50 protein-coding genes (1 of these 50 running past the window's edge) are annotated in these 57671 nt (G+C 63.4%); 15 read left to right on the top strand and 35 right to left on the bottom strand.

The window, feature by feature from the left end; all coding sequences use genetic code 11:
* Positions 1-284: 284 nt before the first annotated feature.
* The 9 genes from rimO (at position 285) to JGZ97_RS16700 (ending at position 9676) form a co-directional block, all read left to right on the top strand.
* Positions 285-1613 (top strand): 30S ribosomal protein S12 methylthiotransferase RimO, encoded by a 1329-nt coding sequence (rimO, locus tag JGZ97_RS16660; RefSeq protein WP_207063830.1) that lies wholly within the window; start codon positions 285-287, stop codon positions 1611-1613.
* Between the two features lie 282 nt (positions 1614-1895).
* Positions 1896-2267 carry a hypothetical protein gene (locus tag JGZ97_RS16665; RefSeq protein ID WP_207063831.1) on the top strand — a complete coding sequence of 124 codons (372 nt, stop codon included), beginning with the start codon at positions 1896-1898 and terminating at the stop codon, positions 2265-2267.
* Between the two features lie 118 nt (positions 2268-2385).
* The gene (locus tag JGZ97_RS16670) at positions 2386-4203 is read left to right on the top strand and encodes a hypothetical protein (RefSeq protein ID WP_207063832.1); all 1818 of its coding nucleotides are present in this window, start codon (positions 2386-2388) and stop codon (positions 4201-4203) included.
* 202 nt (positions 4204-4405) lie between these two features.
* Entirely contained in the window at positions 4406-4906 is a 501-nt protein-coding gene (locus JGZ97_RS16675; RefSeq protein WP_207063833.1) for a GspH/FimT family pseudopilin, read from the top strand.
* A 2-nt stretch (positions 4907-4908) separates the two neighbouring features.
* Positions 4909-5412 carry a type IV pilus modification protein PilV gene (gene pilV / locus JGZ97_RS16680; protein ID WP_207063834.1) on the top strand — a complete coding sequence of 168 codons (504 nt, stop codon included), beginning with the start codon at positions 4909-4911 and terminating at the stop codon, positions 5410-5412.
* Positions 5409-6155, top strand: a complete 747-nt coding sequence (locus JGZ97_RS16685; RefSeq protein WP_207063835.1) for a PilW family protein — start codon at positions 5409-5411, stop codon at positions 6153-6155. The genes pilV and JGZ97_RS16685 overlap by 4 nt, the downstream gene beginning before the upstream one ends.
* 28 nt (positions 6156-6183) lie before the next feature.
* Positions 6184-6669 (top strand): PilX N-terminal domain-containing pilus assembly protein, encoded by a 486-nt coding sequence (locus JGZ97_RS16690; RefSeq protein ID WP_207063836.1) that lies wholly within the window; start codon positions 6184-6186, stop codon positions 6667-6669.
* Between the two features lie 11 nt (positions 6670-6680).
* The gene (locus JGZ97_RS16695) at positions 6681-9227 is read left to right on the top strand and encodes a pilus assembly protein (RefSeq protein WP_207063837.1); all 2547 of its coding nucleotides are present in this window, start codon (positions 6681-6683) and stop codon (positions 9225-9227) included.
* Entirely contained in the window at positions 9227-9676 is a 450-nt protein-coding gene (locus JGZ97_RS16700; RefSeq protein ID WP_207063838.1) for a type IV pilin protein, read from the top strand. Before JGZ97_RS16695 ends, JGZ97_RS16700 begins: the two co-directional genes overlap by 1 nt.
* On the opposite strand, the gene JGZ97_RS16705 is transcribed toward JGZ97_RS16700, so the two are convergent.
* From JGZ97_RS16705 to JGZ97_RS16755, 11 genes are all read right to left on the bottom strand, one after another.
* Positions 9673-12030, bottom strand: coding sequence for a DNA polymerase II (locus tag JGZ97_RS16705; protein ID WP_207063839.1), 2358 nt, complete (start codon positions 12028-12030; stop codon positions 9673-9675). The genes JGZ97_RS16700 and JGZ97_RS16705 overlap by 4 nt on opposite strands.
* 4 nt (positions 12031-12034) lie before the next feature.
* Entirely contained in the window at positions 12035-13030 is a 996-nt protein-coding gene (mvaD, locus tag JGZ97_RS16710; RefSeq protein WP_207063840.1) for a diphosphomevalonate decarboxylase, read from the bottom strand.
* A complete protein-coding gene (locus JGZ97_RS16715; protein WP_207063841.1) occupies positions 13023-13958 on the bottom strand; it encodes a mevalonate kinase in 936 nt (311 codons plus the stop codon). The genes mvaD and JGZ97_RS16715 overlap by 8 nt, the downstream gene beginning before the upstream one ends.
* Positions 13936-14940, bottom strand: a complete 1005-nt coding sequence (locus JGZ97_RS16720; protein ID WP_207063842.1) for a mevalonate kinase — start codon at positions 14938-14940, stop codon at positions 13936-13938. The genes JGZ97_RS16715 and JGZ97_RS16720 overlap by 23 nt, the downstream gene beginning before the upstream one ends.
* Complete coding sequence (locus JGZ97_RS16725; protein ID WP_207063843.1) at positions 14940-16106, bottom strand: hydroxymethylglutaryl-CoA synthase; 1167 nt, start codon at positions 16104-16106, stop codon at positions 14940-14942. The genes JGZ97_RS16720 and JGZ97_RS16725 overlap by 1 nt, the downstream gene beginning before the upstream one ends.
* Positions 16107-16121: 15 nt before the next feature.
* Entirely contained in the window at positions 16122-17156 is a 1035-nt protein-coding gene (fni, locus tag JGZ97_RS16730; protein WP_207063844.1) for a type 2 isopentenyl-diphosphate Delta-isomerase, read from the bottom strand.
* Positions 17156-18190, bottom strand: a complete 1035-nt coding sequence (locus tag JGZ97_RS16735; protein ID WP_207063845.1) for a hydroxymethylglutaryl-CoA reductase — start codon at positions 18188-18190, stop codon at positions 17156-17158. The genes fni and JGZ97_RS16735 overlap by 1 nt, the downstream gene beginning before the upstream one ends.
* Positions 18191-18321: 131 nt before the next feature.
* The gene (locus JGZ97_RS16740; protein ID WP_207063846.1) at positions 18322-19050 is read right to left on the bottom strand and encodes a response regulator transcription factor; all 729 of its coding nucleotides are present in this window, start codon (positions 19048-19050) and stop codon (positions 18322-18324) included.
* A 141-nt stretch (positions 19051-19191) separates the two neighbouring features.
* The gene (locus JGZ97_RS16745) at positions 19192-20772 is read right to left on the bottom strand and encodes a tetratricopeptide repeat protein (protein ID WP_207063847.1); all 1581 of its coding nucleotides are present in this window, start codon (positions 20770-20772) and stop codon (positions 19192-19194) included.
* A 97-nt stretch (positions 20773-20869) separates the two neighbouring features.
* A complete protein-coding gene (locus tag JGZ97_RS16750) occupies positions 20870-22096 on the bottom strand; it encodes an argininosuccinate synthase (RefSeq protein ID WP_207063848.1) in 1227 nt (408 codons plus the stop codon).
* 104 nt (positions 22097-22200) lie between these two features.
* A complete protein-coding gene (locus tag JGZ97_RS16755) occupies positions 22201-22989 on the bottom strand; it encodes an OmpA family protein (protein ID WP_242521854.1) in 789 nt (262 codons plus the stop codon).
* A 260-nt stretch (positions 22990-23249) separates the two neighbouring features.
* Here JGZ97_RS16755 and pyrC point away from each other — a divergent pair, with 260 nt between their 5' ends.
* Positions 23250-24287 (top strand): dihydroorotase, encoded by a 1038-nt coding sequence (pyrC, locus tag JGZ97_RS16760; RefSeq protein WP_207063850.1) that lies wholly within the window; start codon positions 23250-23252, stop codon positions 24285-24287.
* A 40-nt stretch (positions 24288-24327) separates the two neighbouring features.
* Positions 24328-24951 carry a ribonuclease T gene (gene rnt, locus JGZ97_RS16765; protein WP_207063890.1) on the top strand — a complete coding sequence of 208 codons (624 nt, stop codon included), beginning with the start codon at positions 24328-24330 and terminating at the stop codon, positions 24949-24951.
* A gap of 131 nt (positions 24952-25082) precedes the next feature.
* On the opposite strand, the gene JGZ97_RS16770 is transcribed toward rnt, so the two are convergent.
* The 16 genes from JGZ97_RS16770 to JGZ97_RS16845 form a co-directional block, all read right to left on the bottom strand.
* Positions 25083-26708 (bottom strand): methyl-accepting chemotaxis protein, encoded by a 1626-nt coding sequence (locus tag JGZ97_RS16770; RefSeq protein ID WP_207063851.1) that lies wholly within the window; start codon positions 26706-26708, stop codon positions 25083-25085.
* Positions 26709-27009: 301 nt separating this feature from the next.
* Positions 27010-28560: an arylsulfatase gene (locus JGZ97_RS16775; protein WP_207063852.1), complete on the bottom strand. Its 1551-nt coding sequence runs from the start codon at positions 28558-28560 to the stop codon at positions 27010-27012.
* 384 nt (positions 28561-28944) lie between these two features.
* Positions 28945-30903, bottom strand: a complete 1959-nt coding sequence (locus tag JGZ97_RS16780; RefSeq protein ID WP_207063853.1) for an LTA synthase family protein — start codon at positions 30901-30903, stop codon at positions 28945-28947.
* A gap of 233 nt (positions 30904-31136) precedes the next feature.
* Positions 31137-32114, bottom strand: coding sequence for a lipoyl synthase (gene lipA, locus JGZ97_RS16785; protein ID WP_207063854.1), 978 nt, complete (start codon positions 32112-32114; stop codon positions 31137-31139).
* Between the two features lies 1 nt (position 32115).
* On the bottom strand, positions 32116-32754 hold the full coding sequence (gene lipB, locus JGZ97_RS16790; protein WP_207063855.1) for a lipoyl(octanoyl) transferase LipB: 639 nt from the start codon (positions 32752-32754) through the stop codon (positions 32116-32118).
* Positions 32754-33026, bottom strand: a complete 273-nt coding sequence (locus tag JGZ97_RS16795) for a DUF493 family protein (protein WP_207063856.1) — start codon at positions 33024-33026, stop codon at positions 32754-32756. The genes lipB and JGZ97_RS16795 overlap by 1 nt, the downstream gene beginning before the upstream one ends.
* A 9-nt stretch (positions 33027-33035) precedes the next feature.
* Positions 33036-33902 carry a D-amino acid aminotransferase gene (locus JGZ97_RS16800; protein WP_207063857.1) on the bottom strand — a complete coding sequence of 289 codons (867 nt, stop codon included), beginning with the start codon at positions 33900-33902 and terminating at the stop codon, positions 33036-33038.
* 83 nt (positions 33903-33985) lie between these two features.
* Entirely contained in the window at positions 33986-35140 is a 1155-nt protein-coding gene (locus JGZ97_RS16805) for a D-alanyl-D-alanine carboxypeptidase family protein (protein WP_207063858.1), read from the bottom strand.
* 64 nt (positions 35141-35204) lie between these two features.
* Positions 35205-36086: a septal ring lytic transglycosylase RlpA family protein gene (locus JGZ97_RS16810; RefSeq protein WP_207063859.1), complete on the bottom strand. Its 882-nt coding sequence runs from the start codon at positions 36084-36086 to the stop codon at positions 35205-35207.
* Positions 36065-37081 (bottom strand): lytic murein transglycosylase B, encoded by a 1017-nt coding sequence (mltB, locus tag JGZ97_RS16815; RefSeq protein ID WP_370584090.1) that lies wholly within the window; start codon positions 37079-37081, stop codon positions 36065-36067. Before mltB ends, JGZ97_RS16810 begins: the two co-directional genes overlap by 22 nt.
* Positions 37082-37097: 16 nt before the next feature.
* A complete protein-coding gene (rodA, locus tag JGZ97_RS16820) occupies positions 37098-38243 on the bottom strand; it encodes a rod shape-determining protein RodA (RefSeq protein ID WP_207063861.1) in 1146 nt (381 codons plus the stop codon).
* Positions 38240-40126, bottom strand: a complete 1887-nt coding sequence (gene mrdA / locus JGZ97_RS16825) for a penicillin-binding protein 2 (RefSeq protein WP_207063862.1) — start codon at positions 40124-40126, stop codon at positions 38240-38242. The genes rodA and mrdA overlap by 4 nt, the downstream gene beginning before the upstream one ends.
* A 6-nt stretch (positions 40127-40132) precedes the next feature.
* A complete protein-coding gene (gene rlmH, locus JGZ97_RS16830) occupies positions 40133-40600 on the bottom strand; it encodes a 23S rRNA (pseudouridine(1915)-N(3))-methyltransferase RlmH (protein WP_207063863.1) in 468 nt (155 codons plus the stop codon).
* A gap of 6 nt (positions 40601-40606) precedes the next feature.
* Positions 40607-40957, bottom strand: a complete 351-nt coding sequence (gene rsfS, locus JGZ97_RS16835) for a ribosome silencing factor (RefSeq protein ID WP_207063864.1) — start codon at positions 40955-40957, stop codon at positions 40607-40609.
* A 7-nt stretch (positions 40958-40964) separates the two neighbouring features.
* Entirely contained in the window at positions 40965-41612 is a 648-nt protein-coding gene (nadD, locus tag JGZ97_RS16840; RefSeq protein WP_207063865.1) for a nicotinate-nucleotide adenylyltransferase, read from the bottom strand.
* A gap of 21 nt (positions 41613-41633) precedes the next feature.
* A complete protein-coding gene (locus JGZ97_RS16845) occupies positions 41634-42890 on the bottom strand; it encodes a glutamate-5-semialdehyde dehydrogenase (protein ID WP_207063866.1) in 1257 nt (418 codons plus the stop codon).
* 166 nt (positions 42891-43056) lie between these two features.
* Here JGZ97_RS16845 and JGZ97_RS16850 point away from each other — a divergent pair, with 166 nt between their 5' ends.
* Entirely contained in the window at positions 43057-44415 is a 1359-nt protein-coding gene (locus tag JGZ97_RS16850) for an AhpA/YtjB family protein (RefSeq protein WP_207063867.1), read from the top strand.
* A 199-nt stretch (positions 44416-44614) separates the two neighbouring features.
* On the opposite strand, the gene parC is transcribed toward JGZ97_RS16850, so the two are convergent.
* The 7 genes from parC to JGZ97_RS16885 form a co-directional block, all read right to left on the bottom strand.
* Complete coding sequence (gene parC / locus JGZ97_RS16855; protein ID WP_207063868.1) at positions 44615-46903, bottom strand: DNA topoisomerase IV subunit A; 2289 nt, start codon at positions 46901-46903, stop codon at positions 44615-44617.
* Between the two features lie 28 nt (positions 46904-46931).
* On the bottom strand, positions 46932-47630 hold the full coding sequence (locus tag JGZ97_RS18560) for a HAMP domain-containing sensor histidine kinase (protein WP_207063869.1): 699 nt from the start codon (positions 47628-47630) through the stop codon (positions 46932-46934).
* Entirely contained in the window at positions 47627-49198 is a 1572-nt protein-coding gene (locus JGZ97_RS16865) for a tetratricopeptide repeat protein (protein ID WP_207063870.1), read from the bottom strand. The genes JGZ97_RS18560 and JGZ97_RS16865 overlap by 4 nt, the downstream gene beginning before the upstream one ends.
* Before the next feature lie 39 nt (positions 49199-49237).
* The gene (parE, locus tag JGZ97_RS16870; RefSeq protein ID WP_207063871.1) at positions 49238-51136 is read right to left on the bottom strand and encodes a DNA topoisomerase IV subunit B; all 1899 of its coding nucleotides are present in this window, start codon (positions 51134-51136) and stop codon (positions 49238-49240) included.
* Positions 51137-51381: 245 nt separating this feature from the next.
* Positions 51382-52158 (bottom strand): metallophosphoesterase, encoded by a 777-nt coding sequence (locus JGZ97_RS16875; RefSeq protein WP_207063872.1) that lies wholly within the window; start codon positions 52156-52158, stop codon positions 51382-51384.
* Positions 52155-52595 carry a DUF1249 domain-containing protein gene (locus JGZ97_RS16880; RefSeq protein WP_207063873.1) on the bottom strand — a complete coding sequence of 147 codons (441 nt, stop codon included), beginning with the start codon at positions 52593-52595 and terminating at the stop codon, positions 52155-52157. Before JGZ97_RS16880 ends, JGZ97_RS16875 begins: the two co-directional genes overlap by 4 nt.
* A 3-nt stretch (positions 52596-52598) precedes the next feature.
* The gene (locus JGZ97_RS16885) at positions 52599-53231 is read right to left on the bottom strand and encodes an NUDIX domain-containing protein (RefSeq protein WP_207063874.1); all 633 of its coding nucleotides are present in this window, start codon (positions 53229-53231) and stop codon (positions 52599-52601) included.
* 149 nt (positions 53232-53380) lie between these two features.
* Here JGZ97_RS16885 and hemG point away from each other — a divergent pair, with 149 nt between their 5' ends.
* The gene (hemG, locus tag JGZ97_RS16890) at positions 53381-54715 is read left to right on the top strand and encodes a protoporphyrinogen oxidase (protein ID WP_207063875.1); all 1335 of its coding nucleotides are present in this window, start codon (positions 53381-53383) and stop codon (positions 54713-54715) included.
* On the opposite strand, the gene JGZ97_RS16895 is transcribed toward hemG, so the two are convergent.
* The gene (locus JGZ97_RS16895) at positions 54712-55482 is read right to left on the bottom strand and encodes a TIGR01458 family HAD-type hydrolase (RefSeq protein ID WP_370584091.1); all 771 of its coding nucleotides are present in this window, start codon (positions 55480-55482) and stop codon (positions 54712-54714) included. The two genes, hemG and JGZ97_RS16895, sit on opposite strands and share 4 nt — an antisense overlap.
* Before the next feature lie 144 nt (positions 55483-55626).
* Between JGZ97_RS16895 and JGZ97_RS16900 the strand changes: the two genes are divergently transcribed.
* Together JGZ97_RS16900 and JGZ97_RS16905 are read left to right on the top strand one after the other, a co-directional pair.
* Positions 55627-56700: a M48 family metallopeptidase gene (locus JGZ97_RS16900; protein ID WP_207063876.1), complete on the top strand. Its 1074-nt coding sequence runs from the start codon at positions 55627-55629 to the stop codon at positions 56698-56700.
* A 40-nt stretch (positions 56701-56740) separates the two neighbouring features.
* A protein-coding gene (locus tag JGZ97_RS16905) for a methyltransferase (RefSeq protein WP_207063877.1) crosses the window boundary here: on the top strand, positions 56741-57671 show its 5' portion. 269 nt of this gene lie beyond the right edge of the window; the window shows 931 of its 1200 coding nt (coding positions 1-931); its start codon is at positions 56741-56743; the stop codon falls past the right edge of the window.

A 57671-nucleotide genomic window follows, 5' to 3' on the forward strand; every position in this document is an offset into this window, starting at 1 on the left:
GGGGGCGCTGTGTCTGCAGGGCTGAAAATGGGCCAATATTGGCCCAGAAAGCCGCCAAATAGGGCCATCAAGCCCGAATCACCAAAATCCGACGCCCAGCCGAAGGTTCATGAAAAATGCGGGCTAGTCCGAACGGCGGGAGCAGCCTCGCCCCCGACGCTCTGGCCCGGACATAGCTCCCGCTCGCGGCCACCTCACCAGTTGTTCATTTTATAGTCACAAACACGTCGCCTCTCGTGTATAATTTGCGCCCTTCTGTTTCAGCTGCTGTCAGGTTTTTTGCTATGTCCGACAAACAAACGCCCCGTGTTGGTTTCGTGTCGCTGGGGTGCCCCAAGGCGCTGGTGGATTCCGAGCGAATCCTCACCCAGCTCAAGCTGGAAGGTTACGACCTCGTGCCCAGCTACGAAGATGCGGATGTGGTGGTCGTGAACACCTGCGGCTTTATCGACGAGGCCAAGCAGGAGTCCCTGGACGCCATCGGCGAGGCGATTCAGGAGAATGGTCGGGTTATCGTCACCGGCTGCATGGGCGCCGACGCCGACGCCATCCGCGAGGTGCACCCGCAGGTGCTCAGCGTCAGCGGCCCCGAACAGTACGAGCAGGTGGTCAACGCCGTGCACGAGTGGGCGCCCAACGAACAGGCCCACGACCCCTTCGTGGACCTGGTTCCGCCGCAGGGGGTCAAGCTGACGCCCCGCCACTACGCCTACTTGAAGATTTCCGAAGGCTGCAACCAGAGCTGCACCTTCTGCATCATCCCCTCCATGCGCGGCAAGCTGGTGAGCCGTCCGGCGGGATCGGTCATGAGCGAGGCCGAGGGGCTGGTGCGCGCCGGGGTCAAGGAGGTGCTGGTGGTCTCCCAGGACACCGGTGCCTACGGGGTGGACACCAAATACCGCACCGACTTCTGGGACGGCCGCCCGGTCAAGACCCGGGTGCGCGATCTCTGCGAAGCCCTCGGCACGCTGGGCGTCTGGGTGCGCCTGCACTACCTCTACCCCTACCCCCACATCGACGACCTGATTCCGCTGATGGCCGAGGGCAAGATCCTGCCCTACCTGGACATTCCCTTCCAGCACGCCAGCCCGCGGGTACTCAAGGCGATGAAACGCCCCGGCAACATCGACAACCTGCTGGAGCGGATTCTGAAGTGGCGCAAGATCTGCCCCGAGCTGACCATCCGCTCCACCTTTATCGTCGGCTTCCCCGGCGAGACCGAAGAGGACTTCCAGCAGCTACTGGACTTCCTCGAGGCGGCCCAGCTGGACCGGGTGGGCTGTTTCCAGTACTCGCCGGTGGAAGGCGCCGCTGCCAACGACCTCGCCGCGCCGGTGCCCGACGAGATCAAGCAGGAGCGCTGGGAGCGCCTGATGGCGCTGCAACAGGGCATCAGCGAGGCCCGCATGCGGGCCAAGATCGGCCGCGAGATTGAGGTACTGATCGACGATGTGGGCGATGACGGCGCCTGTGGCCGCAGCCATGCCGACGCCCCGGACATCGACGGCAACGTGTACCTGGAAGGCGCCACCGAGCTGGTACCGGGCGACCTGGTAAAGGCACGGGTGATCGACGCCGACGCCTACGATCTCTGGGCGGAGCTTAAGGGCTGAGACGCGCCCTCACCGTCTTCGCGGCGGTCCAGCCCAGTCCGTGAAACGGTACCGGGTCGCTGCGCCCTGTTCCGCCATTCCGATCTCAGTCAGGGATCGTCCCGCCAAACAAATGACCGGTTGCCCCCCGGCGACCGGTCACAAGTTCCCGGACACCCGTCCGTTTGCCCATCAGCGCCGTTTTTTGCCGACAACCAACGCCATTCTGAAGCTGGCAGGTTGCGTTCGATTGCGCCAAAATGAGAGCCTTGTGCTATCGGGTTTTGTCAAAGGATGTAATCTATGTTCATCAAAATTAAGAAAAACTGCGGGATCTACATGGAACACGCCGCCCTCGACAAGGGGATGGTGGTGCCGGTCACCAGTAACTTTCTGATCAACCTCGACCAGGTCGCGGAAATTTCCTTCTACACCCTCAAGGAAGACAAGGCGCGGGAAACCCTCGACCACGGCCCCTTCACGATTCCCAAGAGCACCCGGGTCATCCACCTGACCATGGACTACCGCTACTCCAGCCACCAGGAGGACCGCCCCGGACAGCTCAACCGCATGATCAACCAGCGCGCCTATTACAAGCTGTTCTTCCTGCCCGAGTGTCCCGGGGAGTACGAAAACCTGCGGGGCCACATCGAGAAACAGGTTTACAATATCTGACCCCGAAGGAGGGGCGAGCGGCTCCAACCCGTTCCCAACAGGGAGCCGCGCGGGGTCGCCACCGGCAGAGTCCGGTTGCGCCCCGCCAATGCTTCAGCGACCAAGGAGTGGCTACCTTATGCACAGCGCTATCATCCAAAGCGCGCCCCTGCGCCCCACCGCCAATCAACTCCTGCACCTGCAGGGCATCACCCCCGCCGACAACCCGTTCAACTTTTCCACCACCCTGCACTGGAAGAGTGATTTTTCATCCATCTGGCTGCGCAGCCTGCACCAGTGGGATCAACTGCTCGACAAGTGCCGGCAGATGCCCTGGGCCAAGGGGCCGGCCGAACACCTGCTCACCCTAGCCCGCGCTACCCTCAGCCAACCGACGCTGGAGGCGATCCGCCGCCATGCCGAAGTCGCGGCCGCCAACGGCGACAACCCCGACCTGTTCCGGGTCCAGAACGATCGAATCGAAGCCCGCTACGCGGACCGCCTCAAAGCTCTCTGCGGGCTCTGCCTGCACAACGGGAAGTTCGACGCCAAGCAGGTTGGAAACCTGTTTGAGACCCCCAGGGGCATTGGCGAGCTCTACCGCATCCTGCTGGAGCTGACCCTGCTGGAATACAGCTATCACAGCCAGGGGCTGACCCGCCTGAGCGCCCTGAAAGAGCTGTTGAAAACCCTGCTGATGGCGATCACCGAAACCCCCGTGGCCGGGCGCCACCCTTACCGCCGCTACGACGCCCAGGGCCAACCCGTTACCCCCTTCGCAGAGTACCTGGAACAGGCAAAGCAGCGGCTGGAGTGCCTCTTTGCTGCGGATGCATTCGATCTGCTGCGGGTGAGCGAGCGGAGCCCCGCCGCCGATATCGGCCTGTGTCAATACGAGGTGGTACCCGGCTCCGAGCTCCACGGCGCCAGCCTGCGCCGCTACCTGCCGCTGCCCGGCGTCACCCAGCAGGAGACCCTGGTCTACCTCAGCAGCCCCCTGATCAACCAGGCGGAGATCTTCGACCTGGCCGAAGGCAAATCCGTCATCCACGGCCTGCTGCAACGGGGTTACCAGGTGTACCTGGTGGTGTACGGCAACGCCGGCCCCGGGGAGAGCGAGCTGGGGCTCGATTTTTACGGCAAGGAGGTTCACGACCGCAACCTGGAGCTGATCCGTCGGGACCACCCCGAGACAACGCTGCACGTGATGGGCTACTGCATGGGCGGCACCCTGATCCTGCCCTACCTTGCCCGTCGCGCCGAGGAGCGCCGGGCCCTGGGGCTGGAGATGGACATCCGCAAGGTGGCGCTGATGGCCACCCCGGTGCGTTTTGACGACGACAAGAGCGGCCACGCCCCCATGCGCGACGTGATCCGCACCTGGTACGACGGCGAGCTGATGAAAGCGATGTTCGGCCGCAGCAACGTGCCGCCCCAGGTGATCGAAGTCGGCATGAACCTGATTCAGCCCGGCGTGCGTTACACCGTCACCCGCGGTTTCTTCGAGCGGGCCACCAGTCGCAAGGCGATCGAGGACGCCGCCCCCTTCCTCAACTGGCTGCTGCACGGCACCCGTTTTCCCGCCAAGGCGCACCGCCAGTGGATCGCGGATATCTTCATGGGCAACCGGATCTGGAAGGGGACCTACTGCCTGCCCTCGACGATCCCCGAGCTGGATGGCCAGCCGGTCGACATGGGCGCGCTCCGAAAGGCCGGCGTCTGCCTGATGGACTACCGGGGCGAGCGCGATCCGATCTCCCCCATGGGGTCGTGCGTAGCCAGCGAGACCTGGGGCTGTCACGAAGCCAACGAGGAGTTCACCACCCACGGCCTGAACCGGACCATCGAGAAGAATGTCGGCCACATCTTTGTGGTCAGCGAAAAGCACCTCGGCGATTACATGGAGCGCGTCACCGAGTTCTACCAGGATGGCACCCCGGCCCCCGCCGCCGGTTAAGCCCTTTTCAAGGTAACTCAACAGGAGTGGTCAGCCCGGCCATTCCTTCCCTTTCCCCCTCCCGCCTCGCTCTTAACAAAGTTACCGCTTAAAAAACAGGTCAATAGCATGACTCAGGTCAGTCCGTGCGGCCGCTCCGGCTGATATTCTTATCCTTAGCCCGTACCCTGTCCGGGCGGGCGATGCGAAAAGGGATATGAGCGTGTTAGCACAACGAGGTTTCAGTCTGGTGGAGCTGACCGTCACCGTCACCCTGGCGGCGCTGGTGCTCGCCATCGGTGTGCCCAGCTTTCAGAGCCTGAGCCACAAGAATCACGCCGAAGCTCACCTGGAAGAGCTGAATTCGGCCTTGCGCCTGGCCCGCCACGTGGCCATCGAGCACGGTCGCCCGACCCGCGTCTGTCCCCGCAAGGCCAACACCGCCGCCACGGCAAGCGCCCAGTGTGATACCAGCGCCAGCGGTGACTGGAACCGAGGCTGGGTGGTGGAGATGGTGAATGGCCCCACCACCCTGATGAGCCGGCAGCACACCCCCGACGACACCAACCTCAGCGCCTCAGGCAGCCTGAAGGAGATCAACTTCTCCCCCACCGGCACCCTGACAATCCCCAACGCCACCTTTACCATCACCATGGGGAACTGCACCAAGAAGACGTTGATCAACATTTCCGGCCACCTCAGTTTCGACCAGAGCGGGTGCTGACGATGATTAAACCCGTCAAAGGCTACACCCTGATCGAAATCCTGGTGGCGATCCTGGTCTTCGGGTTGGGCGTCATCGGCGTCGCGGCCCTGAGCGCCACCAGCCAGAAAGCCTCCAACTCCGCATACCAGGCCATGCTGGCCACCTGGAAAGCTCACGAGATGATGGAGATGATCCGCGCCAACGCCGATCAGGCCAGAAGCTCCAGCGACTACAACCACGCCCTGGGGGCGTCCCTGCCCACCGACCACGACTGCACCGCCGACGCCTCCAACGGCTACTCGCCCAGCAACTGCACCCCTTCGCAGATGGCCAAGGACGACCTGCGCCAGTGGCTGCAGTCGCTCAGCGCCACCCAGGGGCTGCTCGCCGGCTCGGGCGCCGTCTCCAGTGCCGCCAACAGCTATCGGATCACGGTCCTGTGGGACAGCGGCGCCCAGGGGCAGGCCTGTGCCGATTACCCGGCCGCCACCTTAAGCTGCCTGAAACTGGAGTTCGACTTATGACCGCCCCGCGCCGGCAAAAAGGGTTCTCCCTGGTGGAGCTGATGGTCGCCCTGGTGCTGGGGCTGATGGTCGGCGGGGCGGTGCTGCAGAGTTTTATCTACAACAACCGCAGCATCGTCATGCAGCGCGAAGCGGTGGCACTGCAGGAGCAGGGGCGCGCAGCCATGGAATTTATCACCCGTTTTGCCCGCATGGCAGGCTTCCAGGAGCACGATTTCCGCCGCGGCGCCCTGAGCCTCGGGGTCAGCGGGAGCAGCGACAGCATCAGCATCGAGTTCCAGGCGGGGGGCTCCGATGCCTCCATATCCCTGCGCAACTGCCTGGGCCAGGCCGTCAGCAGCCAGGGCTGGGTCAGCGTCAACCGCTTTCATGTCAACGGCTCAAACCAGCTGGTGTGCGACGCCAAGTTCCGCGAGTCAGTCGACGGCACCCTCAAGGAGCCCAGCAGCAGCACCTACCAGGCCGACGGGGTATTGATCGAGAACGTCACCGACATGCAGGTGCTCTACGGGGTGGACACCGACAACGACCAGGCGGCGAACCAGTACGTGCAGACCCCCTCCGGCTCAGACTGGGAGGACGTGGTGGCCCTCAAACTCTGCATCGTGCTGGCCTCAAGCAAAGATATCCTCAGCAGCGACACCGTGTTCAAAGACTGTGACCAGACCGATATGACCGCCACCCGCAAACTCACGCGCCAGGTCCGCGCCACCGTCGCCCTGCGCAACAGGGCGGGAGGCTGAGATGGTTAAAATCGCGAGAATGGTGGAGATGAGACGACAAAGGGGCGCTGCCCTCATTATCGCGCTGGTGTTCATGGTGATGCTGACCGTGGTCGCCCTCTCCAGCATGCACAGCTCCACTTTCGAGATAAAGATCGCCCGCAGCGTGAAGTCGCAGATGGACGTGATGAACGCCTCCGAAGACGCCCTCAAGCGCGGCGAGGAGGTGGTGGCAAACCTGGGCGACATCTCCAGTTTTCCCAGCGGCGACGGCTTTTACCAGGGCGCCTCCCTGGCCCAGTTGAGCGGTCTTGACGACCTGCTGAACAATTTCACCGCCTCCAGCGCCACCGTCTCCGTCGGCGAGGGCCAGTTCTACATCGAGTACCTGGGGCCGATCAGCCCCGGTGGCAACAGCGCCGCCTTTGGCAACCCGGGTTTTGGCACCCGGCACCTGTTTCGCATTACCGGGGTCGGCAAGCTCGACGGCGGCCAGAGCAAAGTGACCCAATCCTATTTCGCGACGTCCGAGTAAGGGAGCATTCTATGAAGCGCAAGGTAGCAGTAGCCTGGATTTCGGTTCTGGGGTCATCGCCTGCCTGGGCGGCGGACCTGAGCAACTTTCCGCCCACCGACAGCCCCTACGGCTGGATCGCGCCGGTGGCCGTCAGCCAGCAGGATATCAGCGACGGCAACGCCAAGCTCTACCGGGGCTGGTTCGACAACGTCACCCAGGCCGGCGACCTGGTCCGGCACAGCATCAGCACCTCCGGGGCGGTCAGCTCCACGCCGGACTGGAAGGCCGCGGCCCTGCTCGATGCCCGTACCTACAGCAACCGCATGGTCATCAAGGGCAGCGACACCAGCTACAACCTCTGCGCCAGCGGCGACGCGCTGGAGGCCTTTTTGTGCGGTGACAACAGCAACGAAGTCTCTACCGGCGGCAGCGGCGCCTACCGGGACAGAACCTCCGACCTGGGCACCCTGATCCACAGCAACCCCGTCCACGTGGCCGCCCCCCGCTTCGCCTACCCGTTCGACAACTACCTGGGGTTCCGCAAAACCTGGCTGAACCGCAGCGAACGCATCTATGTGGGCGCCAACGACGGCATGCTCCACGCCTTTGACGGCAGCGGCAACGAAATCTTCGGCTACCTGCCCGGCACCACCTACGCCAAAACCGCCTCCTGGGCGACGGACACCTCCGGCGCCCACCGCTACCTGCTCGACGGCCCCCTGGTAACCGGGGACGCCTACGCCGATTTCGACGGTAGCGGCAATGAGTGGGCGACGCTGCTGGTGGGCGGCCTCGGTGCCGGCGGAACGGGCTACTTTGCCCTGGATGTCACCACCCCGGTCGTCAGCGGCGCCAGCGTCTCCACGGTGGCCGACACCAAGCTGTGGGAGTGGGGGCCCGACGGCATCGGCATCGGCCACACCTACGGTGCGCCGCTGATCGCCCGCACCAACGCCGATGGCAAGTGGGCGCTGATCGCCGGCAATGGTTACGCCCAGGGGGGCGAACCCATTCTCTACGTGCGTGAAATCCAGGCGCCGCAAACGGTCATCCAGGATTTCAACAGCCTGGAGAGCCCGGCCGTGGCCCCTAGCGGCAACGGTCTGAGCGGCCCGGCCGCCATCGACGTGGACGGGGACTTCAAGGTTGATTACGCCTACGCGGGCGACCTGAACGGCAACCTGTGGCGCTTTGACCTCAGCAAAACAGCCCCCTCCGGCTGGAGCGCGACGAAAATTTTCACCGCCACCGACGGCACCGTTGCACAGCCGATCCTGGCCACGCCGGAGCTGGCCCTGCTGCCCGATAACAAGGTGATGGTCTACTTCGGCACCGGCGATCCCTGGAATATTTCCAGCACAACCCAGCACAGCCTCTACGCCCTCAAGGATAGCTTCGGCAGCGATACCTACAGCCGCGACGATCTGCAGGCGCGGTCCCTCGCCAGCACCACCAATGCCGACTACCTGACGATGGATGAAACCGCCAGCCCCAACGACCAGGCCGTTGACTGGAGCAGCCAGCACGGCTGGTACGTGGACCTGAGCACCGACCAGCACCTGCTGCAGACGCCGGTGCTGGACGACAGCCGCATCCAGTTTGTCGCCCACGACCTGAATGCGGGAAATAACTGGCTGATCCACCTGGAATACACCGACGGCCGCCTGCCGGAGAAGGTGATTTTCGACATCAACGGCGACGAAACGCTGACCCCAGCGGGGGATAACATCGACTACGTCGATGCCAGCGACGAAGGCGACCGGGTGGTCGGGCTGCGGGTGAAAGCAAACCTGGTCTCCGGCCAACGCCTGGCCCTGAACGACCAGGGCGCAGCGCTGAGTTACTTCAACACCTGGCATGCCGGTACCGCCGGCAGCGAGGGGAGCAAGGTCACCACCTACGGGCCCGCCAAGTGCAGCACCATGACCTTCAGCCGGCTGCGGGTATTGAACGATGATATCGACGTCACCTTCGACTACACAGCCCACACGCTGGGTGGCGACTTTACGGCCAGTATTACCGTGGACCCCGAGGAGAAGGACGATAACGCCCGCTCACCCGGCCTTGACAACTATCCGACCACCGCCGGCGCCGACAGCGGGATTCTAACCGGCACCGACACGGTACAGAAGTGGTTCGGCCTGGAGCTGGAAGTGCTGGCCGATACCGTCGGCTCGAACGATACGCAGCTTGTGGTCACCTACCACGGCCCTTACCGCAGCAACGGGTTCACCCTGGCGAGCAGCAGCAACATGTACCGTATCGATGATGAAGGCGGCTTTGCCATAAAAACCTGTGAGTACCCCGCAGGCGACTACGCCACCAAATCCTGTACCGGCAAGCCCACCTGTACACAGCAGAAATCCCGATTCGATTACGAGAACGCCAAGGCTTCGGTCACTTTTACCGGCCAAACCTGGTCGGACCTGAACGCCTCCCTCGAGTACGATCCAACCGATACCAAAGAGGTGGAGGCCATCCCCAGCACGCCGGCCAGCGGAAGCTCCAGCGGTCAGCTTCAGAACGGCGCCGATAACCAGACCGGGCGCCTGCGCTGGCGGGAGCTGCTGTTCTGATGGGGGGTAGTCTACTCAGAGCGAGCCGCGGCTTCGGGCTGCTGGAGCTGATGATCGCCCTGGCGATCATCGGCATCCTCGCCGCCGTGGCCCTGCCCGCCTACCAGGGCCACGTGCAGCGCAGCACCCGCAGCGAGGCCCTGGGCCTGATGCAGGCCATCGCCGGGGGGATGGAGAGCTACGCCCTCAATAACGGCAGCTACAGCGGCGCCGTGCTGAATGGCACCAGCGCCAGCGTCTACCGGCTGAACGCCGATACCCACCCGGCGGTGGCGGTCTATAACTTCACCCTCCCCGCCGCCAGCCTGACCACCGACAGCTACGTGATTCTCGCCACCCCCATCGCCGGCAAGCGCATGGCGGGCGATGGCAAGCTGATCCTTTACCACGACGGCCGTCGCGGCTGGGACAGTGACGACGACGGCGACTACGAGGCGGTGGAGTTCTAGAACAGCCCCAGCTGCGGCTCCACCAGCTCGCCAAAACTCAGGCCGATAAAGGGCAGGATGCCATCCGCTACCGGCGCCAGCTGTTTTTCCAGGTAGTGCTGATAATCGATGGGGGCGCTGCGGTACTGCGCGGGCTGCGGCCCAGCCGTGGTGATCAGGTAGCTCACCGCGCTGCCACGCCGATAAATAGGCGCCCTGCCCTCGTCGCGGGCGCTGGCATTGGCGAGGCGCGCGGCCTGCACCTGCGGCGGCTGGTTCTTCACGTACTCCTCCAACGGGCGGCGCAGACGCTTGCGATAGATCAGGGCGTCGTCCAGCTCTCCCGCGAGCAGGGCCGCCACCTGGTCACGAACAAAATCCTGTACCGGCTCACAGTTGAACACCCGCTCGAACAGTCCCTGCTGAAAACGCCGCGCCAGAGGCGTCCAGTCGCTGCGCACCGACTCCAGCCCCTTGAACACCAGCCGGGCCTCCCCGCCGGGTTCAGCCAACAGCCCCGCGTAGCGCTTCTTGCTGCCGGCGTCCGCGCCCCGCAGGCGCGGCATCAGAAAGCGCCGGTAGTGGCTCTCGTACTCCACCTCAAGGAAGCTCTCCAGGCCAAACTCCCGCGCCAGGCGGCGGCGCCACCAGCGGTTGATTGCCGCGGCCAGCCCCTGCCCCAGCCGGTCTGCCTGCCGGTCGCTGCAACCGGGCCGCTGCAACCACACAAACAGGGAGTCGGTGTCCCCGTAGATAACGGTATAACCCCGGGAGTGAAGATACTCCCGGCTCTCCTTCAGAATCTGGTGGCCGCGCAGGGTGATGGAGCCGGAGAGGCGGTGGTCGAAGAAGCGGCACACCGGCGAGCCCAGCACCCCGTAAAAGGCGTTCATGATAATCTTGATCGCCTGGGAAAGCGGCCCGTTGGCCTGCGCCTTGGCCCGCCCCCGGGCCTCCCCCAGCTCGGCCAGCAGCTGCGGCAGAATATGGCGCTGGCGGTGAAAACGAGCCCCGTTGAAGCCGTCCACCGCCTCCCTCTCCTCCGCCTCCCCATCTCCCGCATGGGCCGCTTCGGCGAGTCCCAGCGGGTCGATCAGAAAGGAGCGGATGATGCTGGGATAGAGGCTCTTGAAGTCCAGCACCAGCACGTGGTCGTAGAGCCCGGGGCGCGAATCCATGACATAGCCGCCGGGGCTCTGCAGGCCGCCGGGACCGGAAGCATAGCGCGGCGCCACGTAACCGGCCCGGTGCAGCCGGGGCAGGTATAAATGGTCAAAGGCGGCCGCGGAACCGCCCACCTTGCCCAGGGGCAGGCCGGTGAGGGAGGCCCGCTCGATCAGGTAATCCACCAGCCGCGCCTCGGCGAAAATGTCGCTCACCAGGCGGCAGTCCTCCAGGTTGTAGGCAGCCAGGGCCTGGGGGTCGTCTCGATAGAGGCGGCTGATCTCCTCGCCCCGCCCCCCGGCCTCCTCGATCAGCTTGCCACGGCCCAGCAGCTCCCGGGCGACGGCGTCCAGGGCATAGCTCTCAAACCGGTAGGTGGCGCTCTTGAGGCATTCGATACCGTCCACCGCCACCCGCCCGGGCAGGTCGACAAAGCTCAGGGTGCCGCTGCCGCGGCGCACCCGCAGCGGCGTGGCGTCCCGCCCCAGGCGCAACGACAGGCCGTGGCGTTCGGCGACCCGCTGCAGGTAACGCAGGTCGAAGTCGATCAGGTTCCAGCCGATCAGCAGGTCGGGGTCATAAGCGGCGATTTCCGTTTCCAGCGCCCGCAGCAGGGCCGGTTCGTCGGGCAGAAAGCGGAGCTGGTCCGTATCCTCGCCGTCACCCTTCATCAACACCCGCTCCAGCCCCTCCCCCTGCAAGGCGATACTGAACAGCTCCAGGTGGTCGATGGCGGTTTCGATATCAAGGGAGAGCAGGCGCAGGTGGGGCCGGTAGTCGCTGGGCCGGATGCGGGTGCCGGTCAGGGTGCCACCCTTCCCGGGAAAAGCGGCGTCGAGGGCCATGCCGGCGCGGATAAAGCGTTCCATCAGAAAGCGTTCGGCGGGGCGAATATCGTCCTCGTACAGCGCAATCCCCGCCTGCTGCAGCAGTTCCCGCGCCCGGTAGAGGCTGTCCAGACGGTCGAAGTAAAGCCCGCACACCGGAGTACCGTCGAGACTTTGCAGCCTCAGCGTTGCACTTCGCCACCCCTGAAGGGGCTGCAGCAGTGAGGCCGCCCGGGCGCTGTCGGCAGCGGCGACGAAAAATACCGCCTCCTGCTGTTCAACCCGGTAGCGAAATGGCCCCTGGTCACTGCTAAGCCAGTATTCGAGGATCAGCCCGCCCAGTCCCTGTCGGACCTGCTGGTCCAGCAGGAACCCTTCCACCATCGGATCAGGCGCTGCCGAAGGGGGTCACGACCTGCAGTTCCGGGAAGGCCTGGCATACGGCCGCCTGGCTGTCGGCTTCAAACAACAGCTTGATATTGGGTCCGGCGTCCATGGTGAAGTAGAGCGCCAGCCCCTCCTCGCGCAGCCGCCATATGCGGTGCATCGCCGCCACCGACTCCGGTTGCCAGTAAAGCAGGGGCGGCCAGGAGGCGATCATGGTGGCGTGCATGGAGAGTGCATTCTGCTCGGCGGTGCTGCCCAGGCGCTCGAAGTCGCGCTCGGCAATCGCCTGGTGCAACTGCTCCAGGTCGGTGGCCGCCTGCAACGGCCAGCTCTGGTAGAGGTGGGCGCTCTTCACGGTGCGCGCCATGCCGGCACGGGAGCCCACCGGCTTTTCCGCCTCGGTCACGGTCAGCAGCCCCACCCGCAGCTCCGGCCAGGTGGCCTCCAAGGGTACGCCGTGACTGTCCATGCCGTCTTCACGCACCCCCATGCGCCACTCGACGAAACCGTCATACAAGGAGCGGCTGGCGCTGCCGCTGCCCATGCGGGCAAAGGCCGACAGCACCTCTACCGGCAGGTTCAGGCGGTAGAGCTCGTTGATCGCCTTCATCAGAGCGGCAAAGCCGGAGGCGGACGAGGCCAGCCCAGCGGCGGTGGGGATATTGTTGTGGGTGTCGATCGCCAACCGCGGGCTGCCGGCGGGTCGGAACAGGTCCAGGAAGGCGATGAGCTTAAGGGCAAAAGCGGACGAGGGATCCACGGCCTCCCCGTTGAGGCTCACGCGATCCTGCGGGTCGTCAAAGGGGCTCAAGCGGGTCTCGGTGCCCAACTTGCCAAGGCCCACCGACAGGCTGGGGTTGATCGGCAGGTTCAGGTTCGCATCCCGTTTCCCCCAGTACTTGCACAGGGCGATGTTGCTGGGCGCGAAGGCCCGGGCGGTCTCCTGCGGCTCGATGTGCTGGGGCAGGTAGCCCTGGATGATCGCTCGCTTATCCATGCTCCACCTCCAGCCCCCTCGGGCAGACATTGACCGGAATCCCCTCGTAAGGCAGCGCCTCCCCAGCGCTCTCCCCCAGGGCCACCACGCAGTCGCCAAGACCCGAGCCGGAGATCTTGGCCCCGAGAACGCCCGGCTGCTGACGCAACCGGTAGACGATATCCGACAGAGCGGCGTCATTGACGCCCAGGGCGTCCATCAGCCCCTGGTAGACATTCATCAGGCGGCCCAGGCGCTCCCAGTCCCCCTCTTTGGCCGCCTGCACCGCCTGGCTCGCGGTCTTCCCCATCAGCCCATACAGCTCCGGGTAGAGTTCGGGCAGGGACAGGGACTCTGCGTTGACCCGCTGCAGCACTTCAGGGGTCGGCGTTTTATAACCGCAATAATAGAGGCCGACCCGGGGCAGCGTCTCAAGGGTTTCGATAGCCCGCGGGGACTGCCGGTAGACAACCATGCCGCCAAAGGCGGAAGCGGCGATATCCGCGCCCGAGCCCCGCCCCTGGACCTTGAGCACGGCGTCCAGCGCATCCTCGAACACCTCCCGGGGCCCGGCGGCCCCCTCGACCCAGAAGCGCAACGCGGCGGCAGTGGCCACGGTGACCGCCGCCGAAGAGCCGAGCCCCACCTGGTCGGAAAAGTCGGAGGTGATGTCGAGCGAAAACCCGGAAGGAAGCCTGTCCCGCATGGCACGAACCGCCTGCAGCACAAAGCGCAGCTTGGGATGATCGCCCAGCGAATCCAGGTTGGCCTCGTACTCGGCAATGCTGGAGTGAACACGCAGCATGGGCGCACCGTGGGGGGTCAGGCGCACCTGGATGCGCCGGTCCGCAGCGCAGGTCAGCGCCGGGTGGCCGTGCAGCACCGCGTGCTCCCCCATCAGCATGAACGTGGCGGGCGCTGAAGCCCTAATTTCGTACTCTTGCCCCATGGCAGTCGGTCTCCAACAGCATCACCGGGTGATTGTTTAGCTGAGTTTCGGGCATAGCGGGATGATAGATCAACAGGCCGCCGGCACTGGACCCCGTGACCGAGCCCGCACCGCTGATCTTGCCCGCCCCGCCACTGCGTTCGAGCCCGGCGATCCAGGCCTGAACGGGCTCGGGGACGACGCCGATCTCGCACAGCAGGCGGTGGTTGTGGCGCAGCGCGGTGACAATGGCTGCGGGGTCGGCACGGCGTATCGCCGCGTACAGGGTTTCAGTGACGTCGGCAAATTCGGACCAGATGGCGCTGTTGGCAAAATTTCGGCGCACCTGTTCAACGCAGACACCGGTGCTGGCCTGGGGGCGGCCGCTGTCGGCCAGGTACCAGGATTGATCCAGCTCCAGCGCCACAGGCTCAATTCGACCCTGCTGGTAGCGGATCGCCCCACCCCGGCAGCAGATTGCGGGGTCGATGCCGCTACTGCGTCCGTGCTGCAGCGACTCGGCCGACCGGGTATGGGCCAGCAGCGCACGCTCGTCCAGGGGCAGTTCAAGGGCGGCAGCGACCGCCCGCAGCAGGGCCGCCACGGTGGCGGCGGAGGAACCCATGCCGGCGCCGACGGGAATGTCTGAAGAGAGCGTAATCGAAAGGCCGTCCAGGTGAGTACCCGTATCGGCAGGCACCAAGTCGGCCAGGGCGTATAACAGCAGGTCTTCCTCGCGGGCGAGTACCCGGCTCACCGGCAAGGTGCCGGCCTCAAAGGCCCGGTGGCGTTCCCGGCAACCCGCCGCCAGCGCCGGCAGTTCGGTCGCTGACAGGGTCCGGTGCAGGTTGAGATCGGGCAGGTGCAGCGAGAGCGACGCTCCCCCGATCCGATCCAGCCGGCAACGGGCATGCCGGTTAATCGCCACCGCCAGCGCCGGAGCGCCGTAAACCACGGCGTGCTCGCCGCTGATAATCGCCTTGGCCGGGGCGACGGCGTCCATCAACGCTGGCAGTAGAGGCGCTTGTGCTGGTTCATGCCGCCGAGGCGGAAACGACCGGTGGTCTGCTCGGGGAATGTGTATTCACCGCCGTCCGTGGGGTGCTGGAAATTGTAGAGCTCCAGGTACTGGGCATAGCTGAGCTCGGTACGCTCGGCCAGCAGGTGCTGGTGACGCTCCCGATGCAGGTAACGCTGGTAACCCTCGACCACCCGGCCGGTGAAGAACTCTGCCACGCAGCCGGAGCCATAACTGAAAAACCCGATCTGCTTGCCGGCGAGATCGGTGCCCGCGTTCTCCAGCAGCGACACCAGCCCGACGTACATTGACGCGGTGTAGCTGTTGCCGATCAGGCGGTTGTAATGCAGCGAGGGTTCCACCTGGGCCTTCAGGGCCTCGGCATCCCGGTCACATTTATTGATCCGCGCCATCTGCGTCTGCGCTTTCTCCGCCATGCGGGTAAACGGCAGGTGATAGCAGAGGTAGTCAAGGGACTCGAATTCGGTGGACGTGATCTCCTGGTAGTGGAGCCAGGCCTGCTTCAGCGCCTTGAGGTAAATTTTGGTGGAGTACTTGCCGTCAACCAGCGCGGTGGAGCGGTAGTTAGGACGCCAGAAATCCATCACGTCCTCGGTGTAGTGACCGGAATGGGGCTGGATTTCAACCAGTCGCGGGTTGGCGCTGATGAGTATCGCGACTGCGCCACAGCCCTGGGTCGCCTCCCCGGAGGAGTTCAGGTCATAGCGGGCGATATCCGAGGCCAGCACCAGGACCTTTTTTTCCGGTTCCCGCGCCACCAGGGCGCAGGCCATCTGGATGGCGGCGGTGGCGCTGTAGCAGGCCTGCTTGAGTTCCACTACCCGGCAGCGACTGGGCAGCCCCAGCAAACCGTGCACAAAGACGCCGCCGGCCTTGGACTGGTCGATTCCGGTTTCGGTGGCGAACAGCAGCGTGCTGATAGTCTCCGGATCAACCCCTTCAAGCACGGGCAGAGCCGCGTTGGCGGCCATGGTCACCACGTCTTCGTCGGCGGCCACGATCCCCATCTTCTCCTGTCCGATGCCCTGGTAGAACTTCTCTTTATCGATGCGGTGAACGTCGGCGAGGCTCTTCAGATCAAGAAAATAGTTCGACGTGTAAAAACTGATATCATCAATACCGACAGACATACTCAGTAAAAATCCCTATTGCTCTTCGAGCAGCAGCGCATCATTCAGACGCAGCCCGCCAAGGTCGGGCACGCCGAGCAAAAACATTGCCGTACAAAATTCTTTCTTCAAATCTTCGATCACCGCGACCACCTTTTCCGGCGATTCCATGGCCGGTTTCAGGAAGGGTGCCGCCATGCCGCAGAGCGAGCCGCCAAGTATAACAGACTTGACCATGTCGATGCCCGTGCGCAGACCGCCACTGGCAATAATGGTAGCTTGATCCATGTACGGACGGGCCAAGCGCAGCGCCAGGGGGGTGGGAATGCCCCAGTCCTGAAACGCCAGCCCCAGGCTCCCGGGTCCGGCGTCGCGGTGCCGGTGATGTTCGATGCGACTCCAGGAGGTCCCGCCAGCGCCGGCAACATCGAAATAGCGAACGCCCTCGGCAAGCCCCAGGGCGATATCTTCCGGCGCGAGCCCCGCCCCCACCTCCTTAAGAATCACCGGAACCTCAAGGCGTGATGCGATACTGCCGATCTTTTTCGCGAGGCCGGAAAAATCCGTATCGCCCTCGGGCTGCACCGCCTCCTGCAGCGGATTTAGGTGCAAAAAGAGCCCATCCGCCTGCAGGCAAGCCACCGCCTCCCGGCACTCGGCCAAGCCGAACCCCCGGTTGAGCTGAACCGCTCCCAAGTTGCCCAGCAACAACGTATTGGGCGCCAGTTCACGCAATTCAAAGCTGGCTCGGGACTGGGGTGAGCTGAACATCACCCGCTGGGAACCCACTGCCAGTGCTACCCCGGTCGCTTCGGCGGCAATGGCGAGATTACGGTTGATGGTGCGCACCAGGGCGTGATCGCCCCCGGTCATGGAGGAGATCAGCAGGGGAAAACTGAGCCGCCGCCCCATAAGCTCCAGCGACGGATCCACCGCGGCCAGGTCGACCTGGGGCAGCGCCCGGTGGCGCAGGTGCAAACGATCAAAATGGTGCGCCTGGCGATCGGTTGCGGCATCCCGCTCGATCACCCGAATGTGCTCCACTTTTCGGCTATTGGTGGGGTCTGACATCAGCGCTCAAGCTTCAGGTGGGATTCCATCAATTCGCCGGGGTTGGTCTGGGCTGCCAGCAATGAGAGCTCACCGCAAAGCACCGTGGCCGCGCAGATGACCGCTAGCCGACGGGCATTTTCCCCGGGCTCGCGCTCTTCCCGGCACCCCAGGTTGGCGAGGTTCTCCTCGACAAAATCCAATCCCTTTCCGTTACCGACTGAGCCCATGATCAGGTTGGGCAGCGTGGCCGAAAAGTAGAGATCCCCGTCACGCACCTCGGCATGAACCACGCCTTGAGAGCCTTCTACAATGTTCGCGGCATCCTGGCCCGTGGCCAGGTAAAACGCCAACAGCATGTTGGCAAAATGGGCGTTGGCGCTGCGCACGCCGCCGGCCATCAGGGTGCCAATCAGGTTTTTCTTGATGTTCAGCTCGACCACTTTCTCCGGCGTGGTCTTAAGCCGGCGCAGGCAAAGCTCCCGCGGAATGGTCACCTCGGTGACCACGTATTTACCCCGCCCCAGAATGCCGTTAACCGCGGTGGCTTTCTTGTCCGAGCAGTAGTTGGCGGAAATAGAGACGTAGGAGAGACTTGGGTACTGTTCCAGAATCCAGGGAATCAGCTGGTCGGCGGCGTGGGTCACCATATTGTGACCGGAGGCGTCGCCGGTGGTGAACTCCAGGCGCAGGTAGATCATATTGGCTACCTGCTGCGAATGCATGTCGATCAGGCGGGCGAAACGGCTGGAGCGCCCGACCTGCTCGTTCATCTCCGGCAGACGGCTTTTCAGGCTATTGAGAGCGACCAACGCCTGGCCCGCATCCCTGGCCTCCAGCAGCACGGACCGGCTCATCCGGTCGTCCACCAGGGTGGCGCGGATTCCCCCCGCCAGCTTGGTCACCCGCGCGCCCCGCCCGACCGACGGCCAGAGCGGACTTTCGTAGGTGGCCAGCGGCACGACCAGCTCTTCATCAACCGTCTCGCCGGTGATTCGAACAGGGCCCACCAGGCGCATGGGAACGGGAGCGGAGGTGATCTTGTGTGCTTTCATTAAACTCGGGAGCTGATTACTGGGAGGCGGTTACCGGAATGGGCGACACGGCCAGCTAGTGGCTACCCCTCCGACAGGCTGCCGCGATTGTAGCTGCGGCCCGTAGCGAATGCAATTGGCGCCCCGGCGGGCTAATTCAGCCCGTTTTCCGGAACGGAAGCAGCGCCCACCCTTCCGCCGTGACGCAGACAGTAACCCTGCTGGTGAACAGTTTTGATTTCATACCCGGTGCCGGCCAGGGTCAGCGACTTGCGCAGGCGGCTGATATGCATATCCACAGTGCGCGTGTTCACCTGCTGGTTCACCCCCCAGACCTCCGAGAGCAGACGGTGACGCGACAGGAGCTCATCGGGGTGGGAGAAAAGATAGGCGGCGAGGCTGAAATCCTTGTCCGTCAACTCCAGCACCCGACCATCGCGCAGCAGGCGGCGCTGGCGATAGTTGAACTCAAAGGGGCCGAAACGCTTGATATCCGGATCATTCACCAGACCAGCCGCGTGACGATCGAGCAGCACCCGCACCCGTGAAAGCAGCTCATCGCGCCCGAAAGGACGCACCATGTAATCATCTGCCCCCAGCTCGAAGGCTCTCACCACCGCCGCTTCGGCGCCCCGCTGGGCGATATACAGCAGCGGCGCCCGCGAAGACTGGCTTGCGCGAACCCGCCCGAGCAGATCTTCACACAGCGAAGCCCCACCCCGGCAGTCAAACAAGAGCAGATCGCAGGCCTCCTGCTCCAGGCACGCAACCAGTTCTTCCGGGTCAGAACAACAGGTGTGCCGATAACCTGCCTCTTGAAGCCACGCCATCAGGGAAATGGCCAGACTCCGTTCCGGCTCCAGGATAGCGATATGCTGCAATCCATCCTCCTTCATTTGTCGTCGACTCAAAAAGCGACAACGAGCCAGTCCGCTGGCTCACTAATCGAGTTAAGGATAGTACAGGGAGGATTCGAGGCGGCCTTTTAGAGGCTCTCAATAAACAGAAGAGCCAGCAGGGTACTAGGAGGATTCCAGGGAGGCGAACTCAGCCCGACGACCGCTCAGCGCCCGGTAACGCTCCTGCTGCTTGGTATTCATGGCCCCAATGCTCATGCGCAGCAAGCGGTCGTTGCACACGGCAAGCACTTCCTGGGCACGCTCCGGCTCCTGCTGGATCAACGAATAGCCGGTCTGGACCAGGTTGAGCAGGACGCTGGGACTGTTGGGCACCGACTCCAGCGCCTGACAGAAGCAGTCAAAAGCCTCACCGAAACGGCCTTTACGGTAAAGCCCCATGCCCTGGAGGTTATAGCGTCCCCACTCCGTCTCGGTGAAGACACGCTTGTTGAAGTCGCTCTTGTATGCGTCCACCTCGGGCTGCAGAACCGTCCCCTCGACCCCTTCGATCAGGTTATCCAGCTCCTCGGCCTGCTTGCTGTCATCCAGCCGCTTGAAAACGGCAAACGCGTCCTTTACCGCAGCGTTGGCCCGCGCGATATCCCCGGAGCGCTTGTAGGTTTCAGAGGTCATCAGCCGCGATTTGAAGCGGATCAGGTCGTCATCCCGATACTCCGATACCACGTCTTCCAGAGTCCTCACCGCCTCACGCTCGGCCTCTGCCGAAGAGGCACCGCCGTGCTTGGCGATGCGGGTTTGCAGACATCGGGCGAGGCCGAAGTAGTTGGTCTGAGTCTGATGGCAGGAACGCTTGGCGAATTTGACCGCGCAACGGAACGCATCGATCGCCACCGCCCAGTTGCTGTTCTCACTGGCCACATCACCCAACCCAGCCTGCAGGGCCGGGGCAGTGGGCAACACCTGGACAGCTTTCTCCAGCAATTTCTGTGCGTCCTGATTGCGACCGATACCCCGGTAGACCTTTGAGAGCCAGTCGTAGGCCTCGATACTCTCGGGGCAGACCCTCAGAATCTCGTTGAAGTGAGCCGCCGCCTCGCCGTAACGCCCGGTGCGGTAAGCCACAATCCCCAGCCCCATGTGGGCCCAGAGCAGCTTGCGGTCGTTAAGCAAACGCTCGAACAGCTCCTGCGCCCGATCGTAGGCCTCGGTGACCACCAACAGGCGGCCCTGCAGACGCTGAAGGTAAAGTTTCAACGACGGGTACTTACGGGACATCACGTCAATGGCGTTTAGCGCCTTTTCGTAATCCCCCTGCTCGATAAGAGACTCAACCGGGTACACCGCCTGTTTGAGCTTCAGCAGTTTCTCCAGCCGCAGCTGCAGTTTTTCCAGGTCCAACGGGCGGGTGACAAAGGTATCGGCGCCATAGTCCAGGGAGTCGTTCGGCAGCGCCTTGGTATCCTCGGGGGTGATCAGGACAAAGGCGCCGGTCTCGGGCTTAAGCCCTTCGCGAATCGCCTCTTCCACCACCTGCAGACCACTCTTCTCGCCGGTGCCCAAAAAACTTTCAACCACGCACAGGTCAAACGGCTGCATCCGCAGCATGTTGAGCGCCATATTCGCCGACGAAGCAACGTGGATATCCCGCGAGCCGAGCTCGGCCATCAGCCGGCGCAGGGCGCTGAGATCTTCCAGTCGCTTAACGACGATCAGGACGGATTTGTCTTCCAGGTCGACGGCCATTCACTCCTGCCAGTGTGTATCGCTAACGGTATGACATTAGACAAAAAAACCCCGGGAGAGAACACCCCCGGGGCCTATTTATTGGCAAAACAGCCGACTAGTCATCCAGGAGGTTACGCCCCTTACCAGCAGCGATGCGCATGCGCAGCGCGTTGAGCTTGATAAAGCCCGCGGCGTCCTGCTGATCATAGGCGCCAGCGTCGTCCTCGAAGGTGGCGATGGACTCGTCAAAAAGGCTGTCAGGGGAGCTGCGGCCCACCACTTCCACGTTGCCCTTGTAGAGTTTCAGGCGCACCTTGCCGTTCACGTTGCGCTGGGAGTAGTCAATCATCTGCTGCAGCATCTTACGTTCTTCGGACCACCAGAAACCGTTGTAGATAACCTTGGCGTAACGGGGCATGAGCTCATCCTTAAGGTGCGCCGCTTCCCGGTCCAGGGTGATGGACTCGATGGCGCGGTGAGCACGCAGCATGATGGTGCCGCCCGGCGTCTCGTAACAGCCGCGGGACTTCATGCCCACGAAACGGTTTTCGACGATATCCAGTCGCCCGATGCCATTGGCGCCACCCACCTTGTTCAGGTATTCCAGCACCGTGGCCGGGGACATGGGCTTGTCGTCGATGGCGACGATGTCACCCTTTTGGTAAGTCAGCTCGATAAAGGTGGGAGTGTCCGGCGCGGCCTCAGGAGAGACACTCCAGCGCCACATATCATCCTCGGAGGCCGTCCAGGGGTCTTCCAGCACGCCACCCTCGTAAGAAATGTGCAGCAGGTTGGCATCCATGGAGTACGGGGACTTCTTGCCCTGCTTGGCAAAGTCCACGGCGATGCCGTGCTCCTCGCAGTAGGCCATCAGCTTGTCCCGGGAATTGAGATCCCACTCCCGCCAGGGCGCGATCACCTTGACCCCGGGCTTCAGCGCGTAGGCGCCCAGCTCAAAACGCACCTGGTCGTTACCCTTGCCGGTGGCGCCGTGGGAGATGGCATCCGCGCCGGTTTCGTTGGCGATTTCAATCAGACGCTTGGCGATCAACGGCCGGGCGATGGAGGTGCCCAGCAGGTACTCACCCTCGTACACGGTGTTGGCCCGAAACATGGGGAACACGAAATCACGGACAAACTCTTCGCGCAGGTCTTCGATGTAGATTTCCTTGACGCCCAGGGCCTCGGCCTTGGCGCGGGCCGGCTCCACTTCCTCACCCTGCCCGAGGTCGGCGGTAAAGGTGACCACTTCACAGTTGTAGGTCTCTTGTAGCCACTTGACGATTACAGAAGTATCCAGGCCTCCGGAGTAGGCCAGCACCACCTTTTTGATTTCAGACATGCGCAAAAGCTCCAAAACAAACCCGGTCGCAACCGGGTCTGGAAAAACACGAAAGAACAATCACGGAATTATACAAGGAATGTGCGCCAGTAACAGGGGGCTGACTAGTCCCTTTCGAGGCGCACGGTCACCCGCCGGTTGCGAGCCCGGTCATCCTGGGTGGTATTGGACGCCACCGGGTAACGCTCACCGTGGTAACGGGTGGTGATCATCTCCTCGTCGACCCCGATGTCCGCCAGGTAGCGGGTCACGGCTTCGGCGCGCTGACGGGACAGGTCCCGGTTGGCCAGCCGCCGCCCCTGATTGTCGGAATGACCGTCGACAAAGATCGAGGTGATGGTGGGGTCGGTATTGACGTAAAGCGCGACCAGATCAAGGCGTCGCTTGGCCGCATCGGAGAGTCGCCACTGACTGGAAGGAAACAGCAACGCCGAGCGGGCGATCTGCCGGTAATTGACCGGCAGCAGATCAGCCACACACCCCCGGTAGCCGTCATAGGCCATCTGAAAGTTGGCCGCCGAAATCGCCACCTTCACCGGCTCCTGGCCACCAAACCAGGCCGCATTGGTAAAGGCGGGCTGGTTGCCTGAATACAAGGCGACCAGCACATCCCGGGCCAGGCGCTCATCAAGCCGCAGGACTCCGCCACTGTCGCCGTTATCAAGGGTCGCGAGCTGGCGCGGAGATGCGCCCGGGCGCCAAGGCGGCGCCTCCTCCACCAGCAGGGTCTTGTCTCCCAGCAGAGAAGCCTGTGACGAGTTAAGAAGAAAACTCAGACTTTCTCCCGCCTGGTGGGTAAAGGTGGCGGTTCCAAAATTAGGGATCGGTTGACTCAGGCGGCACTCGAACTTGGAGGTCTCCAGCTGCCAGTCAGTCCGGTCAACAGGCGCCATAAAGGTAATAGCCGCCGACACCGCTGGCCAAGACAACGCCAGAAGGGCAAATAGTGAGTGCAGCACACTGCTGCCGACTGACCGGGAAACAAACATGAACATGCTCTGAAATAATCAGGTGCCTGAAAGGTTAAATCGCCCGCGCGGCATAAAACTTTAGGTCGGCCCTTCTCATCGTGGTCACGACTGATAGAATTTAAGGCCTGCAAACCCGCTCTTCGACTGTATCGAAGCATACTGCAACCGCCCTAAGGATCACAATGCAACGGCTCGAAATTACCCGCCCAGATGACTGGCATGTTCACCTTCGCGATGGCGAAGTGCTCCCCCACACCGTCGCCGACATGGCGCGCTGCTTCGGGAGGGCCATCATCATGCCGAATCTGGTGCCGCCGGTGACCATGACCGAAGACGCCCTGGCCTACCGGCGGCGTATTCTTGAGGTCATGCCCGACGAGCACCCCTTTGAGCCCCTGATGACCCTCTACCTGACCGATAATACCTCGGCCGAAACTATCCACAGCGCGCGCGCGAGCGGTCACATTTACGCCGCAAAACTGTACCCGGCCGGTGCCACCACCAACTCCGACTCCGGGGTCACGTCCCTCGAGACCATTGCGCCGGCGCTGGAAGCGCTGCAGGCAACCGGCATGCCGCTGCTGGTCCACGGTGAGGTCACCGACAGCGACATCGACATCTTCGATCGCGAGCGGATTTTCATTGAACGCCATCTGGTGCCGATTCTTGAACGCTACCCGGATCTGCGGGTGGTCATGGAGCATATCACCACCGCCGACGCCGCGGATTTTGTGTGCCAGAGCGGGCCTAATCTGGCCGCCACCATCACCCCGCAACACCTGCTCTACAACCGCAATCACATGCTGGTAGGAGGCATCAAACCGCACCTCTACTGCCTGCCGATCCTCAAGCGCAGTCGCCATCAACAGGCCCTGCTGGAGGCGGCCACCAGCGGCAGCGCGAAGTTCTTCCTCGGCACCGACTCGGCGCCCCACGCCCAGGGGGCAAAGGAGAGCGCCTGCGGCTGCGCCGGCTGCTACAGCGCCGTGGCTGCCATTGAACTTTACGCCGAGGCTTTTGAAGCCCTGGGCGCGCTGGAGCGCCTGGAAGGCTTTGCCAGCCACCACGGGCCGGATTTTTATGGCCTGCCCCGCAACAGTGATCGCATCGTTCTGGAAAAGCGGGACTGGACGCTGCCGGACGCCCTCCCCTTCGGCAGTCAGCAGATCACCCCCCTGAGGGCCGGTGAAACCCTCCACTGGAAACTGGTCCAGGCCTGAGATAGGAGCCCCCTTGAGCTACCCCGATTACGAGCCTTTGATGGCGAACCGCTTTCGCGGCTACCTGCCCGTGGTCATCGACGTTGAGACCGCCGGTTTCAACGCCAATACCGATGCCCTGCTGGAAGTGGCGGCCGTTATTCTCGACATGGACGAAGAAGGCATGCTGATCCCCCAGGAGGCGATCGCCTGCAATGTCGCCCCCTTTGAAGGGGCCAACCTGGAAAAGTCGGCCCTGGAATTCACCGGTATCGATCCCTTCAGCCCCCTGCGCGCCGCCCAGCCGGAAAAGGAAGCCCTGGAGACCCTCTTCAAGCCAATCCGCAAGGCCGTCAAAGCCAACGGCTGCAAACGGGCCATCCTGGTGGGCCACAACGCCTCCTTTGACCTGGGGTTCATCAATGCGGCCGTGGAGCGCGCCGGCATCAAGCGCAACCCCTTCCACCCCTTCTCCAGCTTCGACACCGCCACCCTGGCGGGTCTCGCCTTCGGCCAGACGGTACTGGCCCGGGCCTGCGAAGTGGCGGGAATCGAGTTCGACACCCGCGCGGCCCACTCCGCCGCTTACGACACGGAGAAGACCGCCGAGCTTTTCTCGCTGATCGTTAATCGCTGGCAGGAACTGGGTGGCTGGGACATGGTCCTGCGCAGCCAGGAGGATTAAGCCGCGGGCAGGGGCAGCCAAGAGACGCCCGGGACGGCCCGCGTAGGGCCGGATAAAGAAACCGCCCCTCCGCCCGTAAACGAAAAAGCCGCGCAACGCGCGGCTTTTTTTGTGCCCGCTGCAGGGGCGGTTCAGACCTTGAAACGCTCCAGCAGGCTGCTGATACGCTGCCCTGTCTCCCTCAATTGCTGGCTGACCTCGGTTACCTGGCCACTCCCTTCTGAGGTTTCCGCCAGGGCTTCGTGTATGTTGGACACATTGACACTGATCGAAGCCATCGCCTGACGCTGCTCGCCGGTGACGCTCGCGATTTCCAGGTTGATTGCCGCCGCACTCTGCACCTTGGTCGCGATTTGCTCCAGCGCGGCGCCCACCTGTTCGGACTGGGTCACGCTGTCCGCCGCGAGCGTGCGACCGCCGGCGATGGTCTGGACCGCGCCGCCGGCGCCGCTCTGCAACTGGTCGATCAACTGCTGAATTTCCGTTGTGGCGCCCTGGGTGCGCTGGGCGAGCGAGCGAACTTCGTCGGCGACCACCGCGAACCCGCGTCCCTGCTCGCCGGCACGCGCGGCTTCGATCGCGGCATTGAGCGCGAGCAGGTTGGTCTGCTCGGCAATCTCGGAAATCACCTCCAGGATCCGGCCGATATTCTGGCTCTCTTCCTCCAGGGTATTGATTCTCTGTACCGCCTCTTCCACCGCCGCCGCCAGCTGCTGAATCGACGCAATGCTGGCGCCCACCTGGGAGACGCCCTGTTGGGCCTGGACCAACGCCTGTTGCACCTGGTCAGCGGCGGATTCGGCGCTGCCGGCGACGCTGTCGATGGTGCTGCTCATCTCTTCCACGGCGGTCACGATCAGGTCGCTCTCCTGGCGATGGGTGGCCAGTGCGGTGCGGGACTGCTCCGACACCACCGCCATGGTTTCGGCCGCCTGCGCCAGTTCGCCGCTGGCCCCGGTCACCTCACTCACCACCCCGCGCACGCTGTCGGCAAAGCTGTTGAAGCTCTCTCCCAGGCGGGCCAGCTCACAGGCACCCTGGGTGCTCATCCGCACCCTGAGGTCGCCATTGCCGTGAGCGATTTCCTCCATCGCTTCGGCCGTTTTCGCCAACGGCCGGTTGATGCTGCGTGCCAACAACAGCGCCAGCAGGGCAAACAGCACCACCACCGCCCCACCGATCAAACCGCGTTTAACCACCAGGGCACGGAACTGCTCATCGACATCATCAATGTAAATACCGGAGCCGACGATCCACCCCCACGGCTCAAAGGCCTTGAGGTAGGACAGCTTGGCCTTCGGCTTGTCGAACTGGGGGCCCTTGTAGGCGTAAAACACCGAGCCTTCCCCGGTAGCGCGGGTGGCGCTGACAAACTCCCGCCAGTGGTACTTGCCGTTGGCGTCGGTGGAGTTGCGCATATCCTTGCCTTCAAGCTGCGGTTTGAAGGGGTGCATCACCAACCGGGGGGTAGTGTCATTGACCCAGAAGTAACCGCTGCCCGCGTAACGCAGCGCGCGAATGGCGCCCAGGGCTGCACTCTTGGCATCCGCCTCGGTCATTTCACCGGCTTGGAACAGGTCGTGGTAGTGCTCGAAGTAACTGTGCGCCATTTCGACCAGCTGTCGCGTGGTCTCTTCCTTGGCGGCAAGGATGTCATTTTTTTTGTTCAGGGTTTCCATACCGATAGTCGCGGCCAACGCGATAATGGCCACCAGCGCAAAAGTCCAAATGCGCTGTGCGATCGATAAGCGATTCAAAGTAAATGTCCTTCTGTGATTTTGTTGATTGCAGGGACCGAGCCAAGCAAAAAACACACCACTTTAAAAAGCCGGTCAGTGGGATTCCCTACCTGAAAAAACGGGTAAGAAACCGCCGATAACCATCATAAAAGCGGCGGACATTCGCTTAAGCGCGACGGTCGCTCACCTCCGCAAAGCGCATCAAAGGGCACAAGGCACCGGAGCCGGTATAGGTTCGTTCCCCCTCAATTCCACACCGGCAGCCCCCCAACAAAAACGGGCCGAACCGGCCCGCCTGTCGTCCCCGGCACGCAACCATTCACTGTTTGCCCGACATCAGCTGCTCCATCAACGCGCTGAAGTCAAAGCTGGCGGCTTTCTGCAACGGCGGGTATTCAGATAGCGACTTGATATGCTCACCAAGCAGGTGCTGCACGGGCTCGTTAAGCCACTGCTTCGCCTGCACGATATCGGAGCGATCGGTCACACCGTCAAAGCTTTCGAATGGATCCATCCGGATGTTGTAAAAGATCGGGAATTTCTGCTTCACGTACGTATCGTAGTAATTTTCGCTGGTCTCGAAGTGCAGCTTCCACTGCTTGTAACGGATCGCCTTGATGCTCGATTCGTAGTAGTACAGGTAGTGGTCACGGGCACTTTCATCGCTCTTGCCCATCCAGTAGTCCAGGTTATTAACCCCGTCCAGCGGCTGCTTGTGCTCCTTCAGCACCTTCTCGGCGATGTCAGGCTCACCGGCTGCGACCGCCAGCGTGGTGTAGATGTCCATGTGCGTCTGAATCCCGTTAAGCACCGTGCCAGCGGGAATTTTCCCGGGCCAACGCACCATCATCGGAACCCGGACACCCCCCTCGTAGGTGGTCATTTTCTCGCCCCGGAACGGCGTGGTTCCGCCGTGCAGCCGCGCGCTGTGCTCCGGGCCGTTGTCGGTGGAGTACACGATGATAGTGTTATCAAGCACCCCCATCTCCTCCAACGCAGCGAGCATCTGGCCAATTTGCTGGTCGTGCTCGATCAGGCCGCTGCCGTAAACATCGTGTTCCGTCGTGTGTTCGGCGGCCAGGTAGCGGCTCTCGTCGCTGAGCCGCGTGTACATGTGCATTCGACTGGGATTGAACCAGACAAAGAATGGCTTACCCTCATCCTTGGCCCGTTTGATGAAGTCGAGACTGGCCTCAACGAACTCCTGATCCATGGTTTTCATGCGCTCGCGACCTAACTGACCGGTGTCTTCAATTCTCTGCATGCCAACCTTGCCAAAACGCGCATCGACGGTGTTGTCATCAACTTCCGTCGCCCAGGTGTGCAAAACGCCCCTCGTGCCGAATTTCCCGAAAAATTCGGGATCCTTGGGATAGTCGATCTGCTCAAACTCTTCTTGCGTATTGAGGTGGTAAAGGTTGCCAAAAAACTCGTCAAAACCGTGCACCGTCGGCAGGTGCTCGTTACGGTCACCCAGGTGGTTCTTGCCGAACTGCCCGGTGGCGTAACCCAACTCCTTCAGGACCTCGGCCAGGGTGTGCGACTCCGGCTTGAGCCCGAGTTCGGCCCCCGGTCGGCCCACCGTAGTCATGCCGCTGCGGATCGGGTACTGCCCGGTGATGAGCGCCGCGCGCCCCGCGGTGCAGGAGGGCTGGGCGTAGTGATCCGTAAACATCACCCCCTCCCGCGCGATCCGGTCGATGTTGGGGGTTCGATATCCCATGGTCCCGAGGCCGTAGGCGCTGACATTCTGCCACCCCACATCATCGGGAAAGAGAATGAGGATATTGGGTTTTTCCTGAGCATGGGCGAGCGAACTCAGCGTACAGATGACCGCACAGAGTACGCCCGTCCCTTGTTTTTTAATCATATCAACTCTCCTGTCCATCACTGATGGCCATTGCACACACAGTGCGCTTCAAAGAGAGTCAAAAAAGAAAGCCGATACAAACGGCAAGTGCGTGGGCACCGAGATAAGAAAAACTTTGGTGAAAGCTGTCCCTGCTGTTTCGGGCTACCTTCCTTGTCTGAGAAGCGTCACGGGGGTTGCCGACTCGCATCGGCGCACTCAGCAATCATTCGCACCAACTATAGCCCCGAATCAGGGTGCGCACTTTGAGAGGCGATGTTGCGGCGAGTCGCGGCCAGAAGAACAGCCGATGTTCGAAAACGGCTGGGACCATCCGAGGGCTGATCTACCCGCTCGGAAAACCGGAGCGCCATGACAAGCGCTCCGGTTGCTTATTCACTCCTTCTAACCCTCGACCCCGGCCGAAGCGGGATAGAGACCGCGCTTGTAGGCAAGACTCCCCCAGAGGGCATGGGCCAGCGCCTCCTTCACCAAGTCCGGGTTGTCCTCGGTAGGGACCAACTCGTAGGTCGTGCGGTCGAGCTTGAAAGTCCTGGGTTGTTTTGCAGGCTGCAGAACGACCACCTCATCACCGCGCCAGTAGGCCTGGCTCTGGTCGTACTGCATGATGGCCCGCCCCGGGTAGGTCTCTGGCAATCGTGTAATATCGTGGCCAACCATCGGGTGCGCGGCCTCAACCCCGAGCAAGGAGAGCAATGTGGGCGGCAGGTCAATCTGACTGAATACCCTCGGGTCGCGCTTAACCGGAAGGCCCTCCCCGAGCAACAGCCCCGGAATCCGGAAGTGCTCCACCGGCACCAATTGACGTCCGTAGACGCGGTCGTCATGGTCAGCCACCACCAGGAACAGCGTATCTTCCCAGTAGTTGCTCGCCCGGGCATCGCGGAAAAACTCACCCAGTGCATGATCGGCATAGCGAATGGCGTTTCGCTTCGACCGGGCAGGCATCTCCACCGGTGTGATCTCATCCTCCGGGTAGTCGTAGGGGGTATGGTTGGAGGAGCTGAACACCAGGCTAAAAAACGGCTGCCCCGCTTGCTTCAAGCGACTGAACTCCCCGTGCGCTTTCCTTAGCAGGTCACCATCGGACACCCCCCAGGAGCCCATAAATTTGGGGTTCTTGTAATGGCGCTGATCGACGACGCGGTCGAAACCGTTACCCAGGAAAAAACTCCCCATATTGTCGAAATGCCCCTCCCCGCCGTAAATGAAGGAGGTGTCGTAGCCCTGCTGCTTCAACAGCGAGGCGAGGGTAAAAAAGTTTCGCTGGGACCGGGGCAGCTTGACCACACTGCGGGCCGGCGTGGGCACAAACCCGGTGATGACCGCCTCGATGCCCCGCACGGAACGGGTGCCGGTGGCAAAGAGCTGATCCAGCAACCAGCCTTCTTTAGCGAGCGCATCAAGTTCTGGCGTCAGATCATCACCGCCCAGCGAACCCACGTACTGGGCGCCCAGGCTCTCCTCGAGGATGATCACCAGGTTCTTATATCGAGGCAGCGCGGTGGAGGTGGAAGGCCGTTGCTCGTGCCAGGTCGGGTAGACCGGGGATGAAAACAGCCCCCGGGGTATCATCATGGCTTGTCTCAGGGTGGAAAACACCTCCTGCTCGGCCATTCTCGGGTACAACTCAGAGGCATCGATCTCATTGCGCATCGCCTTGACGGCAAACGCGACCGAATAGAACGAGTTGAGGGTCAACGCATTAACCAGAGAGTCGGTACTGAAAGCGGTGTAGCTTGGGTTCATGGGCCGGTGTTGCAGCGTCCCCCGCGCGCCCAGCACGCAGAGCAGCAGCACCGGTACCAGCACCAGGCCTCGCTGCCACCATGGAAGCCATGCGTCCTCCGGTGAGCACCAGCGCCGCACAGCTCGCCAACACGCCCAGGGCACAGCCACCAGCACTACCACGCCGAAAACCAGCTCCGGCAGGAAGCCGCCGAGCAACATTCCGAACACTTCTTGCGGGTATTCAAGATACTCGACAAAAAGCCGGTTGGGACGTAGGTCATACTGGGCGACGAACCCCGGCGTGGCCACTTCCATGAAGGCGATCAGCGTCAGACCGGCCACCAGCCAGATCCGCACCGGCCAGGACGCCCAGCGCAGCGGGAAAAACAGCATGGCGAGCAAGGCCGGGAGCAGCCAGTAACACAGGATAGAAAGGTCGACCCGGAGCCCAAACCCCAACACCGTCCAGGCATCCTGCTGGGAGACCAAGCGATCGGACTGCCAGATGAGCAGCCCGATACGGCTTAACGTGGTAATCAGCAAGCCCGTTATAACAAAGAACCACAACGGACGGAGCCAGCGTGCGACTGAACTCAAAAGGCTGGAAAGCATAGGGGTTACCTGCTTAATTTGCGCCACGCGGAACGGCTCTAAAATCACTCCGCCTCGCCCTCGTATAAAGACCCAGGATAAGCGCCGCTATTATATTAGCAATCCCTAAGTATAAGCCCTGGCGTCACCGATGACACTCGGCACTAACGCGCCTGCAGAGATAACTGCCCTTTATCGCGCCCACAAAAAAGCCGCTCCGAAGAGCGGCTTTTTTGTGGGCGCCGGGAACGAACTCAGCGCACCTTCTCGCCATGGGCCTGGCGATCGGCGTGGTAGGAAGAGCGCACCAAGGGTCCGCTGGCCACATGCTTGAAGCCCAGTTCCCGGGCAACTTCCGCCAGCCCCTCGAACTCCTCGGGGTGGACGAAGCGGTCAACGGGCAGGTGATCACGGCTGGGCTGCAGGTACTGGCCGATGGTGATCATATCCACGTCGTGGGCGCGCAGATCCCGCATCACCTGGACGATCTCCTCGTTACTCTCTCCCAGCCCCACCATCAGCCCGGACTTGGTGGTGACATCCGGGCAACGGGCCTTGAACTGCTTGAGCAGCTCCAGGGACCACTGGTAATCCGAACCCGGGCGGATCTTTTTGTACAGGCGGGGTACCGACTCCAGGTTGTGGTTGAACACATCCGGCGGCGAGGTCTGCAGCGCGTCCAGCGCGGCGTCCATGCGGCCGCGGAAGTCGGGCACCAGGATTTCCACCTCGATCTCACCCACCCGCTTGCGGGTCTCGGTGACACAGTCGGCAAAGTGCTGGGCACCGCCGTCGCGAAGATCGTCCCGGTCCACCGAGGTAATCACCACGTAACGCAGCCCCATGTCGGCAATGGCCTCGGCCAGCTCCCGCGGCTCCTCTGGGCTGAGCGGGTTGGGTCGGCCGTGGGCCACGTCGCAGAATGGGCAGCGACGGGTGCAGATATCCCCCATGATCATGAAGGTGGCGGTGCCGTTGCTGAAACACTCGCCAAGGTTGGGGCAACTGGCCTCCTCGCAGACCGAGGCCAGCTTGTGGGCCCGCAGCCGCTTCTTGATCCGCGTCACTTCCGGCGATGCTGGCATGCGCACCCGCAGCCAGTCCGGTTTGGCGGGAAGTTCACCCTTTTCGGTGGGCACCACCTTGATGGGAATACGGGCCAGTTTGTCGGCGCCGCGCAGTTTGACGCCCTGTTCGATGCGAACGGGACGTTTTTTCGACTGTTCTGTCATGCTAATCCAAATGCTTTTTGATAATCGGCGAATTATAACCCAACCGAACGGTCAAGTATTCCAACAGGCGCTCACCCAAACGCACCGTGTCGCCCTGCCCGCCCTGGTCCACCACTTGGGTCATGCTCAGGCCGGCGTAGCCGCAGGGGTTGATCCGTTGAAAAGGCGCGAGGTCCATGTCCACGTTGAGGGCCAGGCCGTGAAAACTGCAGCCGCGCCGCACCCGCAGCCCCAGGGAGGCAATTTTATCGCCGTTAACGTAGACCCCGGGCGCGTCGGGCTTCGGGTAGCTCTCGATACCCTCGGCGGCCAGGGTGTGGACCACCGCCTCCTCCATCAAGCTCACCAGGTCGCGGACCCCAAGCTTAAGCCGCTTGAGGTTAAGCAGCAGATACACCACCAGCTGCCCAGGCCCGTGGTAGGTCACCTGGCCGCCCCGGTCCACCTGCACCACAGGGATGTCGCCGGGCGCCAGCAGATGCTCGGCCTTACCCGCCTGCCCCTGGGTGAAGACAGGCTCGTGTTCCAGCAGCCACAGCTCGTCGCAGGTATTCTCGGTACGGCCATTGGTGAATCGGGTCATGGCCTCAAAGACGGGCTGGTACGGCTGACGGCCCAGCTGTCTGACCACCAGCTCCATCAGATCACCATCTGCACGCGGCCCGTGGCCATCAGGTCCTGGTGAATGCTCTTGAGCTGTGAAGGGCCGGTGGCGGTGATGCGAAAGCGTACGGAAAGGAAGCGGCCGTTACGGCTGGCCTGCACGCTTACCTCGGTACTGTCCAGATCAGGCGCGTGTTTCTGCACCACCTCGATGACCAGGTCCTCAAACCCGCTGCCGTTCTGGCCAATCACCTTGATGGGGTAGCCCTCGCAGGGAAATTCGATTTTAGGCGGCTCTTGCTTGCTCATATCAACCTCTCAGGCATTCGGCTCCAAGCCGAACACCGTTTTCTCAAACGCTTTAAACAGCCCCGCCATGCGGTACCAGAGCGGGCCCTTGTCGCCACTTCCCACCGCGCAGCCGTTGATCGTGAGCACCGGCAGCACCCCCTTGGTGGAGCTGCTGATCCAGACCTCGTCGGCGCGGGCTAGCCGCGCCTCGGCGATGGGCTCCTCCGTCCAGGGGATGCCGTTCTCGGCTGCCAGTTCCAGCAGCAGATCCCGCGTGGTCCCGCCGAGAATACGGTGATCCCGCGCCGGCGTCGCGATCCGCCCCTGCTCGATGACAAACAGGTTGCAGGCCGAACCTTCGGTCAGAAAACCATCGCGTACCATCAGCGCCTCGTCGGCGCCGGTGTCGGTGGCCTGCTGCAGGGCCATGATATTGCCCAGCAGGGTGGTCGCCTTAATATCGCAGCGCTGCCAGCGGATATCCTCGGTGGTGACGGCTCGAATGCCTTCAATGGTCTCCGGGTCACCGCTCAGGGCCATACAAATCGGGTAGCTGAAAAGCAGCACCGTCGGCTTTAAGTCCGGCCGGTAGGCGTGTACCCGGTGCGTGTCAGCCCCCCGGGTCACCTGCAGATAAACTGCCTGGTGCCCGCCGCCGTTGCGGGTGACCAGGGTCTGGCAGATCTGCTCCCAGTCCTCCTCCGCCCGAATACGCACCGCCTCAAGCCCCCTTCGCAGGCGTGCGAGGTGCTCCTCAAGGCGAAAGCCGACGCCGTTGTAAAAGGGAATGACCTCGTAGACGCTGTCCCCGAACAAAAAGCCGCGATCGAAGATAGAGATCTTCGCCTCGGCCTGGGGCAGGTATTCGCCGTTCAGGTAGACCAGGTTCGTCATCGCGCGCCGCTCCTCGGGACTCTCACCCAAGTCTGGTTCATCGCAGGCGCTTGCTCAAAGCGCGAGGGCCAAGGCTAAGCCTTTCAGCTGATCAACCCCATGAAAAAGAGCACGATGCTGTGCCAAATACGCTTGAAGAGCCCAGCAGGCTCGGCGCTCTGCAGCGCCACCACGGGGGCCTGCACCAGGGTCTCTTCGCCCAGGGTGACGTTGAGGGTGCCGTACTGCTCGCCCGCGGCCACCGGCGCCTTGATCACCTTGTCCAGGTCCAGGGTCACGCCCAGGGCGTCGCTCTGGCCACGGGGAATGGTGACCGCCAGCGGCCCCTCCAGCCCCAGCTGGATCGAATCACCGATGCCGGCCCAGAGTTTGGCGTCGTTCAGCACCTCGCCGGCCTTGTAAAGCTCCAGGGTCTCGTAGTATCGGAACCCGTAAGCCAGCAGTTTCTGGCTCTCCTGAGCCCGGGCTTCTTCACTGCTGGTGCCCATCACCACTGAAATCAAGCGCATGCCGTCACGTTCGGCAGAAGCCACCAGGCAATAGCCGGCCGCGTCGGTGTGGCCGGTTTTCAGGCCGTCCACGCTCTTGTCGCGCCAGAGCAGCTTGTTGCGGTTGGGCTGGCGAATCTTGTTATAGGTGAAATATTTCTCGGAGTAGAGGCCGTAGTGCTCGGGAAAGTCCTTGATGATCGCCCGAGCCAACAGGGACAGGTCGTAAGCGGTGGTGTAGTGATCCTCGGCCGGAAGGCCGGTGGCGTTAACAAAGTGAGAATTCTTCATTCCCAGCAGGGTGGCATGCTGGTTCATCAGGTCGGCAAAAGCCCCTTCGCTGCCGGCGATGTATTCGGCCATGGCGACGCTGGCATCGTTCCCCGACTGGATGATGATCCCCTTCATCAGGTCACCCACTTTGACCTGGGTCCCCTCGCGGATAAACATCCGCGAGCCCTGCGTCCGCCAGGCCTTTTCGCTGACCAGTACATCGTCCTCCTTACTGATATTGCCCTTGGCAATCTCGTACTCCGCGATGTAGCTGGTCATCATCTTGGTAAGACTGGCCGGCGGCAGCGGCTGGTGCGGATTGCTGGCGTCGATCACCTTGCCGGTGTCGGCGTCTATCAGGATATGCGAGCTGGCGGCCAGCTTGGGGGGCGAAGGAATCAGGGCCGGCGCCGCCGCAACGGACTGGGCGAGAAGCAAAAAGGCGACAAAAGAGGCAAAAACCGCAGGATATCTCATGACGAATCGACTTGGTTTTGTGAAGTGGGAGGGTCTAAAACAGGCGCTAACTTTAGCGAATGGTTCAGGGCAAGTCCACCACCCGCGGGCTCTCGAAGCCGGCCGAGCGCAACGCCTCGAACAGGCTCTCAAGCGAGTCCGTTGCCGCCAGGGGGCCAAGACGCACCCGGTAGAGGGGCTGCTCCCCCTCGCGCTTGCTGATCACCACCGGCAGGCTCTGCAACAGGTACTGCAGGCGGGTTTTTACGCTTTGCGCCGCGCCCCAGGAACCATAGGCGCCCACCTGCACAAACTGCGTTTCGGGTGCGGCCGGCGCCGGCACTGACACACCGGCCACCGACTTCGCCTGCGCATCCGCCTGCGCCAGGCGAGGTGCAGCGCTGGGGTGCGGCGGCATGATCGCCTCCACCTCCACCCGGGCCGTGCCCTGCTTCAACATATCGAGCCGGTACGCCGCGGCATAGGAAAGATCAATCAGACGCCCCTCGTGAAACGGGCCACGGTCGTTCACCCGCACCACGACGCTGCGACCGTTGTCCAGGTTGGTCACCCGCACGAAGGTCGGCAACGGCAGCGACTTGTGGGCCGCCGACATGGCATACATGTCATAGGTTTCGCCGTTGGAGGTCTTGTGCCCGTGAAACTTCTTGCCGTACCAGGAGGCGATACCCTGGCGGCGATATCCCTGGGCGCTGTCGAGCACATGGTAGCGCTTGCCCCAGACGGTGTAAGGGCTGCGGTTACCCCCCCGGCTCGGCGGCTCGAACCGCGGCACCGCATCGGGCACATGGGACAGGTCCACTGCCGCCCCCGGCCCCCGGTCCTGCTTCAGCGTGTAACGGGAATCGGAGCGCTGCTCGTTGGCAGCACAACCGGCCAACAACGCCACCACCAGCAACCCTGCGAAACGCACCGGCTTGAGGCTCACCCGTTCTCCCGCTGCCATTGCTCCCGGATCGCCTCGCTCAACTGGTAGACCGCCATCGCGTAAAGGTGGCTGCGATTGTAGCGGGTTATGACGTAGAAATTTTCCAGTCCCAGCCAGTACTCAGCCGGCCGGTCATCAAATTCGAGCTTCATCAGCGTGGCTTTTTGCTCATCAGCGCCCAGCGGCGTTCGGGGCGTTACCCCCAGGGCCTTCCACTGCTCGAGGGTTAGCTCGGGCTTGAGCTTGGTACTGACCCGGTCGTCATCCAGGTCTGCTGGCACCTGCGCGGGCACCGCCACCGGCTGCCCCTCCTGCCAGTGGTGGCGGGCGAAATAGTTGGCGACGCTGCCGATGGCATCCACCGGATTGCTGAGGATGTCGCGCACCCCGTCGTCGTCGAAATCGACGGCGTAATTGCGGTAACTGCTGGGAATAAACTGGCCGTATCCCATGGCGCCGGCGTAAGACCCCGTCAGGGACAAGGGGCTGAGTTTCTCCTCCCGCAGCAGGTAGAGCAGCTCGCGCAACTGGCCACCGAAGAACTTGCTGCGCGGCGGGTAATCAAACGCCAGGGTGGCGAGGGCATCGATGACGCGGTAACTGCCGGCGTTTCGTCCGTAGCGGGTTTCTACGCCGATAATCGCCACGATGACCTCCGGCGCCACGCCGAAGTGCCGGCTGGCCCGCCCCACGGTATCACGGTGTTCATTCCAAAATGCCACACCCTGATCGATACGGCTCTGGCCGAGAAAAATCTGCCGATACTCGCCCCAGTTCAGCCGTTTTTCGGCGGGCCGGGCGATGGCCGTCAGGATCGACTCCTTACGTTCGGCCTCGGCAATCAGCGCCTCCAACGACTTGCGTTCAAAGCCCTCTGCCACCATGCGGTCGACAAACGCCTTGGCTTCAGGGTGCTCGGCGTAGTTTGGGTCTGCGGCGGCAGCCGGCAACAGAGCGAAAGCAAAGGCCGAGGCAATCAGGCCACGTAGGGATGAGCGAACGGAAAACTTCACCAAGCGGTCTCCTCAGTCAGCGGGTCACCATGGTGCGGTGGGTGTGAATGGACATGATCATGCCAAATCCTGCCATCAAGGTCACGATCGATGTGCCGCCGTAGCTGACCAGAGGCAGCGGTACCCCGACCACCGGCAAGATACCGCTCACCATGCCGATATTGACGAACACATAGACGAAGAAGGTCAGGGTCAGACTGCCAGCCAACAGGCGGCCATAGGTATCCTGGGCTTGGGCGGCTATATAGAGACCGCGGGCAATGACCAGCAGATAGACTGCCAGCAACGCCAGCACCCCCACCAGCCCCAGCTCTTCGGCAAGCACTGCGATAATGAAGTCGGTGTGACTCTCGGGAAGAAAATCCAGGTGCGACTGGGTGCCGTTCAGCCACCCCTTGCCGTAGACCCCGCCGGACCCGATGGCGGTCTTGGACTGGATGATGTTCCAGCCCGCGCCCAGGGGATCGCTCTCGGGGTTGAGAAAGGTCAGCACCCGCTGGCGCTGGTAGTCCCGCATACCCATCCAGAGCAGCGGCGCGCAGGCGCCCGCCACCGCGGCGGCAGCGAAAATCACCCGCCAGCGGATCCCGGAGAGCAACAGTACAAACAGGCCGCTGCAGGCAATCAGCAGCGAAGTCCCAAGATCCGGCTGCTTGGCGATCAGGAGGGTCGGAATCAACAGCAGCACCAACACCACCAGCACATGGCTCGCCCGCGGCGGCAGCGGCCGTTCGGCGAAAAACCAGGCGAGGGTCATGGGTACGATCAGTTTCATCACCTCCGAGGGCTGAAAGCGCGGCAGCCCGGGCAGCGCGATCCAACGCTGCGCCCCCTTGGCCCCCACGCCTGCCACCAGCACCGCCACCAGCAAGCCCAGCCCGGCAACGAACAGCCAGGGCGCCCAGCGCCGCAGCAGGCGCGGATCGATACAGGCCAGCAGCAGCATCACCCCGAAGGCGACCCCGTAGCGGATCAGCTGACGCTGAACCGCCTGAACGTCCTGCCCCGAGGCGCTGTAAAACACAAACAGGCCGTAGCCGGCCAGCGCCAGCAGGAAAATCAGCAGCCAGGCGTCCAGGTGGGTATAAGACCAGAGGCTGCGCCCCCGTTGCAGGTGGCTGGCGGCCTCGGGCAGGGTGCGTTGAAAATCCCGGTAATTCACCCCTGCTCCTCCTGGGCCACCACTTCGGTCAACTCTCGGGCCATAAAGGCGTCGAACACTTCGCGGGCCACGGGCGCGGCGGCGCTGCTGCCCCCCCCACCGTTCTCGACCACCACGGCGACGACGATCCGAGGGGCTTCAGCCGGGGCGAAGCCGACAAAGAGGCCATGGTCCCGGTATTTCTCGGCCAGGGCCTCGGCATCGTACTCCTCGTCCTGCTTGATGCCGACCACCTGGGCCGTCCCGGTCTTGCCGGCGATACGGTAATTCAGGTCCCGGCCAATCCCCCGGGCGGTGCCACGGCGGCCATGCACCACGTCCTCCATGGCCTCGATCATGTAGTCCCAATAGCGCTCACGCTTGAGTTTGATGTCCGGATGCTGCTTGTCCTCGGGAACCACGACTGCGTTCTCATCGCCTTCGATCGCCTTGAGCATGCGCGGCACCCGCCACTGACCGCGGTTGGCGATCGCCATGGTCGCGGTAGCCAGCTGCAACGGGGTGGCCAGCATGAAGCCCTGCCCGATGCTCAGGTTAATCGAATCCCCGGGGTACCAGGGCCGGTTGCGCATCCGCCGTTTCCACTCCCGGGACGGCAGAATCGCGGCGTGATCCTCGGGCAGATCAAGACTGTTAACCTGGCCAAAGCCGAAGCGCTGCAGGTAGTCGGACATGGGATCGATCCCCATGCGGTGGCCCACGTCGTAAAAGTAGGTGTCCACGGACTCCTCGATCGCCTTGCGCAGGTCGACCCGGCCGTGGCCGCCCCGCTTCCAGTCACGGTAGCGCCGCCCGCCCTCGGTGATCTGGTAATAGCCTGGATCCCAGATGTCATACCCCAGGCTGACCGTGCCGCTGTCCACGGCGGCCAGCCCAATCACCGGCTTCAGCGTGGAGGCCGGCGGGTAACGCCCGCGTATGGCGCGGTTAAAGAGCGGCAGGTCGTCGGATTCCTGCAACGCGCGGTAATCCTTGCTGCTGATCCCGGTGACGAATTCGTTGGGGTCATAGCCAGGGGCGCTCACCAGGGCCAGGATGCCACCGGTGGCCGGGTCCAGCGCCACCACCGCGCCCCGTTGGCCGTTCAGGGCCCGCTCGGCCACCAGCTGCAGGCCCAGATCCAGGTGCAGCTGCAGGTCTTCACCGGGAATCGGGTCGGTGCGCTCCAGCACCCGCAGCACCCGCCCGCGGGCGTTGGTCTCCACTTTCTGCAGCCCGACGGTACCGTGAAGCCGGTCCTCATAGAACTTTTCCACCCCCAGTTTCCCGATATGGTGGGTGCCGCTGTAGTCCTGGGCATCCACCCGGGCAAGTTCACGCTCGTTGATCCGCCCGACGTAACCCAGGGCGTGCACCAGCGAGCCGGTGTAGGGGTAGTAACGGATCAGCTCCGCCTCCACCTCCACGCCGGGCAGGCGATGATAGTTGACCGCAATCCGGGCAATCTCTTCGTCGCTGAGCTGAAACTTCAGCGGGACCGACTGGTAGGGGCGGCGGCGCTGGGAAAGCCGCTTGTAAAAACGCTCGACGTCCCGCTCGCTGATCTCCACCAGGCTGGCCAACTGCTTGATGGTAGCTTCCAGGGCTTCCTGGTCCCCTACCTGCTCACGCACAAGAGTGAGGTTATGGCTGGGACGGTTGTCGGCCAGTAACACGCCGTTGCGGTCATAGATCAACCCCCGGGTCGGAGGCACCGGTTGCAACTGGACCCGGTTGCTGTCGGAAAGGGTGCGGTAGACGTCGTGTTCAATCACCTGCAGATAAAACAGCCGGGCCACCAGCACCAGCATGAACACCACCACCACGGCAAAAGCCAGCATCACCCGGTTGGTGAAGGTACGTCTTTCTCGTTGGTGATCCTTGAGGGCAACCGGTTTTTTCATTACAGACTACTTGTGATAAGGATGGCCCTGGAGCAAGGTCCAGGCGCGGTAGAGCTGCTCGGCCAGCAGCACCCGCACCAGCGGATGGGGCAGGGTCAACGCAGACAGGGACCAGCGCTGGTCCGCCCGTGCCAAGCAGCGGGGGTCGAGGCCGTCCGGCCCCCCTACCAGCAAGCTCAGGTCGCTGCCGTCCATCTGCCAGCCAGCGAGCTTGTCGGCCAGCTGCTCGGTGCTCCAGGGCCGCCCTTTTACATCCAGCACCACCACCAGGTCCCCCTTGGGAATGGCCGCCAGCATCTGGTCCCCCTCGCGCTGGATGGCCCGCGCAGGATCGCTGCCCTTGCCGCGGTGGCCCAGTGCGAGTTCCTGCAGTTCCAGGGTAACGCCGCTGCCAAACCGTTTGGCGTACTCCTGATAGCCCTCGGTGACCCAGGATGGCATGCGGGTCCCCAGGGTGATCAACTTAATTCTCATGCCGGATCAGGCTTCCCCCTCCGCCGGCGTGGCCGCATCCGGCCCCCAGAGCCGCTCAAGGTCGTAGAAATCGCGAAACTGCGGCTGCATGACATGCACCACCACATCACCCAGATCGACCAGCGCCCATTCGGCACTGTCGATGCCTTCCACGCCGAGGGGGCGAACCCCGGACTCTTTGGCCTCTTTGATCACGGCGTCGGCCACCGCTTTGACATGACGGTTGGAGGAGCCGCTGGCGATCACCATCCAGTCGGTAACGCTACTCTTGCCGCGCACATCCAGCTTCACCACATCCCGCGCTTTAATGTCTTCCAGCGCGTGTTCCACCCGTTCGATCAGTTGCTCAGTTTGCATGGGTTCCTCAAAATTTGACGTTGTAGAGTCCCTGCTCGCGGATATAGTTCCACACCGCGTCAGGGATTAAAAACCGGGGCGACCCGCCCGCCGCAATCCGCTCGCGGACCTGGGTCGCAGAGATGCCCAGCGGCGTTAAACCGTGGATCAACACCCGCCCGCCCGGCGCCTCCAGCAGGGCTTCGGGACGGGTTACCTGATAATCGCGAACCCACCGGGCCATGGGCTCATTGTCTGCAAAACGCCAGCCCGGACGTTGCACCACCAACATATGGGCCAGAGTGATCAGCTCCTGCCACCGGTGCCAGGTGGGCAGCCCCAGAAAGGAGTCCATGCCCAGCACCATGATCAACGGGCGCTCGTCCCCCAGCTCAGCACGCAGCGACTTAAGGGTTGCAACGGTATACGAAGGCTCGGGCGAGCGCAGTTCGCGCCCGTCGACGCGCAGTCCCGGCTCATCGGTCACGGCCAGTTCGACCATGCGCAGCCGGTGCTGCGAGCTGCACCCCGGCGTTTCACGGTGCGGCGGCCGGTGACAGGGCACCAGGCGCACCTCTCTCAACGCCAGCAGTTCGCGGATCTCCAGGGCGGTGCGCAGATGGCCGTTATGGATGGGATCGAAGGTGCCTCCCATAAAGGCCACGGCGTCAGTCATAGGGATGGTGCTCCGAGGGGGTTACTGCCGAATATGGCCGTCACCCAGTACCACGTACTTCTGCGAGGTCAGCCCTTCCAGCCCCACGGGACCGCGGGCGTGGATCTTGTCGGTGGAGATACCGATCTCCGCCCCCAGTCCGTATTCAAAGCCGTCGGCAAAACGGGTGGAGGCGTTGACCATCACCGAGCTGGAGTCCACCTCGGCCAGGAAGCGCCGGCTCAGGCTGTAGTTTTCGGTCACGATGGCGTCTGTATGGTGGGAGCCATAACGGTTGATGTGCGCGATGGCCGCATCCATGTCCGCCACCAGACGGATGGAGAGCACCGGCGCCAGGTACTCGGTGGACCAGTCCTCCTCGGTCGCTTCCTTGATGCCCCCGAGGATTGCGCGAGTCGCCTCGCATCCGCGCAACTCGACGCCCTTGGCCCCGTAGGCCTCCGCCAGCGCAGGCAGAATCTCCCCCGCGATGGTCTCGTGGACCAGCAGGGTCTCCATGGTGTTGCAGGTGCCGTAGCGATGGGTTTTGGCATTAATAGCGATATCCAGCGCCTTCTGTGGGTCCGCCTCCAGGTCGATGTAAACGTGACAGATGCCGTCCAGGTGCTTGATCACCGTAACCCGTGACTCCCGGCTGATCCGCTCGATCAATCCTTTGCCGCCGCGGGGAACGATCACGTCAACATACTCGGGCATGGTGATGAGCTCCCCCACCGCCGCACGGTCGGTGGTCTCCACCACCTGCACCGCGGCCTCAGGCAGCCCTGCCGCGGTCAGTCCCCGACGGATGCAGGCGGCAATCGCCTGGTTGGAATGAATCGCTTCGGACCCGCCGCGCAGGATGGTGGCGTTACCGGATTTCAGGCAGAGGCTGGCCGCCTCGGCGGTCACGTTGGGCCTGGACTCGTAGATGATGCCGATGACGCCTAGCGGAACCCGCATCTTGCCCACCTGGATACCCGAGGGCATGAAGTTCATATCGGAGATGCCGCCCACCGGATCCGGTAGCGCGGCCACCTGCCGCAACCCTTCGATCATGCCGTCGATGCGCTCATCGTTGAGCTCAAGACGATCCAGCATCGCCGCATCCAGGCCTCGCTCACGGCCGGCGTCAAGATCCTTCGCGTTGGCCTGCAGCAAGGTGGCACGGGCGTCATCGATCGCCTCCGCCATCGCCAGCAATGCCGCATTTTTGGTTCCACTGTTGGCCTTGTTCAGCAGTGCGGCGGCTTCCCGTGCCTGCTGTCCGAGGCCTGACATGTATGCCTTGACGTCCATCAGTCCACCTTTTAACAAACAATCGGGGCATTATAACGCCTGTTTCCAGGCCCGGCTAAGCCAATTTCCCCCCCCGCGGGTGACGGCCTACCCCACCCCTTGATATGATTCCTGCGCTGTAACGGAAGGCGGTGTAGCGCCCGCCCCTGAGACCCGGCCCGAACCCATGAAGCCACGCCACCTACCCGTCACCCTGAAGCTACTCTGTGTCGCCGCCCTGGTGCTGGTACTGGGCCACGGCGCCAGCCTCTACCAGTTGCAGCGCGAGCTCAACCAGCAGGGTCAGGCCCAGCTTCAGACCCTGGGCGAGGCCATCAGCTTTCAGACCGCGCTCAACGCCGGCCCCATGTTGCTGTCACAGGACTGGCTGAGCCTCAACATCGCCCTCAAGCAGCTGACCGATGCCCCCCAGGTCCGGGGAGCGGAAATTCTCGACCGCCAGGGCAAGCAGCTGGCACAGGCCGGTGCCGACAGCGCGCTGCAGTTTCAGCACGCCATCGATATCCAGGGCGACCTCCTGGGGAGCGTGCGCATTTACCTCGACCAGACACCCCTCCAGCGCCAGACCCAGGCCAGCGTACGCCGCACCCTGCTGATCAGTGCCCTGGCCGCCCTGCTGGGACTCGCCGCTTTCTACGGCCTGTCACGCCACCTGCGCCAGCCGCTACAGGCGCTTAACCGAGCCGCGGAAGAGCTGCGCCGGGACGACACCATCACCCCCCTGGACGAGAAACGGCGGGACGAGTTCGGCCGCATCGGCCGGCTCCTCAACCGCCGCTTTGCCCCCCCCCTCCCGGAGGAGGAGCTGCCGCTCCACGAGCAGCTAGAACACCTGGCCGACGAGCTGCGCGAAAGCCTGCCCCCCTCTGCGGGCGATGAGTCTCCAGCAGCCCCCGTAACCGGCGCCCCGCCGGCGCCCCTCGAGCCGGTCGTCACGGCCGAAAACGAATTCACCGCCCCACCCGCTCAGCAAAGCCTCTACCTGTTCTACGTGGATCACCGCAGCGCCGCCAGCGACTCCCTGGAAGCAGAAGAGCGAACTCGACTGCTGGCCCGCTACCGGCAGGACTTGGAACAGGTGGCCCTGCTTTACCGGGGACGCCTGCAGGAGGATGAGGCCGGCAACTGGTGCGTCTATTTCGAGCCGCTGTCCAGTGAACACAGCCACGGGGTTAACGCCCTGTGCGCGGCACAGCTGTTCAACGGTCTCTACCGCGGCATTAACCAGCAGCGAATCAGGAACTTTTCACCCGTGGTGAATATCAAGATGGCGCTGGTGATGGGCGTGACCGACGACCCCCAGGGCCTTGCCCAACGCGGCTCGCAAATGAGCCAGAGCCTCGAGGCCAATGAACTGATCACCGACGCGGGTTTGTTCTCCGTCCCCCACCTGTCAGAGCGGCTGCTGGCCGAGGCGGGGTACCGCAAGACCGACGAGCACGCCTACCTGCTGACCACCCTGTCACCGGACTACCAGGCCCTGATAGACCGCCAGGCAGAGCACTTTCTCAACCAGAACGGTTAAGCTCCCGACCCTGGGGGCGCCGCCACGGCATGAGAGTGCGGCCACGGGGGCACCACGCTAAACCCCAGAGGCTTTGCTGGCCCTGTTGACTTGTGCTGAGCAACCGCCACGCACCCCTGGTCTGGGGCCGATCACCCGCCCACCACAAAAAAGGCGCGGCCTCAGTGGCCGCGCCTTTCGAGTGCCGACGGTCAGCTAGTTACGCGTCACCGCCTTCATCCACTTCCGGCTCGGCGCTGCCCGCCTCCACCTCCAGCCGGTCGACCCGCTGGAAGCCCCTGGGAAGTTTGCTGCCGCGACGCCCCCGCTCGCCCCGGTAGTGGGCCAGGTCGCTACCCTTCAGACGCAGGTAGCGCTTACCGGCGTGGACCAGGAGCTCACTTTGCGGCTCGAGCACCGCAAGATCCACCAGGAACTCTTCACGGCTGGCGGCCCGCGCCGCCGGCACGTTGATGATCTTATTACCCTTGCCCCGGGCCAGCGCCGGCAGGTCCAGCACCGGGAAGACCAGCAAGCGTCCCTCATTGGTCACCGCCGCCAGCAGCTGGCGCTCGGCATCCTCAACCGGTTGTGGCGGCATCACCCGGGCCCCCTTGGGCAGGCTGAGCACCGCCTTGCCGGCGCGATTTTTACTGAGCAGGTCCGCGTACTTGCAGACAAAACCGTAACCGGCGTCGGAGGCCAGCAGGTAGTTGGCCGACTCCTTGTCCAGCAGTACCGCGTCCACGGCCGCCTCGGGGGGGATGTTAAGACGACCGGTCAGCGGCTCGCCCTGGCCCCGCGCCGAAGGCAGGGTGTGGGCCGGCAACGCATAGGCCCGGCCATTGGAGTCGATAAAGGCCGCCGACTGGTTGGTGCGCCCGCGGGCGGCCAGTTTGAACTCATCGCCGGCCTTGTAACTCAGCCCCACCGGATCAATGTCGTGCCCCTTGGCCGAGCGCACCCAACCCTGCTTGGAGAGCACCACGGTGATGGGATCGGCGCTCATCAGGTCCAGCTCGCTGAAGGCCCGGGCCTCCTCCCGCTCCCGCACGGGTGAGCGGCGCTCGTCCCCGTAAGTCTCAGCGGCTTCTTCCAGCTCCTGCTTGATCAGCCGACGCAGTTTCGCTTTTGAACCCAGCAGCGTTTCCAGCCGCTTGCGCTCTGCGGCAAGCTCTTCCTGCTCGCCACGGATCCTCATCTCTTCCAGCCGGGCCAGGTGGCGCAGCTTCAGTTCCAGGATCGCCTCGGCTTGCAGGTCGCTCAGCCCGAAGCGCTCCATCAGCACCGGCTTGGGCTTATCCTCATTGCGAATAATCTCGATCACTTCGTCGATATTGAGAAAGGCCACCAACAGGCCTTCGAGGATGTGCAACCGGTCCAGCACTTTATCCAGGCGGAACTGCAACCGCCGGGTCACGGTTTCAATCCGGTAACGGAGCCATTCGCTGAGCACGGCACGCAGGTTTTTCACCTGCGGCCGACCGTCCATGCCGATCATGTTGAAGTTGATACGGTAGGTGCGCTCTAGGTCGGTGGTGGCGAACAGGTGCGCCATCAGCGCCTCCACGTCAACCCGGTTGGAACGGGGAACCACCACCAGCCGGGTGGGGTTCTCGTGATCCGACTCATCCCTCAGATCCGTCACCATCGGCAGTTTCTTGGCCTGCATCTGGGCGGCGATCTGCTCCAGCACCTTGGCGCCGGAGGTCTGGTGGGGCAGCGCGGTGATCACGATCTCGCCGCTCTCGCGGCTGTAGACCGCGCGCATGCGGATCGAGCCCCGGCCGCTCTGGTAGAGCTTGGCCAGCTCCTCCCGGGGGGTGATGATCTCCGCCTCGGTAGGGTAATCCGGCGCCGGCAGCAGCTCGGCCAGCGTTGCATCGTCGACCTCGGGCTCTTCCAGCAGGCGCACACAGGCCGCCACCACCTCACGCAGGTTGTGAGGCGGAATGTCGGTAGCCATGCCCACGGCGATTCCGGTGGAACCGTTGAGCAGCACATTGGGCACCTGGGCCGGCAGCGTCAGCGGCTCGGTGAGGGTGCCGTCAAAGTTCGGCCCCCACTCCACGGTGCCCTGCCCCAGCTCCGACAGCAGCAGGGCGGAATAAGGCGCCAGCCGCGATTCGGTGTAACGCATGGCGGCAAACGACTTGGGATCATCGGGCGAGCCCCAGTTGCCCTGGCCGTCCACCAGCGGATAGCGGTAGGAAAAGGGCTGCGCCATCAGCACCATGGCTTCGTAACAGGCGCTGTCCCCGTGGGGGTGGAACTTACCCAGCACGTCACCCACGGTGCGCGCCGATTTCTTGAACTTGGCCCCGGCCCGCAGCCCGAGTTCGGACATGGCGTAGACGATGCGCCGCTGCACGGGTTTGAGACCGTCGCCGATGTGGGGCAAGGCCCGGTCCAAAATGACGTACATCGAGTAATCCAGGTAGGCTTTCTCGGTGTACTGCTTGAGAGAGAGGCGTTCTATGCCTTCATCGATAGTTACGGTGCCAGTCATGAATTCCAGATAACTTAGTGATTAACGATCAGGGAAGAAACAGCTCGAAGCAGCCGCCGCCCAGTGCGCCGCCGTTGCTGAGGCGGATATGGCCGCGGCGCTCGCCTTCACCGTGAAGGCGGGCCACCTGAAGCGCGAAATAAAGTCCGAAGCCGGTGCTGCCGCTGATAAAGTCGACACCCATCCGGTGCGCCTCGAGCGGGCCGACAAGCGCTTCGGGAAAGCCGGGGCCGTCGTCCTCCACCGTGAGCCGCAGGTAGCCGTCCTTCTCGTCGGCGGCCAGCCGCAGCTGTCGGGCCGTGGCGCAGACCTGGCCGTCACCGTAGCGAATGACGTTGCTGAGCACGCTGCTGATCACCCCCTGCACCAGGGCGCGATCAAAACTCCAGGCCAGTTGGGGATCCGCCACCTGCTCGATACCGACCCCATGGGGCGCGAGAAAGGGGCGGTTCATCACCACCACATCTTCGATAAACTCATCGAGGAAGGTTTCCTGCAGGGGCGCCTCGTACTGGGACTGCTCCAGCTTGTAGAGGGTCATCAGCTGGATCAGGGCGTTGTTCAGCCGCGCCGCCTCAAACTGCAGCTGGCCAAAATCCTCCTCCTGGCCGGCCACCCGCTCGCGGACCTCCTCGATCAGGTGAACCACCATGCCGATGGAGTTTTTCATGTCGTGGACCGAGGCCGCCAGCAGGGTGGAAAAATCCAGCCCGTCCCCCCGTGTCACGACGCCGCTCCCACGCGCTGCTGCAATTTCTGGTAACGGGCCTTGAGGTTGCTGTAAAGCTTGTAGCGCTTGTCGCTTTCCTCCATGGCCGAGGTCCGTTCCAGGGCGTCCCCGGCCAGGGCCATCAACTCGGCGTCGATACCGTTCTTGACCATCCAGTGCATGGCCACCTGGGCGGTATTGAGACAGATGGAAAAGCTGCGCGGCTTCTCCTTGACGGCCAGCTTCAGCATCTTCAGCGCCCCGTCCAGGTCGCCCTGGTCGTACAGCTCCACCGCCTGCAGGTTGTGGCTGGACTCCTCCTGCTGCATGGCCGACACCAGCTGCTCCGCCAGGTGCGTCTGCCCCTTCTCCTCCAGGTGTTCGATGAGCCGCTCCTTGAGGTGCGCGGGAAGGGTTCCCTCTTCATCGTGGGCGCAGACTTCATAGGCCCGGTGCAACGCCTTGGCCGCCTCCTGGGAAGCGCCCTTGGTGGTATACAGGTGATGCTCGGCCAGCCGCGACTTGAGCGTCACTTCCGGGTTGCCCCGGTAGAGCTGGCGCAACTCCTCCATCGTACCCAGCGCCTTGGTCTCCATGCGCTTGCTGGTCAGGGCGTCGGCTTCGTCCAGGCGGTTGGCCAGAATTTCAGTAAGCCTCAGGTAATTGTCGGGGGAGCGGAACACCGAGTGCTTGCCGATTTTCACGGTGCGGTTGTACGCCATTTCCGCCCGTTCAAGGTCATTGTTCTTCAGCGCCAGCTCGCCCAGCTGCGCCTGTCGGCGCACGTTGATGGGCGAGATCTTGACCGCTTCCTGCAGGGATGCCTGGGCCGCCTCGGTATCCCCCAGCTGCTCCTGGCAGCGCGCCAGCCAGTCCCAGGCCTGCACGTAACCGCGGTCTTCCTGGACCAGGGCATCAAACGCGGCCCGCGCCTGGTCGTAGTCCCCTTCGTAGAAGTAGGTCTTGCCCAGCCCCAGCCTGGCCCACGCAATCGGCTTTTTCGCCAGCACCGCGGTGAAGAGCTCCCGCGCCCGGGCGTACTCCTCATTCTCCATCAGCAGCTCGGACTTGATCTTGAGGGCATAGCCGCGGTAACGGGGGTACTGGCTCTGCAGCTGGTCACACTGGGCGATCGCCTCCTCCACGGTGCCTTTTTTCTTGGCCTGGTAGAGCGGCTTGAAACAGTGGGTCCGTTCCAGCAGACGCTCCAGCCGGGTCTGCAGAACCTCCTTGGTGAAGGGCTTGGTCAGGTAGTCGTCGGGCTGGTACTCAAGGGCGCCGCGCACCATTTCCGCGGCACTCTCGGCGGTGATCATCACGAACAGGGCGCCGCCCTTGAGCAGTCCCTGGACCTTGGACTCTTCGAGAATATCGTTGCCGTTGCGCCCCTCGCCAAGGTTGTAGTCGCAGAGGATGACGTCGTACTTGGTCTTGCTGATCGCACTGACCGCTTCGTCGCCGCTGCGCGCAACGTCCACCTCCTGGACGCCGTAGGAGGTCACCATCGCCCGCAACGCACTGCAGAAATTGGGCAGGTCGTCCACGATCAGGAACCGCAGCCGGCTCCAGTTATATTTCGTCGCCATATATCGCTTTATTTCCCATACTTCGGGCCCTGCCGGCCCCTAGGCTATGACCTCGGCGAGATTTCCTTTGCTCTGCAGCCAGTTTTTGCGGTCGCCGGCCCGCTTCTTCGCGAGCAGCATATCCATCATCTCATCGGTGCCATCCTCGGGCTCCACCGTCAGCTGCACCAGTCGTCGCGTATCCCGGGCCATGGTGGTTTCACGCAGCTGCATGGGGTTCATCTCCCCCAGGCCCTTGAACCGCTGCACATTAACCTTGCCGCGTTTCTTCTCGGCGGTGATCCGGTCCAGGATGGCGCCCTTCTCCTCTTCGTCGAGGGCGTAGAAAACCTCTTTGCCCACGTCGATTCGATACAACGGCGGCATGGCCACGAAAACGTGACCGGCTTCCACCAGGGGCTGGAAATGGCGCACGAAGAGCGCGCACAGCAGGGTCGCGATATGGAGCCCGTCCGAATCGGCATCCGCCAGGATGCAGACCTTGCCGTAACGCAACCCTTCCAGCTGGTCCGACCCCGGGTCGACCCCGATCGCCACGGAGATGTCATGCACTTCCTGGGAGGCGAGCACATCGCCTGCATCCACCTCCCAGGTGTTGAGAATCTTACCGCGCAGCGGCATCACCGCCTGAAACTCACGATCCCTTGCCTGTTTGGCCGAGCCGCCCGCCGAGTCCCCTTCCACCAGAAAGAGCTCGGACTGGAAGGCATCGGAACCGGAGCAGTCGGCCAGTTTACCGGGCAGCGCCGGCCCCTGGGTGATCCGCTTGCGGGTGACTTTCTTGCGCGAGCGCATCCGCCGCTGGGCGTTGCTGATAGCAAGCTCGGCAAGCCGCTCACCTTCCTCGGTGTGCTTGTTCAGCCAGAGGCTGAAGGCGTCCTTGACGCAACCGGTGACAAAGGCGGCGATGCCGCGGGAGGAGAGCCGCTCCTTGGTCTGCCCTGAAAACTGCGGATCCTGCATCTTTACCGACAGCACGAAACAGCAGCGTTCCCAGATATCCTCGGCGCTGAGTTTCAGCCCCCGGGGCAGCAGACTGCGGATTTCGCAGAATTCGCGCATCGCCTCCAGCAGGCCGGTTCTAAAACCGTTGACGTGGGTACCGCCCTGGGCCGTGGGAATCAGGTTGACGTAACTCTCGGCCGTCAGCTCCCCGCCTTCGGGAAGCCACTGCACGGCCCACTCGGCGGCCTCGTAATCCCCGGACAGGGCGCCGGTAAACGGCTCGGCGGGCAGGGTTTCAAACCCCGCGGTCGCGCCCTTGAGGTAATCGGTGAGGCCGTCCTCGTAGAACCACTCGTCCTTCTGTTTCTCTTTGCCGCTGAGATCGGTAAAGGTGACCCGCAACCCGGGACAGAGCACCGCCTTGGCCCGCAGCATGTGCCGCAGGCGGGCACAGGAGTAGCGCGGCGAGTCGAAATACTTGGGATCGGCGAGAAAGCGCACCTGGGTGCCGGTGTTGCGCTGGCCCACGCTGTCCACCACTTCAAGGTCGGACACCTTGGCGCCGTCGGCGAAGCTGATCTGGTGGACCTTGCCGTCGCGCTTGATGGTCACTTCGAGCAATTTGGACAGGGCGTTGACCACCGAGACACCAACCCCGTGCAACCCCCCGGAAAACTGGTAGTTATCGTTCGAGAACTTGCCGCCGGCGTGGAGCCGGGTGAGGATCAGCTCAACCCCGCTGATGCCGTGTTCGGGATGGATATCCACCGGCATGCCGCGGCCGTTATCGCTGACCGTCAGGGAGTTGTCCGGGTGCAGAGTGACGTCGATACGGTCAGCGTGGCCGGCCAGCGCCTCGTCCACCGAGTTGTCGATCACCTCCTGGGCAAGGTGGTTGGGCCGGTCGGTCTCAGTGTACATGCCCGGGCGCTTCTGCACCGGCTCCAGGCCGCTGAGCACCTCAATCGCTTCAGCTGTATAGGTACTGTTCATAATGTGTTGCTGTTGTCTCTGTCGCAGGGCCCGGTGGGTCGAGTGGCAAACACCGGGCGGGTACGGCGGGCAATGCAGGCGGTCGTAGCGTCTTTTTCCCCGCCGCGGGGGAACGCCCTCGCAAGCCCCGAAAACATAACCCGATACAGGTTGGAAGCGCCTTGATTACAGCAGCTTAACGGGGTCAGCATCGCTCACCGATTAAGGGGCCAATGGGGAAAGGACCATACCCCAAGGACGCCGATTTAAGCAACTGCAATGCGCGCTATGCCACTCTCCAACTGACCGGTATCAAATAAACGCACCCAGCGATAGCCCGGCCGGGCCGCCTCCCCCTCCACGACCACCCGCGGCTCCGTCTGGCGCTTGATGAACTGCACCGCCGTCGAGGGACAACCCAGCAAGCGGATCCCCTCGCGGGCAAGGTCCCAGGCCTGGTGGGTGTGACCGAAGAGGACCGCGGTCGGGGCGGTGAACTGTCGCAACCGCGCCCAGAACGCATCGGCGTTGGCCAGACTGATCGGATCCTGCCAGGGGCTGTCGACCGGCATGGGGTTATGGTGCACCACCAGCAAGCGGGGCCGCGCGCCTTCCAGGGCATCCAGCCTCGCCAGCTCCGGCGCTCCCAGCGCGCCGCCTCCCTGACCGTCGGGATGGGCGGTGCTGTCCAGCAGCACCACCTGCCACACCCCCGCTTCGAATGCCTGCGGCGGCGCGCCCCAGGCCTGTGCCAGGACTTGCGGATCGTCATGGTTGCCCGGCACCCAGTACCAGGGCAGCCCCAGCTCGTCGAGGTACCCCCGCAGACGGTGGTAAGTGTCGATTCCCCCTTCCTGGCGCATGTCCCCGCTCACCAGCAGCGCCGCGGCATCGGCATGGCGCGTTGCGATATCATCCAAAACAGCCAGCAGCGAGCGCTCCACGTCCGCGCCCCGGTAGCGACTAGCCGGTTCGGCCATCAGGTGCAGATCGCTGATCTGGATGAGTTTAACGGCGGCGTTCATGCATGCGATGGCGTTCATGCGATGGCGAGATGATCGCAACTGTGGCCATGGGCCATGCACTGTGCCAGCCATTCGCCCAGGTACTTGTTGAGCTGGGCTTTCTCGTCCGGCTGGTGCATCTGCTTGTTGGGATAGGCGTAACTGCCCTTGAGCTGGCGCCGCTGTTTGCGGCAGATCACCTCGGCCATACGGGCATCGTGGTAGACCCGGACAACTAAATCCGGCATTTCCACCCAGCCGCTCTGCTCGTAACGCTGGCGAATGCGGACGGTCGCGGTATAGGTAAAGCGCTCCTCGACGCTCAGGTCGATGAGCGCGCGATGACGGTGCCAGATCACCTGGAAGGTGCGCCTGTCGCAGTTGTCCAGATCCGGCATCAGCTTCATCAGCCGCAGGTAGTTGGCTTCGCAGTCAGCCATCTGCCGGGCCAGATCGGGGACATACTTCTTTCTCATGGGCTAGCCACTCGTGTTCTTCCAGCGCGCGCGCAGCTCGGTCACATTCAACTGCAGCCACTGCAACGCCACCAGGGTGTGTGCATTCCTGATACGCCCGTCGCACACCGCCCTGTAGGCTTCCTGGCGCGACACCACACAGACGCGAATATCCTCCCCTTCCTCTTCTGCCCCATGGTAGCCCCCCAGGCGGGTCGCGTCGACCTGGGCACAGACCAGCTCGACCTGCTCCTGGCTGCCCCCCGGGCTGACGTGGTAGCGCAGCGCCGGCTGCCAGTTCAGCAGCTCGGCCCCCGCCTCCTCCCGGGATTCACGGGCCGCGACCTCGGCGGTGCTCTCCCCGGGTTCGACAATGCCGGCCACCAGCTCCAGCAGCCAGGGGCTTTCATTGTCCTTCAAGGCCCCGACCCGAAACTGCTCGATCAGCACTACCGCATCCTCGTCAGGGTCGTACAGCAGCACGCAAACCGCATCATCGCGAACGAACAGCTCCCGGCTTTGCCACGCTGACCAGCCGCCGGCAAAAAGCCGGTGGCGCAGACGCAGACGCTGCAGTTTGAAAAACCCCTGGTAGGCGGTTTCCCGCTCTTCGATCTCCACATCGCCGTGTCCGAATGTGACCGCGAGAGATTCCATTGTGCTCACCCTTTTACAGTTGCTTTCACTATAGGCCAGCGGCGATTTGCCTCACCAGAACCCCTGTGGGCGGATCCCGATTGATAATTCTACCGCCGCCGATATAGTGAGGCAGCAACTGCAGCCTTTACAAACTCCGAGAGGGATCTATGAGCCGTTCGTATCTGATTGTCGGGGGCGGAATTTCCGGCCTGAGCACCGCCTGGTTTCTGCGCCAGCGCGGACACCGGGTCACCCTGCTGGAGGCCCGGGAAGAGGCCGGGGGAAATCTGCGTACCGAACACCGAAACGGCTTTCTGATCGAGCGGGGCCCCAACTCCACCCTCAACAACCGACCGGCCCTGGGAACGCTCTTTGACGGTCTGGGCATCACCCCCGTTGAAGCCAACGCCGCCAGCAAAAAACGCTATGTGTTGCGTGACGGGCAGCTGCATGCCCTGCCCATGAGCCCGGGCAGTTTCATCCGCACCCCCCTGTTCAGCGCCAGCGGCAAGCTGCGGCTGCTGGCCGAGCCCTTTATCGGCCGCGCACCCAACGAGGAGTCCGTGGCCGAATTCGTCGAGCGCCGGCTGGGGCGTGAGTTTCTCGACTGGGCGATCAACCCCTTTGTCTCCGGCGTTTACGCCGGCGACCCCGCACAACTCTCGGCGCGGGCGGCCACCGCCAAGGTCTACGCCCTGGAGCGCGACCACCGCTCGCTTATCCTCGGCATGATCAACCGCATGCTGTTCCACAAACACCGCGGCGGCGCGGGTCCCTCCGGCAAAATGATCTCCTTTGCCGACGGGATGCAGGTGCTGGCAGCGCGACTGCAAGAAGTCCTGGGCGAGGACCTGCAGTGCGGCGTACGGGTAGACTCGGTCCAAACCAGCGCGCAGGGTTGGCAAGTCCGGTCGGGAGAACGCACCTGGGAAGCCGACGACCTGGTGTTGAGCCTGCCGGCGGCGGAGACCGCGGCGCTGCTGGCACCGCTGGACCCGGCCTTTGCCAGCCCCCTGCAGAGCATCGAATACCCGCACGTGGCCTCGGTGTCCCTGGGCTTTGCCCGGCAGGCGATCAAGCACCCCCTGGACGGTTTCGGCTTTCTGATCCCCCGCCGCACCGGCGTGGAGACCCTGGGGGTACTCTTTCCCTCCAGTATCTTTGCCGGTCGCGCCCCGGCGGATCACTGCCTGCTGACCTGTTTTATCGGCGGCGCCCTGAACCCCGAGCTGGGCAGCCTCGACGACGACGAAGTAAAACGACGGGTGCTGCGGGATATCACGCCGTTGCTGGGAATCAGCGGCGATCCGGCACTCTGCAGCGTCAACCGCTGGCCGCGGGCGATTCCCCAGTACAGCCTGGGCCACCTGCAGCGCCTGGAGAGCCTGGAGAAAATCCAGACCCGTTTTCCCGGACTGCACCTGCGGGCCAACTGGCGCGACGGCATCTCCGTGGCGGACTGCGTTCAGAACGGCCACGACTTCGCGCAGGGTCAGGATTAAGCGTTCGACTCCCCGCTCAGCACCCAGTCGATGGCCTCCACCACGGAGGCAAACAGTCCCGCGGCGGCGCTGTCCAGCCGCGACTCATCACCCTGTTGGTACTTGCCGGTGGCCACCAGCGCCGCCTCAAGGCCCGCGTCCAAGGCACCGTTGACGTCGGACTCCCAGTCGTCCCCGATCATCACCACGCGCTCGGTCTCCGGCGGCAGGGTCTCGCGGGCCAGCTTGAAAAACGCCGGCGCCGGCTTGCCCAGCACCTGGGCCTCGGTGTCGGCAGCAAACTCCAGCGCCCGCACGAAGGGCCCGGCGTCCAACGCCAGGCGATCCCCCTGACGGAAATAGCGGTTCAAGCCCACCGCAAACAGGGGCGCCCCGGCCTGCAACAGTTCAAAAGCACGGTTGAGGTGGGCGTAGTCAAAACACTCACCGGCATCGGTCACCACCACCGCGTTGGGATCCTCCTGGGAAAACCGGGCGAAATCCTCGGCCAGGTCCGGATGGATCAGGCAGTAGGGGCGCAGGCCCAGCGCCTTCAGGCGTTGGGCGATGGCGCCCGGGGCGGTAAAGAGCTGGTCGGCTGCAACGTTGAAGCCCATGCGCTTGAGTTCTGACAACACCTGCCGCCTCGGCTTGCGTGACGTGTTGGTCAACAGCCGCACCGGCAGCCGACGCGCCTGAAGCGCGTTCAGGGCCGCCACGGCTCCGGCAATGGGCTCGCCGTCTTGGTAAAGAACTCCGCTGATATCAAGGAAAATCGCGCAATTCACGGCAACCTCCTTCATCGACATCGTTACGCCGTGCCCCCGGGCGGGGACGCCCACCGAGGCGGGTTGCACTCGCAAAACGCCCCGCGCGGAGCAAATTAATGCGGTCTAAATTAACTGTGACGCTTGCCAGTATAGGAAACCGCCGTGTCCTGTCTTCGCCTCCTGCTCCTAGGGCTGCCGCTGCTCCTCACCGCCTGCAGCCCGCCGCAGATACGGCCCCCGGCCCCGCCTCCCGCCCTGCTGGCGCTGGAGAAGGAGAAACAGCATGGGCTGGCACTGGAGCTCTGGCAGCAGCGCCGGGCCCGGCTCAACCGGCTGGCCCTGCCCCTGACCCGGGCTGCGCTCCCCTTCTGCGACGAGGACCGGATCAAGCCGCAGCTGGGTATCAGCTTTGCCAACCAACACAGTTTCGAGGGGCCACTGCGCGACGCCGCGTTGCGTCGCTGGCAACTGGGGGAGGCGCTTCAGGTGCTCCAGGTCACCCCGCAAAGTCCGGCAGCGGAAGCCGGCGTCCGCCCCGGCGATACCCTGGTGTCCGTCAACGGGACTCCACTCGCTGTCGGCGAGCAGGCTGCCGCCGAAGCCCTCGAACAATTCAGCGCTCTGGCGACGGATCAACCCGCCAAGCTGACGCTCTCCCGGGACCGGCATGCGTTGACGCTCGCCATCCAGCCTCAAGCCCACTGCGACTATCCCCTGGTGCTGCTGGCCGACGATGAAGTGAACGCCTTCGCCGACCACCGAAGAGTGCTTGTAACCCGGGGCATGCTGCGCTTCGCCACCAGCGACCAGGAGCTCTCCCTGGTGCTTGCCCATGAACTCGCCCACAACCTGCTCGGCCATGTGCCGAGCACCGTGCAAAACGCCCTGGTCGGCGGCATGCTCGACCTGCTCGCCATTGGCTACGGCATCCCCAGTCCCGGCACCTTTGCCGTGGGCGGCTACCGGCGCTATTCCCAGGCGTTTGAGACCGAAGCCGACCACCTGGGCCTCTACCTGATGGCCCGGGCCGGGCTGTCCTTGCAGGGGGCAGCCGGGTTCTGGCGCCGTATGGCCAGTGACCAGCCCGCCTACATCGAGGAGACCGGCGGCTCCCACCCCAGTCATGCCCAGCGTTTTCTGCACCTGGAGTCGACCCTGGAAGAGATCCGCGACAAGCAGGCGCGGGGCGAGCCCCTGACCCCCTCTTTAGATCTCCTTCCCACCCTGCGCGAGTAACAGTGGTAAACTGGCGCTTTTTTACGCCACCACCTGCACCATGCCCAGCCAACACCACGCCCGCTTTGCCCGCCTTGACGATCTCCTTGAGCAGACGCGCGCCTTCTGGCAGGTGCGCCCATTCCACCACCACCGGTTCCCTTGGCCGGATCACCCGGCGCTTGAGGCGGCGCTGAACGGCCTGGACGAGGTGACCCTGCGCCGGCTGCAGAGCGACGTCCGGAGCCTCGCCGGCTGGCTAGCGCCCTTTATTCCCCAAGCCGGCGAACTGCAGACCCTAAGCGACGTCGCCCCGCTGCCCCCCGCGCCGGACAGGGCCCTGCCCGCGACCCTTGGCAACCATGTCCCGGGACGCAAATGGACACAGATCACCGCCTTCGAAAGCGCGCTTGCCAAAAGCCCTTACCCCTTTCTCGAGTGGTGCGCCGGCAAGGGCCACCTCGGGCGCCTGCTGGCCTTTCAGCGCGACCGGGCGGTGACCAGCCTGGAGCGTGACCCTGCGCTTTGCACCCAGGGCGCAGAGCTGGCCGATCAGCGCGGGCTGCCCTGCCGGTTCGTCCCCCTGGATGTACTCAGCCCCGCAGCAAGCGATCAGCTGCACCCCGAGCAACACGCCGTCGCCCTCCACGCCTGCGGCGAGCTCCATACCCACCTACTTGAGCAGGCCAGCGATCGGGGCACGCGCCATATCAGCCTCGCGCCCTGCTGTTACCACCTCACCTCGCAGCTCCCCTACCGCCCCCTTAGCGCGGCGGCCGCAAAGAGTTCTCTGCAGCTGCAGCGGCTCGACCTGAAACTGCCGCTGCAGGCGCTGGTCACCGCCGGGCAACGCGAAGCCGAAGCCCGCCGACGCCAGCTGCGCTTCCGCCTGGGTTTTGACCTTCTGCAGCGCCAGCTGCGTCGGAACGACAGCTACCTTCCCTGCCCCGCGCCTCCCGGACGGATCATCTCCCAGGGGTTTGCCGCCGTGT

Origin of the sequence: Motiliproteus sp. SC1-56 (assembly GCF_017309075.1) — a bacterium.
Classification (GTDB): domain Bacteria; phylum Pseudomonadota; class Gammaproteobacteria; order Pseudomonadales; family Balneatricaceae; genus Motiliproteus.

Excerpts from the sequence above, each read along its gene's own strand:
- rimO (WP_207063830.1), top strand. The coding sequence starts at position 285 with ATGTCCGACAAACAAACGCCCCGTGTTGGTTTCGTGTCGCTGGGGTGC.
- JGZ97_RS16665 (WP_207063831.1), top strand. The coding sequence starts at position 1,896 with ATGTTCATCAAAATTAAGAAAAACTGCGGGATCTACATGGAACACGCC.
- JGZ97_RS16670 (WP_207063832.1), top strand. The coding sequence starts at position 2,386 with ATGCACAGCGCTATCATCCAAAGCGCGCCCCTGCGCCCCACCGCCAAT.
- pilV (WP_207063834.1), top strand. The coding sequence starts at position 4,909 with ATGATTAAACCCGTCAAAGGCTACACCCTGATCGAAATCCTGGTGGCG.
- JGZ97_RS16685 (WP_207063835.1), top strand. The coding sequence starts at position 5,409 with ATGACCGCCCCGCGCCGGCAAAAAGGGTTCTCCCTGGTGGAGCTGATG.
- JGZ97_RS16690 (WP_207063836.1), top strand. The coding sequence starts at position 6,184 with ATGAGACGACAAAGGGGCGCTGCCCTCATTATCGCGCTGGTGTTCATG.
- JGZ97_RS16695 (WP_207063837.1), top strand. The coding sequence starts at position 6,681 with ATGAAGCGCAAGGTAGCAGTAGCCTGGATTTCGGTTCTGGGGTCATCG.
- JGZ97_RS16700 (WP_207063838.1), top strand. The coding sequence starts at position 9,227 with ATGGGGGGTAGTCTACTCAGAGCGAGCCGCGGCTTCGGGCTGCTGGAG.
- JGZ97_RS16705 (WP_207063839.1), bottom strand. The coding sequence starts at position 12,030 with ATGGTGGAAGGGTTCCTGCTGGACCAGCAGGTCCGACAGGGACTGGGC.
- mvaD (WP_207063840.1), bottom strand. The coding sequence starts at position 13,030 with ATGGATAAGCGAGCGATCATCCAGGGCTACCTGCCCCAGCACATCGAG.
- JGZ97_RS16715 (WP_207063841.1), bottom strand. The coding sequence starts at position 13,958 with ATGGGGCAAGAGTACGAAATTAGGGCTTCAGCGCCCGCCACGTTCATG.
- JGZ97_RS16720 (WP_207063842.1), bottom strand. The coding sequence starts at position 14,940 with ATGGACGCCGTCGCCCCGGCCAAGGCGATTATCAGCGGCGAGCACGCC.
- JGZ97_RS16725 (WP_207063843.1), bottom strand. The coding sequence starts at position 16,106 with ATGTCTGTCGGTATTGATGATATCAGTTTTTACACGTCGAACTATTTT.
- fni (WP_207063844.1), bottom strand. The coding sequence starts at position 17,156 with ATGTCAGACCCCACCAATAGCCGAAAAGTGGAGCACATTCGGGTGATC.
- JGZ97_RS16735 (WP_207063845.1), bottom strand. The coding sequence starts at position 18,190 with ATGAAAGCACACAAGATCACCTCCGCTCCCGTTCCCATGCGCCTGGTG.
- JGZ97_RS16745 (WP_207063847.1), bottom strand. The coding sequence starts at position 20,772 with ATGGCCGTCGACCTGGAAGACAAATCCGTCCTGATCGTCGTTAAGCGA.
- JGZ97_RS16750 (WP_207063848.1), bottom strand. The coding sequence starts at position 22,096 with ATGTCTGAAATCAAAAAGGTGGTGCTGGCCTACTCCGGAGGCCTGGAT.
- JGZ97_RS16755 (WP_242521854.1), bottom strand. The coding sequence starts at position 22,989 with ATGGCGCCTGTTGACCGGACTGACTGGCAGCTGGAGACCTCCAAGTTC.
- pyrC (WP_207063850.1), top strand. The coding sequence starts at position 23,250 with ATGCAACGGCTCGAAATTACCCGCCCAGATGACTGGCATGTTCACCTT.
- rnt (WP_207063890.1), top strand. The coding sequence starts at position 24,328 with ATGGCGAACCGCTTTCGCGGCTACCTGCCCGTGGTCATCGACGTTGAG.
- JGZ97_RS16775 (WP_207063852.1), bottom strand. The coding sequence starts at position 28,560 with ATGATTAAAAAACAAGGGACGGGCGTACTCTGTGCGGTCATCTGTACG.
- JGZ97_RS16780 (WP_207063853.1), bottom strand. The coding sequence starts at position 30,903 with ATGCTTTCCAGCCTTTTGAGTTCAGTCGCACGCTGGCTCCGTCCGTTG.
- lipA (WP_207063854.1), bottom strand. The coding sequence starts at position 32,114 with ATGACAGAACAGTCGAAAAAACGTCCCGTTCGCATCGAACAGGGCGTC.
- lipB (WP_207063855.1), bottom strand. The coding sequence starts at position 32,754 with ATGGAGCTGGTGGTCAGACAGCTGGGCCGTCAGCCGTACCAGCCCGTC.
- JGZ97_RS16795 (WP_207063856.1), bottom strand. The coding sequence starts at position 33,026 with ATGAGCAAGCAAGAGCCGCCTAAAATCGAATTTCCCTGCGAGGGCTAC.
- JGZ97_RS16800 (WP_207063857.1), bottom strand. The coding sequence starts at position 33,902 with ATGACGAACCTGGTCTACCTGAACGGCGAATACCTGCCCCAGGCCGAG.
- JGZ97_RS16805 (WP_207063858.1), bottom strand. The coding sequence starts at position 35,140 with ATGAGATATCCTGCGGTTTTTGCCTCTTTTGTCGCCTTTTTGCTTCTC.
- JGZ97_RS16810 (WP_207063859.1), bottom strand. The coding sequence starts at position 36,086 with ATGGCAGCGGGAGAACGGGTGAGCCTCAAGCCGGTGCGTTTCGCAGGG.
- mrdA (WP_207063862.1), bottom strand. The coding sequence starts at position 40,126 with ATGAAAAAACCGGTTGCCCTCAAGGATCACCAACGAGAAAGACGTACC.
- rlmH (WP_207063863.1), bottom strand. The coding sequence starts at position 40,600 with ATGAGAATTAAGTTGATCACCCTGGGGACCCGCATGCCATCCTGGGTC.
- rsfS (WP_207063864.1), bottom strand. The coding sequence starts at position 40,957 with ATGCAAACTGAGCAACTGATCGAACGGGTGGAACACGCGCTGGAAGAC.
- nadD (WP_207063865.1), bottom strand. The coding sequence starts at position 41,612 with ATGACTGACGCCGTGGCCTTTATGGGAGGCACCTTCGATCCCATCCAT.
- JGZ97_RS16845 (WP_207063866.1), bottom strand. The coding sequence starts at position 42,890 with ATGGACGTCAAGGCATACATGTCAGGCCTCGGACAGCAGGCACGGGAA.
- JGZ97_RS16850 (WP_207063867.1), top strand. The coding sequence starts at position 43,057 with ATGAAGCCACGCCACCTACCCGTCACCCTGAAGCTACTCTGTGTCGCC.
- parC (WP_207063868.1), bottom strand. The coding sequence starts at position 46,903 with ATGACTGGCACCGTAACTATCGATGAAGGCATAGAACGCCTCTCTCTC.
- JGZ97_RS16865 (WP_207063870.1), bottom strand. The coding sequence starts at position 49,198 with ATGGCGACGAAATATAACTGGAGCCGGCTGCGGTTCCTGATCGTGGAC.
- parE (WP_207063871.1), bottom strand. The coding sequence starts at position 51,136 with ATGAACAGTACCTATACAGCTGAAGCGATTGAGGTGCTCAGCGGCCTG.
- JGZ97_RS16875 (WP_207063872.1), bottom strand. The coding sequence starts at position 52,158 with ATGAACGCCATCGCATGCATGAACGCCGCCGTTAAACTCATCCAGATC.
- JGZ97_RS16880 (WP_207063873.1), bottom strand. The coding sequence starts at position 52,595 with ATGAGAAAGAAGTATGTCCCCGATCTGGCCCGGCAGATGGCTGACTGC.
- JGZ97_RS16885 (WP_207063874.1), bottom strand. The coding sequence starts at position 53,231 with ATGGAATCTCTCGCGGTCACATTCGGACACGGCGATGTGGAGATCGAA.
- hemG (WP_207063875.1), top strand. The coding sequence starts at position 53,381 with ATGAGCCGTTCGTATCTGATTGTCGGGGGCGGAATTTCCGGCCTGAGC.